This is a genomic window from Clostridium sp. AF32-12BH (assembly GCF_003477935.1).
Taxonomy (GTDB): Bacteria; Bacillota; Clostridia; order Lachnospirales; family Lachnospiraceae; genus Brotaphodocola.
This window is the reverse complement of the sequence record NZ_QUEH01000006.1, coordinates 57672-115342: the sequence shown is the minus strand read 5'-3', so window position 1 is coordinate 115342 and position 57671 is coordinate 57672. Positions and strand designations below refer to the sequence as shown.

The 57671-nt window shown below is 48.9% G+C and carries 43 protein-coding genes and 1 other annotated feature (1 of these 44 only partly in view); of the genes, 8 read left to right on the top strand and 35 right to left on the bottom strand.

Features of this window, described 5'->3' with window-relative positions; genetic code table 11:
• Positions 1-95 precede the first annotated feature (95 nt).
• Positions 96-1736, bottom strand: coding sequence for an O-antigen ligase family protein (locus tag DWZ40_RS07500; RefSeq protein ID WP_182431659.1), 1641 nt, complete (start codon positions 1734-1736; stop codon positions 96-98).
• A gap of 267 nt (positions 1737-2003) precedes the next feature.
• On the opposite strand from DWZ40_RS07500, the gene DWZ40_RS07495 reads away from it, so the two are divergent.
• Positions 2004-3812 (top strand): hypothetical protein, encoded by a 1809-nt coding sequence (locus tag DWZ40_RS07495; protein WP_118542265.1) that lies wholly within the window; start codon positions 2004-2006, stop codon positions 3810-3812.
• A 139-nt stretch (positions 3813-3951) separates the two neighbouring features.
• On the opposite strand, the gene DWZ40_RS20440 is transcribed toward DWZ40_RS07495, so the two are convergent.
• On the bottom strand, positions 3952-4353 hold the full coding sequence (locus DWZ40_RS20440) for a hypothetical protein (RefSeq protein ID WP_347560058.1): 402 nt from the start codon (positions 4351-4353) through the stop codon (positions 3952-3954).
• Between the two features lie 24 nt (positions 4354-4377).
• Here DWZ40_RS20440 and DWZ40_RS07490 point away from each other — a divergent pair, with 24 nt between their 5' ends.
• On the top strand, positions 4378-5151 hold the full coding sequence (locus DWZ40_RS07490) for a transposase (RefSeq protein WP_243035270.1): 774 nt from the start codon (positions 4378-4380) through the stop codon (positions 5149-5151).
• A 58-nt stretch (positions 5152-5209) separates the two neighbouring features.
• Complete coding sequence (locus DWZ40_RS07485; RefSeq protein ID WP_118534482.1) at positions 5210-5398, top strand: hypothetical protein; 189 nt, start codon at positions 5210-5212, stop codon at positions 5396-5398.
• A gap of 152 nt (positions 5399-5550) precedes the next feature.
• Here DWZ40_RS07485 and DWZ40_RS07480 read toward each other — a convergent pair whose 3' ends face one another.
• The 3 genes from DWZ40_RS07480 to DWZ40_RS07470 form a co-directional block, all read right to left on the bottom strand.
• Positions 5551-6354, bottom strand: coding sequence for a tyrosine-type recombinase/integrase (locus DWZ40_RS07480; protein WP_118542261.1), 804 nt, complete (start codon positions 6352-6354; stop codon positions 5551-5553).
• A gap of 197 nt (positions 6355-6551) precedes the next feature.
• Positions 6552-8357 (bottom strand): hypothetical protein, encoded by a 1806-nt coding sequence (locus tag DWZ40_RS07475; protein ID WP_243035258.1) that lies wholly within the window; start codon positions 8355-8357, stop codon positions 6552-6554.
• Positions 8358-8535: 178 nt separating this feature from the next.
• Positions 8536-10173, bottom strand: a complete 1638-nt coding sequence (locus DWZ40_RS07470) for an O-antigen ligase family protein (RefSeq protein ID WP_118542259.1) — start codon at positions 10171-10173, stop codon at positions 8536-8538.
• 132 nt (positions 10174-10305) lie between these two features.
• Here DWZ40_RS07470 and DWZ40_RS07465 point away from each other — a divergent pair, with 132 nt between their 5' ends.
• Positions 10306-10830 carry a hypothetical protein gene (locus DWZ40_RS07465; protein WP_118542257.1) on the top strand — a complete coding sequence of 175 codons (525 nt, stop codon included), beginning with the start codon at positions 10306-10308 and terminating at the stop codon, positions 10828-10830.
• 51 nt (positions 10831-10881) lie between these two features.
• Here the strand turns inward: DWZ40_RS07465 and DWZ40_RS07460 are convergent, their stop codons facing one another.
• Positions 10882-11955 carry a hypothetical protein gene (locus DWZ40_RS07460; protein ID WP_118542255.1) on the bottom strand — a complete coding sequence of 358 codons (1074 nt, stop codon included), beginning with the start codon at positions 11953-11955 and terminating at the stop codon, positions 10882-10884.
• Between the two features lie 255 nt (positions 11956-12210).
• Positions 12211-14001 (bottom strand): hypothetical protein, encoded by a 1791-nt coding sequence (locus DWZ40_RS07455; protein WP_243035256.1) that lies wholly within the window; start codon positions 13999-14001, stop codon positions 12211-12213.
• Between the two features lie 397 nt (positions 14002-14398).
• Here DWZ40_RS07455 and DWZ40_RS07450 point away from each other — a divergent pair, with 397 nt between their 5' ends.
• Together DWZ40_RS07450 and DWZ40_RS07445 are read left to right on the top strand one after the other, a co-directional pair.
• Positions 14399-16174 (top strand): phosphotransferase, encoded by a 1776-nt coding sequence (locus DWZ40_RS07450; RefSeq protein ID WP_118542253.1) that lies wholly within the window; start codon positions 14399-14401, stop codon positions 16172-16174.
• A 110-nt stretch (positions 16175-16284) separates the two neighbouring features.
• The gene (locus DWZ40_RS07445; protein WP_118542251.1) at positions 16285-17511 is read left to right on the top strand and encodes a cell wall-binding protein; all 1227 of its coding nucleotides are present in this window, start codon (positions 16285-16287) and stop codon (positions 17509-17511) included.
• Between the two features lie 121 nt (positions 17512-17632).
• Here DWZ40_RS07445 and leuA read toward each other — a convergent pair whose 3' ends face one another.
• The 16 genes from leuA to DWZ40_RS07365 all read right to left on the bottom strand — a co-directional run bounded on the left by leuA (position 17633) and on the right by DWZ40_RS07365 (position 35130).
• Positions 17633-19306 carry a 2-isopropylmalate synthase gene (gene leuA, locus DWZ40_RS07440; protein ID WP_118542451.1) on the bottom strand — a complete coding sequence of 558 codons (1674 nt, stop codon included), beginning with the start codon at positions 19304-19306 and terminating at the stop codon, positions 17633-17635.
• A gap of 302 nt (positions 19307-19608) precedes the next feature.
• Positions 19609-20160, bottom strand: a complete 552-nt coding sequence (locus tag DWZ40_RS07435) for a class I SAM-dependent methyltransferase (RefSeq protein WP_118542249.1) — start codon at positions 20158-20160, stop codon at positions 19609-19611.
• Positions 20161-20178: 18 nt separating this feature from the next.
• Entirely contained in the window at positions 20179-21549 is a 1371-nt protein-coding gene (gene glmM, locus DWZ40_RS07430; RefSeq protein WP_118542247.1) for a phosphoglucosamine mutase, read from the bottom strand.
• 90 nt (positions 21550-21639) lie between these two features.
• Entirely contained in the window at positions 21640-22485 is an 846-nt protein-coding gene (gene rfbD / locus DWZ40_RS07425; RefSeq protein ID WP_118542245.1) for a dTDP-4-dehydrorhamnose reductase, read from the bottom strand.
• 36 nt (positions 22486-22521) lie between these two features.
• A complete protein-coding gene (rfbB, locus tag DWZ40_RS07420) occupies positions 22522-23550 on the bottom strand; it encodes a dTDP-glucose 4,6-dehydratase (protein WP_118542243.1) in 1029 nt (342 codons plus the stop codon).
• 25 nt (positions 23551-23575) lie between these two features.
• A complete protein-coding gene (rfbA, locus tag DWZ40_RS07415) occupies positions 23576-24478 on the bottom strand; it encodes a glucose-1-phosphate thymidylyltransferase RfbA (RefSeq protein ID WP_118542241.1) in 903 nt (300 codons plus the stop codon).
• Between the two features lie 239 nt (positions 24479-24717).
• Positions 24718-25422 (bottom strand): helix-turn-helix transcriptional regulator, encoded by a 705-nt coding sequence (locus DWZ40_RS07410; protein WP_243035255.1) that lies wholly within the window; start codon positions 25420-25422, stop codon positions 24718-24720.
• The gene (locus DWZ40_RS07405) at positions 25403-26080 is read right to left on the bottom strand and encodes a DUF3990 domain-containing protein (protein ID WP_118542239.1); all 678 of its coding nucleotides are present in this window, start codon (positions 26078-26080) and stop codon (positions 25403-25405) included. Before DWZ40_RS07405 ends, DWZ40_RS07410 begins: the two co-directional genes overlap by 20 nt.
• A gap of 158 nt (positions 26081-26238) precedes the next feature.
• The gene (srtB, locus tag DWZ40_RS07400) at positions 26239-27135 is read right to left on the bottom strand and encodes a class B sortase (RefSeq protein ID WP_243035253.1); all 897 of its coding nucleotides are present in this window, start codon (positions 27133-27135) and stop codon (positions 26239-26241) included.
• A 13-nt stretch (positions 27136-27148) separates the two neighbouring features.
• Positions 27149-28222, bottom strand: coding sequence for a peptide chain release factor 1 (gene prfA, locus DWZ40_RS07395; RefSeq protein WP_118542237.1), 1074 nt, complete (start codon positions 28220-28222; stop codon positions 27149-27151).
• A gap of 101 nt (positions 28223-28323) precedes the next feature.
• Complete coding sequence (prmC, locus tag DWZ40_RS07390) at positions 28324-29190, bottom strand: peptide chain release factor N(5)-glutamine methyltransferase (protein WP_118542235.1); 867 nt, start codon at positions 29188-29190, stop codon at positions 28324-28326.
• Positions 29187-30143: a DUF1385 domain-containing protein gene (locus DWZ40_RS07385; protein WP_118542233.1), complete on the bottom strand. Its 957-nt coding sequence runs from the start codon at positions 30141-30143 to the stop codon at positions 29187-29189. Before DWZ40_RS07385 ends, prmC begins: the two co-directional genes overlap by 4 nt.
• 97 nt (positions 30144-30240) lie before the next feature.
• Positions 30241-30444, bottom strand: a complete 204-nt coding sequence (gene rpmE, locus DWZ40_RS07380; protein WP_118531274.1) for a 50S ribosomal protein L31 — start codon at positions 30442-30444, stop codon at positions 30241-30243.
• A 272-nt stretch (positions 30445-30716) separates the two neighbouring features.
• A complete protein-coding gene (gene rho / locus DWZ40_RS07375) occupies positions 30717-32546 on the bottom strand; it encodes a transcription termination factor Rho (protein WP_118542231.1) in 1830 nt (609 codons plus the stop codon).
• 228 nt (positions 32547-32774) lie between these two features.
• On the bottom strand, positions 32775-34121 hold the full coding sequence (locus DWZ40_RS07370; RefSeq protein ID WP_118542229.1) for an AAA family ATPase: 1347 nt from the start codon (positions 34119-34121) through the stop codon (positions 32775-32777).
• A 244-nt stretch (positions 34122-34365) separates the two neighbouring features.
• Positions 34366-35130, bottom strand: coding sequence for a polysaccharide deacetylase family protein (locus DWZ40_RS07365; RefSeq protein WP_118542227.1), 765 nt, complete (start codon positions 35128-35130; stop codon positions 34366-34368).
• A 173-nt stretch (positions 35131-35303) separates the two neighbouring features.
• Between DWZ40_RS07365 and DWZ40_RS19250 the strand changes: the two genes are divergently transcribed.
• Both DWZ40_RS19250 and DWZ40_RS07350 read left to right on the top strand, forming a co-directional pair.
• Positions 35304-36227 (top strand): LysR family transcriptional regulator, encoded by a 924-nt coding sequence (locus tag DWZ40_RS19250; RefSeq protein WP_182431658.1) that lies wholly within the window; start codon positions 35304-35306, stop codon positions 36225-36227.
• A gap of 344 nt (positions 36228-36571) precedes the next feature.
• On the top strand, positions 36572-36778 hold the full coding sequence (locus tag DWZ40_RS07350) for a cold-shock protein (protein WP_118531268.1): 207 nt from the start codon (positions 36572-36574) through the stop codon (positions 36776-36778).
• Positions 36779-36926: 148 nt separating this feature from the next.
• Here DWZ40_RS07350 and rplL read toward each other — a convergent pair whose 3' ends face one another.
• The 12 genes from rplL to DWZ40_RS07290 form a co-directional block, all read right to left on the bottom strand.
• Positions 36927-37301 (bottom strand): 50S ribosomal protein L7/L12, encoded by a 375-nt coding sequence (gene rplL, locus DWZ40_RS07345; RefSeq protein WP_118542223.1) that lies wholly within the window; start codon positions 37299-37301, stop codon positions 36927-36929.
• Positions 37302-37420: 119 nt separating this feature from the next.
• Positions 37421-37921: a 50S ribosomal protein L10 gene (rplJ, locus tag DWZ40_RS07340; RefSeq protein ID WP_118542221.1), complete on the bottom strand. Its 501-nt coding sequence runs from the start codon at positions 37919-37921 to the stop codon at positions 37421-37423.
• Positions 37922-37954: 33 nt separating this feature from the next.
• Positions 37955-38094, bottom strand: a sequence feature (ribosomal protein L10 leader region).
• A gap of 48 nt (positions 38095-38142) precedes the next feature.
• Positions 38143-38838 carry a 50S ribosomal protein L1 gene (rplA, locus tag DWZ40_RS07335; protein WP_118531262.1) on the bottom strand — a complete coding sequence of 232 codons (696 nt, stop codon included), beginning with the start codon at positions 38836-38838 and terminating at the stop codon, positions 38143-38145.
• 81 nt (positions 38839-38919) lie between these two features.
• Positions 38920-39345: a 50S ribosomal protein L11 gene (gene rplK / locus DWZ40_RS07330; protein WP_118531260.1), complete on the bottom strand. Its 426-nt coding sequence runs from the start codon at positions 39343-39345 to the stop codon at positions 38920-38922.
• A 77-nt stretch (positions 39346-39422) separates the two neighbouring features.
• Entirely contained in the window at positions 39423-39938 is a 516-nt protein-coding gene (gene nusG, locus DWZ40_RS07325; RefSeq protein WP_118542219.1) for a transcription termination/antitermination protein NusG, read from the bottom strand.
• 19 nt (positions 39939-39957) lie between these two features.
• A complete protein-coding gene (secE, locus tag DWZ40_RS07320; protein WP_118542217.1) occupies positions 39958-40161 on the bottom strand; it encodes a preprotein translocase subunit SecE in 204 nt (67 codons plus the stop codon).
• 12 nt (positions 40162-40173) lie between these two features.
• On the bottom strand, positions 40174-40323 hold the full coding sequence (gene rpmG / locus DWZ40_RS07315) for a 50S ribosomal protein L33 (RefSeq protein ID WP_080552267.1): 150 nt from the start codon (positions 40321-40323) through the stop codon (positions 40174-40176).
• Positions 40324-40509: 186 nt separating this feature from the next.
• Positions 40510-41358 (bottom strand): ComF family protein, encoded by an 849-nt coding sequence (locus tag DWZ40_RS07310; protein WP_347560064.1) that lies wholly within the window; start codon positions 41356-41358, stop codon positions 40510-40512.
• A gap of 62 nt (positions 41359-41420) precedes the next feature.
• A complete protein-coding gene (locus DWZ40_RS07305; RefSeq protein WP_118542215.1) occupies positions 41421-43667 on the bottom strand; it encodes an ATP-dependent RecD-like DNA helicase in 2247 nt (748 codons plus the stop codon).
• 397 nt (positions 43668-44064) lie between these two features.
• Positions 44065-45072 carry a rod shape-determining protein MreB gene (gene mreB, locus DWZ40_RS07300; RefSeq protein WP_118542213.1) on the bottom strand — a complete coding sequence of 336 codons (1008 nt, stop codon included), beginning with the start codon at positions 45070-45072 and terminating at the stop codon, positions 44065-44067.
• 473 nt (positions 45073-45545) lie between these two features.
• Positions 45546-57218: a hypothetical protein gene (locus DWZ40_RS07295; RefSeq protein ID WP_118542211.1), complete on the bottom strand. Its 11673-nt coding sequence runs from the start codon at positions 57216-57218 to the stop codon at positions 45546-45548.
• Between the two features lie 4 nt (positions 57219-57222).
• Positions 57223-57671: the final stretch of a hypothetical protein gene (locus DWZ40_RS07290; RefSeq protein ID WP_118542209.1), read on the bottom strand. The gene runs 3256 nt beyond the window's last position; 449 of the gene's 3705 nt are visible here — the last part of the coding sequence; its start codon lies off the right edge, out of view; the stop codon is at positions 57223-57225.

Genomic DNA, 57671 nt, shown 5'->3' with positions numbered 1-57671 from the left:
ATCATTTTCATTTTTTCGTCAAAAAAACTGCGATTTCATCGTTTAATCACTCAGAAATCGCAGTTTTTATCATTTCATGGCCCTTTTTATCTATTTCAGGATTGTCCATTCACATTATCTCTGATATGTTGAGATCTCGCTGCTGCCGTTCCCACACTAATCATTCCCCACAAAAACGGCGCCGTGATCGGAAGGTTTAAGTTGACCACTGCCTGGAAGCAGTAACAGATCACTGCAAGCGCGCAGGCCACTACATACTCCCTTTTGAAATTGCAATGCAGCATTCGCCTGCAGGCTGACACAAGAAATACCAGATAGGCCAGAAGCCCGATTGGCCCAATCGTCACCAGATATTGCAAATACTCATTATGCGCATTATCAAAAATCTGTCCGGTCACCTCTACCATATCCGCGAAGACACTTTTTGTTGTCAGAATTCCAAAGGTATCCGGGCCATATCCAAACAGCTTATGAGCAAAGAAAAATTTGCTATAAGCCTCCATCGACTTTCTCCAGACATATCCTCTGTTCGTTCCCCAACCGTCATTGAATACAAGGTAATTCGCAAAGCTGCCATAGCGTGCCCCGTTACCCAGCATGTTGGCATCAATGAACATATATACAGCCACGCAGAGCGCCACAGCCAGAAATACCAGCCATGCCTGCTGTAATCTTCTCCCAATTTCATCTCCCTGCTTTGTTTTCTTACGCATCAGACAGCTATATACCACTGCCGTTATCCCCCAGAGCATAACCGTCAGCGGCAAAAGCCCCGGCATATCTGTCAAAATCTGAAACAGACCGCCCAAACCAACCACCGTATTTTCATACGTGTGATTCAGAAAATCAATTACCTGCATCACCGTAGCAAACGTTGACACCATCACCAGGTATCGCACCACACCGCTCTTCTTTCGAAATAACAGCAACGGCAAAAGTGCAAACAAGGCTCCCACCGCAAGGTACGCATTGTCACTGCTGCCCATGATAATCGCCATGAACGACACCACCATACACAGATAAGACCAGATCTGTTCCCAGCGTTTTTCCGACAGGGCAAAGATTCCTGCTGCCGCCCCCATGATTACCGCAATGTACGCAGTGTAGGTATTGATATTTCCGATTGTGGAAACAAAGATGTAGGCCTGCTCCGGCTTGATCCGTACCCGGAATCCCATAAGATCCATCCGAAAATAATCCGTAATTCCAAGCCCGCATACCAACATTCCTGCAAGCAAAAACGCATGAATCACCCAGCCCTGAAATTTCCAGAACCGGCTCACAACAAAATACATGGCCACATATAATGTCATCAAAAACAAACCGCTGTAACGCCCTTCATTCCCCCAGAACGCCTCATAGCGATACCGGGACTGACAGGTGGAAATGAGTGATATAAGCCAGAACAGGATTACCGCTGCATCCGCAGGGCCAAATGTCTGTTTCCAGTTCTGCGGCTTCAGGCCGGAAAACAGCTTCCTGCTATGCTCTCCCCGGTACTCCTTCCAGTCAATGCCAAGCATTACAAGCCCTAGCACAAATGCAATACCCAGCATCAGCAGAAAGCTTCCGCTGTACCACTTAAACTTGCTCTCCAGAATATCAAAATAGGAATCGTGCACATACAGCGGCAGACCCATTACCAGCACAAACAAAAATACACTGATCACACCACTGATAATGGAAGCACAGCTGTCTGCAAAGGCATCCTTCTGAACCGTTTTTTGTTTTCCCATAAATTCTCCTCTTTGTATCTGTGTGCTATGTCTATGTGTCCCTTTCATTTGTAAATCTGTTTTGATTATAATGTTTTTTTCTTCTTTCGGCAACGACTATTTCCCATACAGCCAGCCTCAAATTGCCTTATATTTCCCCAATATTCCCCTCCACTGCCTTGCCCGTCTCCTCTCAATAATTTGCCTTATAGGAAGTATAATCGTCTCGTAATGCAATTTAGAATTTCGTAGCAAATTCAAAAAAGTAAGAAGGAGAGTGCATTCATTATGAGAAAGCAGACTAAAGTAGCTGCAGTTGCATCTGCAGCAGCTCTGTTAGCTATCGGTGGTGCTATGACTTCTTTCGCAGCTCAGGGTTGGGTTGAGGAAGACGGTACCTGGTACTACTACGACAAAGATGGCAATAGAGTAGAGAACGAGTGGAGAAAATCTGGCGATGGCTGGTACTACCTGGACAGCGAAGAGGGTGGTGCAATGGCTACCGACAAAATCATTGAGGATGATGATAACACCTACTACGTTGACGCTACCGGTGTTATGGTAAAGAACACCTGGGTTAAGGTTGTGAACGAAGAGCAGGATGATGATGATCTGGCTGAGTACCATTACTACTACATGCAGTCTAATGGTAAAGCTATCAAGGCTCCGTCCAGTGGAAAGACTACCTTCAAGACCATCGATGGCAAGAGATACGCATTCGACGATGATGGTATCATGCTGTGGGGCTGGGTAAATGACCAGTCTGAGCGTCAGAGCGAGGATGACGGCTGGGAAGATGCAGTTTACTATCTGGGTTCCTGGGAAGATGGTTCCATGAAGACCGGTTGGCAGAAGATCACCGTTTATGATGACAAAGATGACAAGGACGATGACTACGATTACTGGTTCAACTTCAAGTCCAACGGTAAAAAACGTACCCACGCTGATGATAAGAAAGATGCTACCTGGAAATCCGGCGGCAAGCGTTATCACTTCGACAACCGTGGAGTAATGGTATACGAGTGGTACAATGTTTCTACCAGCGACAGAGTTCTGAAGGCTTCTTCTGCATCTGCATGGAGATACTTCAACAGCCCAGAGGATGGCGCTCGTGTAAGCAAGGGCTGGTTCAAGGTAGTTGCTCCGGCTCTGGACAGCGACAACGCTTTCCTCAACTACGCTGATGACAAGAGCTTTGCATTAGGTGATGCTAATGACGAGGAAGAGCGTTGGTACTATGCCGACAAGGACGGTGTCCTTAAGTCTGGCGAGATCACCAAGATCAATGGCAAGTACTATGGCTTCTATCCGGGCGAGGAGAACGAGGCTGAGACCACCAAGGCAGCTCGTGCACTTGCTGGTCTGAACCAGATTGATGTTGTTGACGGTAAAGTTACAACAGTATATGATGACAGTCTGGACGCTGATGAGTTGGATACTCTGTTAGATACCAACGTTGAGTCTGACGATATCGATGGTGATCTGTACTACTTCGGCTCCAAAGATGATATTGATACCGACGCTGTTATGAAGACCGGTAACGTAACTGTTACTCTGGATGGCGAGTCCTACAACTTCTACTTCCAGAAGACCGGTACTCCTGCATCTGGCAAGGGTAAGGGTGTAACTGGTATTGATGACAAGAAGTACATCTACATCAAGGGTATGAGAATCAAAGCAGATTCCGATGACAAATATCAGCTTGTTAATGTTGAGCCGAGTGCTGATGGTGATGATATCAATGCTGAGACCGCTCCGAATGTAACCAAACTGGATGCTCCGAAGACCTCTGCTACTTATACTTATGTAAATAAGGATAATGAGACTGTTCGTGTTTGGGTTATGAACGATGCTACACAGAAATATCTGGTAAATACCAGTGGTAACATTCAGAAGTCCAAGACCTCTGGTGTAAAAGATGGTAACGACTGCTACTACTATGTAGATAAAGACAGACACGTTATCCTGTATACCGATAACAAAGTTCTGAAAACCGCTAGTAGTAACAATCAGATTACTGTAGAAGGCAATACCTTAGCTGATCTGGTTAAAGGTCTTGAGGATGCATACAATACTACTATTAATTATGCAGAATAATCATTTGATGGATAATCATTTGATTTAAAGTCAATGGGCTGCTGTACCGAATTTTCAGTACAGCAGCCCATTTTTTGTGTTTTGAAAAATATGTAGATTATTCGAAAAAGTGTCTTCGACACTTCAACTCCCCTGCCCCTCAATCTTGAGGGGTGGGGTTTTCTTTTTTCTTCTTTTGCGTCATAATTATCTTATGAACATACTCCAAAACATTTTTAATGACCATTACGAAGAAATGGTATACATCTTGCATCCACGTCAGGTTGTCATTGATAACGTAACAAAAATGATTAACTGCGGTGACCCGGCTTTCGGTGGTGCAATGTATTCCTGTCCCAAATGCAGTAACCTTAAATTTGTTCCTTTCCGTTGCAAAAGCAGGTTCTGCCCAACTTGCGGCATCAAATATTGCCAGGACAGAGCCAACTCCATGGCTTTCCAACTCATCCAATGCTCTCACCGTCACTGTGTCTTTACTATTGATGAAGACTTTCGCCATTTCTTCCTGGAAGACCGTTCTCTTCTTGACTGCTTGTTTCATGCTGTACGCAGTGTCGTTCTTCGTATGTTTTTCAAGTTAAACATGTCCAGGAACTTTGTCCCTGGTTTTATTTGTGTTCTTCATACCTTCGGGCGTCCTCTTGAATGGAACCCTCATATCCATTGCCTGTTCACAGAAGGCGGCTTTTCATATGACGGCTTTTGGCGCATTGTTAAACATTTTGACTACACCTTGCTCCGTATGTCTTTTCAAACTGCTCTGCTAAACGAAATGGAAAAACAGATCGGACCATCCTTCCAAAAGATCAAAGCTGCCATTTATAAAAAAGATTCTAACGGCTTCTACGTCTATGCCAAACCTAATCTTTGCGATACTAAAACAGTCACCAAATATATCAGCCGCTATCTTAGACGCCCTGTCATTGCCTTAAACCGCATTGATTCTTATGATGGTAAAAATGTTACTTTCCATTATCATCGCCATGAAGACAATGCTTTTGTTAAAAAATGTATCCCTGCGCTGGATTTTATTTCTTTGCTCATCCAGCACATCCCGGAACATCACTACAAAATGATCCGCTATTATGGTCTTTATGCCAGACACCGGAACAATGACAAAAAGCTCAGGCGTGCCATTCCGAAAAACAGACAGCCCATCATTCGCAGTTTTACAAAATGGCGTAATAACATCGCTCTGTCCTTTGGATATGATCCTCTTTGCTGCCCTAACTGCAAGATTGGTATGACTCTGACTGATCTTTATTTCAATCACAAACGGATTCCTCTGGAAGAAATTTACGAAAGGACCTTGGCCAAATTTAAATGCCGTTCCGCTTGATTTCTCTTCCCGTCTGCTTCATACTGTATTTATCAACAGACGGGAGGCATCATAAATCATGGATAAAAAAGCTTTAGAGGAACTCCGTAACAAATACATTCAAAATCCACCAGAAGGTATGACCGCAAAACTTGTGAAGAGTATGTCGGATGCTGATCTTTTGGATATGCACTATTTTTTAACTGAAGATGATGACTGGGATGGCGAAGAACCCGAAGAAGGTTTCTATATCGACTTCTTTCAGTAATCGTCTTGTTTTGGTGCCCGCATAAAAGCGGGCATTTTTAGTATGGTTTCCTCCGAGTGGAGGAATTTCCTATCATACAAAAAACAGGCAACACACTGTAGTTTCACAGTATGTTGCCTGTTTTGCTAGATACCCAAATTACATAGCAAATATCACCAGTCAATAATCTGATTGATGATATTCTGTTGTTCCGTACTGGTTTTTCTTAAATAAATCCGGGTTGTTTCAATGCTGGAATGTCCCATCAGATCGGCCAGCATGGCAATATCATTGTAGCGTTCCAGAAAGCTTTTCGCGAAACGGTGGCGAAAAGAGTGGGGATAAAGAACAGATGGATCCAGTCCATAGCGCGAACCAAAGTGTTTTAACTGTACCGCAATTCCACGGGCAGTAATCAGCTCGCCGTATTTATTCAGAAAAAGGAAACCACTATCTTTTTCAGTATCACTCATCCACTGCAGTGCTTCTTTCTGCAAAGCTGACGGAATATAAATGCGCCGCAATTTTCCGCCTTTTGAATACAGGTCAAGATATCCGATACGAACGTGCTCACACTTGATCTGAACCAGCTCACTCACGCGTGCACCGGTAGCGGCTAGGAAACGTACCACAAAATACCAGTACATTTCATTATCGCGTTTCAGGCAGTTTTTGAAATACAAATAATCGGCCTCACTGATGACATTCTCCAAAAATGGTTTTTGCTGCACTTTGACAGAAGGTAATTTCCATTGTTCTTTTTTAATACTTTCAAGATAACAATTGACGGCCCGGATGCGTAAATTGACAGTTTGTGGTTTGTAATGCTCAATCAGGTAAACTTTATAGTCCCGCAGGTTTGGCTTATTCAGTTTGTCATACATGGATTCGTATTGCCGAATGGCATAAAGATAAGAAGTGATGGTGTTTTTAGAAAGGTTTTGGTCTGACAGATACTTTTTGAATTCGTTCTCCATAGGGATCCTCCTTTGTAATGAATAAGACTTTATGTGTGTATTGTTTTTTCAACATGCACAGATAAGATATTGTCTTATTATTATATCGAATCCCTGATAAGATAAAGTTGTCCAATCTCGTATAAAATAAAAGGACTGCCGCACTATTACTAGTGCGACAGCCCTCTTAATTAGCAAACTATTTACCTTTGCAGAAATTATCTGGTCGGATGAGCTGCCTCATAAGCCTCAATAGCCTTAGCAAGATCAGATAAAGTATTACCAGCTACGGTAAAGCCATCGTTCTGATCGTTGTACTTAGAATCGGTCTTCAGAACCTTATTATCGGTGTAGTACTGAACGTGTCTGTCTTTGTCTACATAGTAGTAGCAGTCGTTACCATCTTTCACACCGGAGGTCTTGGACTTCTGCAGAGTACCAGTGGTATTTACCAGATACATATTGTCCGGAACATCGTAAACATGTACAGTCTCACCATCTTTGTTGGTGTACTCATAAATAACAGTAGTCGGAGCATCTGCTTTAGCAACCTTAGCGTTATCAGAATTGATATCAACACCGCCATTGTTTGCAATCTTCTCAGTTACAGAAACAAGCTGGTACTTGTCATCGCTGTCAGCTTTGATTCTAGCACCCTTCAGGTATACGTACTTGTCATCATCAATACCAGTTACACCCTTACCTTTACCGGTTGACGGAGTACCGGTCTTCTGGAAGTAGAAGTTGTAGGACTCACCATCAAGAGTTACGGTAACATTACCGGTCTTCATAACAGCGTCGGTATCAATATCAGATTTAGCGCCGAAGTAGTACAGATCACCAGCACCACCCTTACCATTAAGGATGTCATCCAGCTCATCAGCATCTACATCGTCATCATAAACGGTGTCAATGGTATCTTCGCCATCATTCATAGACATACGGGTCAGACCAGCCAGTGCGCGACCAGTCTTGGTGGTATTGCCATTGCTGTCAGCAGCATCCGGATAGAAGCCATAATACTTACCGTTGATCTTCTTGATCAGGCCAGCCTGAAGCTTACCATCTTTATCTGCATAGTACCAACGCTCTTCCTCGTCGTTAGCATCCTTGTAAGCGAAGCTATCGCTGTCATCATAGTTCAGGAAGGAGTTGTCACTGTCTTTAGCCGGAGCAACTACCTTGAACCAGCCCTTGGTTACACGAGCGCCATCCTCTGGGCTTCTGAAGTATCTCCATGCAGTAGATGCAGATGCCTTCAGGTATGTATCATTACCAGTAGCAACGTTATACCACTCATATACCATTACACCACGGTTGTCGAAGTGATAACGCTTGCCGCCGGATTTCCAAGTATCATTGTTATCAGCCTGAGCACGTTTCTTACCGTTGGACTTGAAGTTGAACCAGTAGTCGTAATCGTCATCCTTGTCATCATCGTCATCGTAAACGGTAACCTTCTGCCAGCCGGTCTTCATAGCACCATCTTCCCAGGAACCCAGGTAGTAGGTTGCGGTCTTCCAGCCGTCATCATCGCTTTCACGCTCGGAATTGTCATTTACCCAGCCCCACAGCATGATACCGTCATCATCGAATGCGTATCTCTTGCCGTCGATGGTCTTGAAGGTGGTCTTTCCGCTGTCCGGAGCCTTGATAGCTTTACCATTACCCTGCATATAGTAGTAGTGGTACTCAGCCAGATCATCATCATCCTGATCCTCGTTAACAACCTTAACCCAGGTGTTCTTTACCATAACACCGGTAGCGTCAACGTAGTAGGTGTTGTCATCATCCTCGATCAGCTTATCGGTAGCCATTGCGCCGCCCTCTTCGCTGTCCAGGTAGTACCAGCCATCGCCGGATTTTCTCCACTCGTTCTCTACTCTATTGCCATCTTTGTCATAGTAGTACCAGGTACCATCTTCCTCAACCCAACCCTGAGCTGCGAAAGAGGTCATAGCACCACCGATAGCTAACAGAGCTGCTGCAGATGCAACTGCAGCTACTTTAGTCTGCTTTCTCATAATGAATGCACTCTCCTTCTTACTTTTTTGAATTTGCTACGAAATTCTAAATTGCATTACGAGACGATTATACTTCCTATAAGGCAAATTATTGAGAAGTGGGAAAGGGGAGAAAAAAGAACCGGAAATATGCGTTTCGGCACATTCCGGCTCTCTGTAAGAATACTGCAATATGCGTTTATTCGTTATCGGCGGACGGTGAATTTTCATCGCTGCTGTCAGCGGTTTTCTCTATAGGATGTGGTTCTTTTTTGATACTTGTTGACATTCCAATGCTGATCATCAGCCACATCATCGGAGCCACAAGCGGCTGGTTTAAATTTACGATGGCCTGTACGTTATAGCATAAGGTTGCAAGCAGTAATCCGAGAAGATACGACGACTGTTCACGATTTTTATACATTGCGCGCCAGGCGGAAAACAGGAACCACAGATATGTGATCAGACCTACCGCTCCCAGGGTAACCAGATCCTGCAAATATTCGTTGTGGGCGTTATCAAAAATCAGGTGGGTGGAAGATACCATCTCATTGTAAATCTTGTTAATGGTAAGAATTCCAAACGTTTCCGGTCCATATCCAAAAAGCTTTCGAATGAATGGGAACTTTGCATACAGCCGCATGGATGCTTTCCAGATGTATCCACGGTCTGTGCCCCAGGAATCATTAAATACAAGGTAGTTGCTTAATGCACTGTACCGTTCTGCATGCCCAAAGAAATTTGCATCGCAGAAAGCCAATACAACGGCTGCAATGCCCAGTGCCAGAATCAGTTTCCAGGCTCTTAAACTGCAGCGGGCCACAGCCTCCTTATTTGAAACTTTACGTTCTGTCAATGCAAGAACTCCTGCAAATAGCCATAAAAGAATGATAAACGGAAGCAGGCCACGGAAAGAAGCAATCACCTGAAACAGGCTGTCCAGGCCAAGTACCTTATCTGCATATTGCTCATTGATCCATACGATGCACTGAATTACGCTGAAAAAGGAAGCAAGCACAATGAAATATTTTTTCAGACCATCATGTTTTTGGAACAAGAGCAGGGGAGACAGTCCAAATAAAGTGCCCAGAGCCAGGTATGCGTTATCACTGCATCCCATGACAATTGCAAAAAACGATACGATCATACAGACATAATACCAAATCTTCCGGAGCCTATGTTCTTCTACCCAGAACATAGCAGTGGAAAATCCCATGATTAATGCAACATAAGCGGTGTAGCTGTTAATATTGCCAATGGTGGATGTGAATAATGCTCTCTGGGAAGGAAGGGCCTCTGCCTTTACCTTCAGAAAATCCATCTGGAAATAGTCGCTGATGCCGATCAGACACATGATCATGCTGCTGACAAGAAATACCTGCAGAGCCCACGGCTTAAAGTTCCAGAGCCTGCTCACCATAAAGTAAGCCACAACATAAACGCTGATCAGGAACAATCCGGTAAAACGGCCTTCATTTCCCCAGACAGATTCATAAAGATAGTCTGACTGAAGGGTAGAAATAAGAACAGAAAGCCAAAATAGCAGCAGAACCAGATCGGTGGGGCGAAGCATTTTTTTCCATTTGGTGATGCTCAGGTAATCCTTCCAGTGGAAATCTCTGGTTTTTATAAGATGTGCTATGGATAAAAGAATCACTAACCCCAGCGTCACCAGAACCGATAAATAGTAGCACTCGTATTTTACTTCCGGAATATCAAAGTACCCATCGTTAAAAATAAGAGGAAATATGAACATCAGCACAAACAGGCAGATATTCATGATCCAGTTTATAAGGCGCGGATACCATCCGGAAGCTCCCGCTCTCGTTTCATTCATTTAATTTCTCCTTTACAAAAAACACAGAAAAGTGTAAGATCCGTTTCAGTATACCATCTTTACATTTATTCCGCAATCGTATATAATAGCATATGCAGTTTTTGAACCAGGAAATTTAGAGGAGACTACAATATGAAAATGAATAAATGGCTGCTTTTAACCGGCCTGTGCGGGCTACTGCTGACTGGCTGTACCAAAAGTAACTATGTTAGCCCTGACAGTGCTTCCGCGGATGATGGCCCGGATTTTAATGTTTATGAAAATTATGAATTAGATGAAGATCAGCTTATGGCCGATGTGCTGGATGTCGGCACTGACCCGGACAATTATCCAATGGCGGTTGCTATTGATTTTGGCCTTCGCATGGATGAGGGCAAAATCAACATTGCGGCAATTGTAAAGGACGATACTTCCACAGAGGATGCTTTATGGTATGGCAATGAAGCCATCAAAGTCTTGAATGACCAGATTGCCAGCCAGGATATTTCTTATGAGATGTCTTCCGACAAATATTTTGGCGGAGTATTTGATAAGAACGATGCATATCTTGATATCTATACCCAGACCGCTTTCAATAATGGAGAGGAGCCTCTTTTCTCTGTTGTTATTCCGGCTGGTACGTATATGACATTTGACAGCGCTGATAACGACAACTAAAAAAACACCCTGGATTATGTTTTGTGTAATCCAGGGTGTTTTTTTGTTGTCTTATTCTGCGGCTGCCTCAGAACTGGTGTCCTGTGTTTCTTCGGCAGTGGCTTCCGTTTCTTCCTGCTGTTCAGTCTTTTTAGACTGTCCTGCAGTAATAACAGAAGTAGTCTGCTGTGGCTGTGCTTCTGCTTCTTCAAACTCACTCTGAGCAGCGGCTGCGGCGGCGGCGGCCTCTGCTGCGGCGATTTCTTCTGCGGAATCAGCTTCGCTGCAGATTACCTTGATGTCTGCAGTATTGTTACGATAGGTTAATTCATACGTATTTCCAGTATCCGTAGTTCCGTTCAGGGTATAGCTTGCATCGGAGCTGGCTGCATCAATAATTATACGGTTGTATACGTTCTGACCCTCGGTCTGGCCTAATGCTGCGGTAAGCAAAGACTTGAAAGCAGTCTCAAAATACTGGGAGTCTTCTCTCTCCGGAACAAGATTGCGATTGTACTTCATCTCGATCGCATATGGAGTGTAGCTGGCGCTGCCCTCTTTGGAGGATTTCCAGATGGTGCCCTCTAAAACTCTTCCCCTGTCCTGAACATCGTAGTAGTAGGTGGTCTGAAGGTTATCTTTGCTGATACTGCCTTTGTAATCTTTGTATTCAGATTTTACAAGACCCTTCTTTGCCTCCAGGAAAATGCTGTCATACAGCTTTAACATTTCCTCGCTGTAAACGATTCGCTTGGTTCCCGAAGCAATGCCGCTGGTCACTGCAGTTTTCGCAGCCTCAGCTGCTGCACTGGCTTCTTTGCCCGGAGCCGGTCTGGATGCAAGTCTTTCTTTACGGCGATTCTCGGATTCAATTTCAGCCTGGGATTTTTCGTGCTTTACACCAGAATCGTCTAACCAGTAACCCTCTACATGAGTGCCGTGCATCATATATCCGTCTGGATCAAAAAAATATTCGGATCCGGTAGACGGGTCAGTAAACCAGCCCATTCCCTGATAAGATCCATTATCATTTAAATATTTCCAGCCATTGGTGTCCTGCTGCCAGGTTCCTGCAAAGGCCTGACTTACGCTTAAAATGGTAAGTGCCGCAGTTACGGTTAATAAACCAGCTAATTGCTTTCTCATTCTATCTTCCTCCTGATATCATGCTTCTTTCTATGGTGCTTCTTTAAGCTAGAAAAATCATATCATAAATAAAGCATCCAGACAACCGATAATATCATGAAGAATATTTAACTTTTTGTGACAGTTATTACAATAATATAACCAAATCGCACCCGAAACTGAGCATAAAGAAAAGCAGGCCGTATATTGCAAAACTGCAATATACGGCCTGCTTTTCTTTTACAGAATGTTATCTGATTAATTCAACAAATCAGATTAGTCAACTACAGTAATACCCAGAGCATCTGCCAGATCAGCCATGCTGTTGCCGCCTACGGAGATGTTAGTCGGATATTTGTCATTGTCGGTCTTCAGGACCTTGTTATCGGTGTAGAATACAACGTGTCTGTTGCTGTTTACATAGTAGTAGCAGTCGTTGCCATCCTTCACACCAGAGGTCTTGGACTTCTGAATGTTACCGCTGGTATTTACCAGATACATGTCAGCATTGTTGATAACATATACACGAACAGTCTCACCATCTTTGTTGGTGTAGGAAGTAGTTGCATTACCAGTCGGGGCATCCAGCTTGGTTACAACAGCGTTATCGGAGTTGATATCCTTACCAGCATTATGAACATCCTCTTCTACCTTAACTAACTGATACTTGTCATCAGCATCGGCTTTGATTCTCATACCCTTGATGTAAACGTACTTGTCATCATCAATACCAGTTACACCCTTACCTTTACCAGTTGACGGAGTACCGGTCTTCTGGAAGTAGAAGTTGTAGGACTCACCATCAAGAGTTACGGTAACATTACCGGTCTTCATAACAGCATCGGTATCAGCATCAGATTTAGCTCCGAAGTAGTACAGATCACCAGCTACGTCATCAGAAGCAACATTGGTATCTAACAGATCATCTAACTCATCTGCATCTACGTCATCATCGTAAACATCGGTAACATTACCGCTGCCATCAACAGAAATCTGATTCAGACCTGCCAGTGCACGTCCGGTCTTGGTGGTATTGCCGTTTCTGGTCTCCTCCGGATAGAAGCCATAGTACTTACCGTTGATCTTCTTGATCAGGCCAGCCTGCAGAACACCATCTTTGTCTGCATAGTACCAACGCTCTTCCTCATCGTTAGCATCCTTGTAAGCGAAGCTGTCGCTGTCATCGTAGTTCAGGAAGGAGTTGTCACTGTCTTTAGCCGGAGCAATTACCTTGAACCAGCCCTTGCTTACACGAGCACCATCCTCCGGGCTTCTGAAGTATCTCCATGCAGTAGCTGCAGATGCGGTATCCTCGGTAGCCTGAGCAACATTGTACCACTCGTATACCATTACACCACGGCTGTCGAAGTGATAACGCTTACCGCCGGATTTCCAGGTGTCCTCGTTATCAGCCTGTGCACGTTTCTTACCATTGGATTTGAAGTTGAACCAGTAGTCGTAATCGTCATCCTTGTCATCATCGTCATCGTAAACGGTAACCTTCTGCCAGCCAGTCTTCATAGCACCATCTTCCCAGGAGCCCAGGTAGTAGGTTGCGGATTTCCAGCCGTCATCATCGCTCTCGCGCTCGGAGTTCTCATTTACCCAGCCCCACAGCATGATACCGTCATCATCGAATGCGTATCTCTTGCCATCGATGGTCTTGAAGGTGGTCTTTCCGCTGTCCGGAGCCTTGATAGCTTTACCATTAGCCTGCATATAGTAGTAATGATACTCAGCCTGATCGTCATCATCCTGATCCTCGTTGACAACCTTAACCCAGGTGTTCTTTACCATAACACCGGTAGCGTCAACGTAGTAGGTGTTGTCATCATCGTCGATCAGCTTATCGGTAGCCATTGCGCCGTTCTCTTCGCTGTCCAGATAATACCAGCCATCGCCGGATTTTCTCCACTCGTTCTCTACTCTATTGCCATCTTTGTCGTAGTAGTACCAGGTACCGTCTTCCTCAACCCAACCCTGAGCTGCGAAAGAAGTCATAGCACCACCGATAGCTAACAGAGCTGCTGCAGATGCAACTGCAACTACTTTAGTCTGCTTTCTCATAATGAATGCACTCTCCTTTTTACTTTTTTGAATTTGCTACGAAATTCTAAATTGCATTACGAGACGATTATACTTCCTATAAGGCAAATTATCAATAGTTTTTTACATTTTTTCTATGTTTAGGAATAAATGCAATTCTATGTAACTGCTTCTGGAAGTTCCCATCTCTCCATCACATTGACAGTATAATATAGTTTTTTTTGAAATGCTATAACGAAACCCTAAGCGTTTTCTTACGAAAATCTTACGGAAGTTATAGTTTTTGCGAAATATGTATTAATATTAGTACAATTTTATTTGTGGGGTATACGGCTGTCTGGCTTTGTGCTATATTGTTCATATATTTCTATTTTAAATTATTTTTGAACAGTTTTTATAAATGATGGAGGATTTTTTCATGGATCGGATCGGTTTAATCTGCCGTTATATAAAGGAAGATCCGCGCTCTACGCAGCGGGATCTGGCACAAAAAACGGGGTTTTCTGTTGGTACGGTAAACACATTGATCAAGGAGGCTATCCAGCAGCGCCTCCTTGTCCAGGGCAAAAGTGTCGCTGGTACGTATGAACTGACCGGCGCCGGGGATGCGTTTCTGGAGCAGTTCCAGGTAGACGGTGCGCTGATCATTGCCGCAGGATTTGGTTCCCGTTTTGTACCGCTGACGTTTGAGACCCCGAAAGGACTTCTGGAGGTATTTGGGGAACGAATGATTGAGCGGCAGATCAAACAGCTGCACGAAGTGGGGATTACGAACATTACCATTGCGGTTGGGTATTTAAAGGAGAAGTTTGAATACCTGATCGATAAATACCAGGTGAAGCTGCTCTACAATCCGGAATACGCTGCCAAGAATACGCTGACCACGATCTACCGGGCGCGCCAGGTTCTTGCCGGAAAAAATATGTACATTCTCTCTTCCGACAACTGGCTGCGCGACAATATGTTCCACGCGTATGAGTGTGGTGCCTGGTATGCTTCTTCTTATATGGAAGGGAACACTTCGGAGTGGTGTCTTTCTTATAATAAGAAAGGACGCATCACCCACGTGGAAGTCGGCGGACACGATTCCTGGGTGATGTACGGACCAGTATTCTTTTCCAGAACGTTTTCGGAACAGTTTTTGCCTCTACTGGAACAGTACTACCAGACTCCGGGCACGGAACAGTTTTACTGGGAGAATGTGCTGATCGAGCATCTGGATGAACTGGAGATGGACATCAACCGCCAGCCGGAAAACCAGATTTATGAATTTGAAAACCTGGAGGAGCTGCGTCAGTTTGATCCACGTTACCAGAATCATTCGGATAACACAGCACTGGAGCTTGTCTCCCGCGTATTTGAGGTGCCGGAATCGGAGATCCACGATATCCGCTGCCTGAAATCCGGCATGACGAATAAATCTTTCCTCTTTCAGCTGCAGGGACGGCATTATATCTGCCGCATTCCGGGACCGGGTACGGAACTGCTCATCAACCGTAAGGAAGAAGCAGATGTGTACCGCGCCATTCAGCCGCTGAAGATTTCAGAGCACATCATCTACATGAACGGCGAGACCGGATATAAGATTGCAGAATACTATGAAGGTGCGCGCAATTCCCGTGCCGACAGCTGGGAGGATGTGGCTGCGTGCATGAAGGTCTTGCATAAACTGCATGAATCGAAACTGACCGTGGACCATGAATTCAATATCCGGGAGCGGATTGCTTTTTACGAGGGGCTTTGCGCGGCTCATGGCGGCACTCTGTTTGAGGATTACGCGGTGGTCCGCAGCCATATGAATGAACTGATGGACCAGCTGGATGCACTGAACCGCCCGAAAGTGCTTTCCCATATCGACAGTGTAGCAGATAACTTCCTGTTTTTGCCGGACGGTTCGGTCCGTCTTATTGACTGGGAGTATTCCGGTATGTGTGACCCGCTCATCGACATCAGCATGTGCGCCATCTACTCTTATTATGATGAAGAAGCCGTAGAAAAGCTGATGCAAATCTACTTTGACCGGGAACCGGAAGCTGTGGAACGGAAAATCATCTACTCTTACATTGCGCTCGGCGGCTTTTTGTGGGCGCTGTGGGCGGTATACAAAGCATCGCTTGGGGAGGAATTTGGCGAGTATACACTGATCATGTACCGGTACGCAAAGCAGTATTATAAAAAGGTTTGTTTATTGTAAGAAAAATGTTACCAGTTTCCATCACGCCTATGCTATAATCGATTTATCGGAGGATTGCCGCTGCGTACTACGCTGCGCAGTCCTGTATTGTACGAAACAGGAGGAACGGTATGAAACATACAAAGAAATTAACTGCCGCCGCCCTCGCCGGAATGCTCAGTGCCATGAGCCTGTTTTCCAGCGTAACTGCGTACGCCGCGACTGGCTGGCAGCAGAGCGGCAGTACCTATTACTATTATGATGCAAATGGGGAATTGCACAAGGGTTGGCTGAACACGGACAATGGCTACTACTATCTGAACTTATCCACTGGCAAGATGACCGTTGGCTGGCTGAAGATCAATAACAAATGGTACTACTTCCAGGGCAATGGTGTTATGGCGACCGGATGGGTGAAGGATAACGGCAAGTACTATTACATGCTGACCGACGGTACCATGCACACGGGCTGGGTCAGCATCGACAATAACTACTATTATCTGTCCGACAGCGGTGCCATGGCGACCGGATGGGTGAACATGGACAATGGCTGGTATTACTTTGACCCGGATAACGGCACATGCACTGTGAACAGTGCCCGGGCGATCAAGGACAGCTGGTACATGTTTGGCAATGACGGAAAGATGCTTACCGGCTGGCAGCAGGTGGACGGTGCTTACTACTATTTCCACACCGACGGCAAAATGCTGATCGGCTGGCTTAGTGACGGCACCAACGACTACTACATGGATCCGGCAAATGGACGCATGTCAACCGGATGGAAACAGATTGAAAATTCCTACTACTATTTTAATAACTCCGGTCACAAGCTCACCGGATGGATCCAGATTAACGGAACTTACTATTACTTAAATCCGTCAGACAAAGGACGTATGGCAGCAAACACGACATTGAAAATTGACGGAGTTTCCTACAGTTTTGCTGCAAACGGCGCCTGCATGACCAGTAATGGGAATGCGCTAAGCGGAAGCAATACTTCCAACAATACAACCCCGGGCAGCAGTTCTTCTAGCAGCTCTGCCCCAGGTTCTGTTACAAACACAACAACAGGCGGTGTCACACCAGGCAGCAACAATAATATTATCAGCAATACCGCTTCTACTCCGGGAAGTATCAACGGAAGCACCACGCCGGGAAGTTCTTCTTCCAATAACAACAGTAACAATGAATATGTTGCTTCTGGTCCGGCTACCGGAAAGAGTGATCCAAGTTTTAACGGAAGCACCGGAAATTCATCTAGCAATAATACGACACCTGGTAACAGTACCAGCAACAGTAATTCGAGTTCTGGCAATTATGTTCTGCAGGCCGGACTGACGACCGGTCCAAGACCGTAATTTTATGTTTCCCAATATCAAAAGGATTCTAAAAACAATGAGGGAGCGAAAGTTCCTGCACTCGCCATACATGGCGGGGCGGAACTTTCGCTCCCTTAATATTTTCTGTGCAATATTTTATTTAGGAAAAGAACAATCTGTTCACTGCACTAAAGATGGCGCGGATCGAGGATCTGGTGATGTTGGAGCTTACGCCGACACCGTAGGTCACTCTGCCGCTGTCCTTATCCATTAAATGGATGTAGGATGCTGCCTGTGCATTAGAACCGGAGTTCAGTGCGTGCTCGTTGTAGTCCAGAACCTTGATCTGGATGCCAAGTGCTTCTTCCAGACCGCGCTGTACAGCATCGATCGGACCGTTGCCGACGCCCTCGAAGGTCTTCTCCATGCCGTGGTCGGTATAGGTAACCTTGGCAAGCGTTGCAAACTCGCCGTCGGAAGACTCGGTATCGGTGATCTGGCACTTGCGGAAGTGGATCGGCTCTTTCTTGTCTAAGTAATTCTTGCAGAACTCTTCCATGATCTGCTCCGGAGCAACCTCACCCTGCTGCTCGGAAATCTTCTGGATGACGTCTGCAAATTCTTTGTGCATGCCCTTCGGCAGTTTGAAACCGTAGAACGTATCCATAACGAAGGCTACGCCGCCCTTTCCGGACTGGCTGTTGATACGAACGATTGGCTCGTACTGTCTGCCGATGTCGGACGGATCGATCGGAAGGTACGGAACCTCCCAGTACTGGCCGTTTCTCTCGTGCAGAGCCTGCAACCCTTTGTTGATGGCATCCTGATGGGAGCCGGAGAATGCGGTGAATACCAGCTTTCCTGCATACGGATGGCGCGGGTCGATGGTCATCTTGGTGCAGCGCTCGTAAACTTCTGCGATCTCGCGGACATTCTCGATCTCCAGCTTCGGGTCGATGCCCTGGGAGAACATGTTGTACGCGATGTTTAAGATATCAACATTACCGGTACGCTCGCCGTTTCCGAATAGGGTTCCCTCGACACGGTCTGCGCCTGCAAGCAGTGCCAGCTCCGTTGCTGCCACGCCGGTGCCGCGGTCGTTGTGCGGGTGAACGCTTAAGATTACACTGTCGCGGTTCTTGAAGTGTTTATCCATCCACTCGATCTGGTCTGCGTATACGTTCGGAGTGTTCATCTCTACGGTAGACGGCAGGTTGAAGATGATCGGCTTCTCTGGTGTTGCCTCGCCCCAGGTATCCTGAACAGCGGTGCAGACCTCCAGTGCGTAATCCAGCTCGGTGCCGGTGAAGCTCTCCGGAGAGTACTCTAACATCAAGTCACCGTCGTAGTCTTTTGCGTATTTCTTGACTAACTCGGTTCCCTCGATTGCGATCTGCTTGATCTCTTCCTTATTTTTGTGGAAGACAACGTCACGCTGTAAGGTAGAAGTAGAGTTGTAGATATGAACGACCACTTTCTTGATGCCCTGGATTGCCTCAAAGGTTCTCTTGATGAGGTGCTCACGGCACTGTACCAGAACCTGCACGCGGACATCGTCCGGGATGAGCTTGCGCTCTACTAACTGTCTTAAGAAGTCATACTCGATCTGGGATGCTGCCGGGAAACCGATCTCGATTTCCTTAAGACCCAACTTTACTAACATGTTGAAGAACTCAATCTTCTCTTCTACTACCATCGGCTCTACCAGTGCCTGGTTGCCGTCACGTAAGTCTACGCTGCACCAGATCGGTGCTTTCTCGATTTCCTTGTTTGGCCACTCGCGCTCCGGGTAGTGGATGACCGGGTTTCTTTTGTATTTCTTGATATTTAACATCATGCTTTTCCTCCAATTTGTTCGTTGTCCGTGGCAGTCTCTGCTTTAGGTTTGCGCTGCCATTGTTTTTACAGGTTGCTTCTCGTATTCATGTCCTCGCTCAGCCCATAACGGGCAGTCGCTCAATCACGCCGTAGAAGCGGACAATGAACAATATTGATCCTACTGATTCAGCCCCATCTTTCATCATTCCTTTTTTGAAAATTTGATACGTTAAGGTGTATTTTATCACAAATAACAAGGGGTGGCAAGTGCCAGAAAACACTTACCTCCCCTTATATAAATATTACGCTTTGGATGTGTCATTTTTTCTCTGCAAATATCAAAATTTCTTTCGCAGATTTCTCTTTCGCGCCAAGTGCATTCTCCCACTTTCCTGCCTGAACATAACGCTTATCTAAAATACCAAAACCTTCGGATTCCAGCAAATTGCAAATTTCATCACAATCATAACGCTTGTCACGAATTACATATTCAGCAGATAGTTCATCTTCATTTTCAAACTGTTCTTTTCTGTATACCACACCTGTACTGGTTTCCAACAAATAATAATCTGGTGAGAATATATTTCCACTATTCTGCATAATTTTGCTTGGCTTCAAGCGTGCCAATTCATCCAGATGTTCTGCAACAACCGGCACCTTATGAATGGCTATATGCTCAGTCAGTTCACGATTCATAACACTGAGAACAAGAATTGCCCCCCGTTTTAAATGGCGATGAATATTTTTCACAATTGCTCTGTTATCTTCCTCACGGACAAAAGAGCCTACCACATCATAAAGGCACAGTGCCAAATCCGCTGTTTTTTTCAGATCAATACTTCTACAATCTCCCTCTTCAAATGCATTCACCTATTGCATTATCGCTTTCTACAGCACATGTCCCTGTGCCTTCATGACTTCGATCACCTGGTCCACCAGCTGTTCGCACTGCGCAGTGGTCGGTGCCTCTACCATGACGCGCACCACCGGCTCGGTGCCGGACTGGCGCAGAAGGATGCGTCCGTCGCTTCCCAGAATTTCTGTAACTTTTTTGACCTCTGCCTGAACCGCCGGGTCGTCCTGTGCCAGCTTTTTGTCATGGACACGGACATTTTTCAGTACCTGCGGAAGGATTTCAACCTCGGAAGCCAGCTTGCCAAGGGTCTCTTTCTTCTCCAGCATGACTTCCATAACCTTTAAGGAGGTCAGGATGCCATCACCGGTGGTGGCGTGCTTGCTGAAGATGATATGACCGGACTGCTCACCACCCAGGCAGTTTCCGTACTGGGACATATTCTCGTAGACGTATTTGTCGCCTACTGCAGTCTTTTCATAGGAGATGCCTTCCCGGTCGAATGCCTTATACAGACCGAAGTTGGACATGATGGTGGTGACAACCGTGTTGTTCTTTAAGCTGCCAGTCTCTTTCATGTACTTGCCGCACACATAGAGGATCAAGTCGCCATCTACCACGTTGCCGTTCTCGTCAACCGCGATACAGCGGTCTGCGTCTCCGTCGTAGGCGAAACCGACATCACAGCCGGTCTCTTTCACGTAATCCTGCAGCACATGGATATGGGTGGATCCGCAATCGGTATTGATATTCAAGCCGTTTGGATGGTTGTTGATGACATGGGTCTCGGCACCCAGGGCGTCAAAGACGTTCTTGGCGATGGCGGATGCGCTTCCGTTTGCACAGTCCAGAGCCACTTTTTTGCCCTTGAAGGAGCGGGTGGCGATGGAGATCAGATAACCGATGTAACGGTTTCTGCCTGCGGAATAGTCGGTGGTGCAGCCGATGGCATCTTTTAAGGCAAATGGAATTTCTTCCATCTCGCCGTCTAAGTAACGCTCAATCTCAACAATAACGTCCTCTTCCAGTTTCTCGCCCTTGCCGTTGATGACCTTGATGCCGTTGTCGTAATATGGGTTATGGCTGGCAGAGATCATGATACCGCAGTCAAACTCCTCGGTGCGCACGACGTAGGATACGCTCGGTGTGGTGGTAACGTGGAGCAGGTAAACATCTGCGCCGGAGGCGGTGAGACCTGCAACCAGGGAGTACTCGAACATGTAGCTGCTGCGGCGGGTATCCTTACCGATCGCAACGCGGCAGCGGCCTTCCGGGTTATCTGCAGTCTTTTTCGCCTGTTTTCCGTAGTACCAGCCCAAGAAACGGCCTACTTTATAGGCGTGTTCCACAGTCAGGTTGACGTTTGCTTCTCCGCGGAATCCGTCGGTGCCAAAATATTTTCCCATAATGTTGTTCTCCTCTTTTCTAGCTCAGTTTAAAAGCAAAACCTGAAATTCCCGGCAGGCACACCTGCGCCGCCGGGAACCTTTTGTATTTTAATATTCGATTTCTTTTAAGAAGCGGCCCAGCGCATCCTGCCATGCCGGAAGGCGCTCAAAGCCGTTGTCGCTGAGTTTTTCCTTGCTCATGCGGCTGTTGGACGGGCGGGTTGCTTTTGCCGGGAACTCGCTGCTGCTGACCGGAGTCACCGGAACATCCATGCCTGCCTGGCGGAAGATTTCCTTCGCGAACTCGTACCAGCTGCACAGACCCTCGTTGGTGGCATGGTAGCGACCGTACTTGTCGGTCTGGATCATGTCGACCAGCAACCTTGCCAGGTCGTAGGTGTAGGTTGGGGAACCAACCTGGTCATCGACAACGCTGACTGCTCCACGTTCTTTGCCCAGACGCAGCATGGTCTTGATAAAGTTCTTTCCTGCCACGCCGAATACCCAGGCGATGCGCACGATGAAGTACTTGTCGGACAGTTCTTCAACTGCCAGCTCACCCTCATATTTGGTCTGTCCGTATACATTTAACGGATGGCGCTCATCGTCCGGCTCCCACGGGCGGGTGCCCTGACCGTCGAACACGTAGTCCGTGCTGATGTACATGAGTTTCACATCAGCCTCTTTGCATGCCTGCGCTACGTTGCGGGTGCCTTCTCCGTTGATACGGCGGCAAAGCTCCACATTATCTTCAGCTGCATCTACTGCAGTATATGCGGCACAGTGGATGACGGCATCTGCCCCGGACGCTTTGATCACACGTCTGCAGGCTTCTGCATCGGTGATATCCATCTCTTCCACGTCGACGCCGATGCCCTCGATGCCGCGTTTTGCCAGTTCATTCATCAGGTCAGTTCCAAGCTGGCCTTTTGCTCCTGTTACCAGAACCTTCATGTTGTTTCCTCTTTCTGAATGATGGTCACCGCAGGATTATACCTCCTCGCGGTTTCCGTACATTTTCTCGTAATAATTCTGATACTCACCGGAGATGATGGTCTCCCACCACTCGCGGTTCTCCAGGTACCATTTGATGGTCTTCTTGATGCCGTCTGCGAATTTGGTCTCCGGCAGCCAGCCAAGCTCGTTGTGGATCTTGGTCGGGTCGATGGCGTAACGCATGTCGTGGCCCTTACGGTCGGTGACATGGGTGATCAGACTTTCCGGCTTGCCCAGCTCTTTGCAGATCAGCTTCACGATGTCGATGTTGCGCATCTCGTTGTGACCGCCGATGTTATAAACCTCACCGACGCGTCCTTTGTGAATGATCAAGTCGATGGCCTTGCAGTGGTCCTCCACATACAGCCAGTCGCGGACATTTAAACCCTCGCCGTAAACCGGGAGCGGCTTGTCTGCCAGTGCATTTGCGATCATAAGCGGGATCAGCTTCTCCGGGAAGTGGTACGGACCGTAGTTGTTGGAGCAGCGGCTGATGGTGATCGGCAGACCGTAGGTGCGGTGATATGCCTGTACCAGCAGATCAGCGCCTGCCTTGGAGGAGCTGTACGGGCTGCTGGTGTGGATCGGGGTCTCCTCAGTGAAGAAGAGATCCGGGCGGTCTAACGGAAGGTCGCCGTATACTTCATCGGTGGATACCTGGTGGTAACGCTTGATACCGTACTTGCGGCAGGCATCCATCATCACTGCGGTTCCCTTAATGTTGGTGTCTAAGAAGATCTCCGGGTTTTCAATGGAGCGGTCTACATGGCTCTCTGCTGCGAAGTTTACCACGATGTCCGGATGCTCTTCCTCAAACAGCTTGTAGATAGCCTCGCGGTCGCAGATATTGATCTTGCAGAAGCGGAAGTTCGGGTTCTTTAATGCCTCTTCCAGGGTGGATAAATTACCTGCGTAGGTCAGACAGTCTACGCATACGATCCGGTAATCCGGATACTTGTTTAACATATGATATACGAAGTTGGAGCCGATGAAACCGGCGCCGCCTGTTACGATGATGGTCATGGATTGTTTCCTCTTTTCTACTATTCTACTTCATGTCATTTCCGTGAAGTTTATCGATGTATTTCCCGTCCAGAACGTCTTTTAAATAACGGCCGTACTGGTTCTTCTTTAATACCTCATAGGTCTCCAGCACCTGCTCTTTGGTAATCCAGCCGTTTAAGTAAGCAATCTCCTCCAGGCACGCGATCTTGCGGTGCTGATGGGTCTCGACGGTCTTGACAAAGTTGGTTGCCTCTACTAAAGACTCGTGGGTACCAGTATCCAGCCAGGTAAAGCCCTGTCCTAACAGGGTAACATCCAGCTCGCCGTTCTCTAAGTAGATGCGGTTCAGATCGGTGATCTCCAGCTCACCGCGGGCAGATGGCTTTAAGCTCTTGGCATACTCAACCACGCGGTTGTCATAGAAGTACAGACCGGTCACGCAGTAGTTGGACTTCGGATGCTCCGGCTTCTCCTCGATGGAAATTGCCTTGCCCTCAGAGTCGAACTCTACGATACCGAAACGCTCCGGATCGTCTACATAGTAACCGAATACGGTAGCGCCCTTCTCTTTGGCCGCTGCCGCGCGCAGGCGTTTCTTTAAGCCCTGACCGTGGAAGATGTTGTCACCCAGTACCATGGCAACCGGCTCGCCGCCGATGAACTCTTCGCCGATGATGAATGCCTGAGCCAGTCCATCCGGGCTCGGCTGTACGGCGTAAGACAGTTCCACGCCAAACTGGTGTCCATCGCCAAGCAGTGCCTCGAAACGCGGAGTATCCACCGGAGTGGAGATGATCAGGATTTCCCGGATGCCGGCGTTCATAAGCACAGACAGCGGATAGTAGATCATCGGCTTGTCGTAGATTGGAAGCAGCTGTTTGGATGTTACTTTGGTCAGCGGGTACAGGCGGGTACCTGAGCCGCCTGCCAGTATGATACCTTTCATAAGTGTTCTCCTTTTAAAAACATAAAATACCGCCCGGGTCTCTTTTGTAAGTACGGACAGTCTAAGCTAGTTTGTACTATACCACAGATGCGCGGAGATTGCAATCTGCGGGCGGAAAGGAAGCGTGGAAATTCGTGTCTGGATTCATATCTGGATTCGGGTTTTTGCCGATGCTTCGCATTCCAAATCGGCAAAATCCCATTGCCGGGCACATATGCATAAGCAGTAACCCCCTGTCTTCAGGAATCCGTAAGTGTTTCCGCCGAGACATGCAGCACACGTGCAAGCTTCTGCAATGTCCGCGCCTGGGTTTTGCCGATATCACGCTCGCCCTGCTCAAACAGCTGGATCTGCCGGAGTGGGACACCGGACTGTGCTGCCAGTTCCCGCTGGGATAATTTGGCGTATGCCCTAAGGCGCTTCAGTCTGGACTCCTGTCTGGCTTTTTGCATCCGTTCATCCATAATTTCTACAAATTTGCTGATATCTGCCTCATGGAGCGGATCATACATGCCGCAGACCTCCGTAACCGGAACTGCATTTTGGATCTGTTTGAAGTTTTCCACGCGATACCACTGATAATACGCCAATACCCACCCCGTCCAATACTCCGGGGATTTATCCAGATACATCAGATCTTCCACATCCGGAACAGAAAGTCCGCTAAGACGCAGTACTTCCTTGGCTATTTCACAGCCATTTTTCCCGGCAACAAACGCGCAATTGCCAATTTCAAACTGCGCCGCCATGCCGCTGATCAGAAACATGGTATAAAAATCCTGCAGATCATAATCTAATGTATTCACCGCGTAATCCAGCATATCCCCAAGCACCCGCTGTGCCAATGGGAGATAGTCCTCATCGTAAGCATGGAGCTGGATTTGCCCGGAGCCCGCTTCTGCTACCGTATGGCTGTGATATTCTTTATCGCAAGCGTGGATCATGATTCTCCATCCCCTCTCTCATAATATCAATCATATAGATATCGGAAACCTGCGCGCCTTCTCCTCTGGTTTCCCGGTATTGCCGCCGTGCTGCCTTATCGCGCTGCTGCTTCTTTTGATAATATTCTTCCGCATAAGCCGCCTCATATCCCAGAAAAAGAAGCTGTGAAAAGGCTTTCTGGCTTTTCAATACCACCTGTTCTCCTAATTTTCCAAGGCGCATGGCATGTTCCAGCTGTTTGAAAGAAATGGTTCCCATTACAAAATCCTGCGCAAAAGAAAAGTAAGAATCATCCGCACGATACCCAATGATGACATCGTATGCCGATATATCGATCATGAAATGCTCCTGTAGATAGTTTTTTGCTGTTTCTGCAATGGAACGCTGCTGCCAGTAACTGCGGTAACGGGTCAGAAATGCCAGCCAGTTTAGGATACTGTAATCATCCTGATTCAGATTCAATACATGTAACCCATCCATTTCTAACTGATAACGGTTTGCGTATCCATCCTTATTTTTCGCACAAGCCCATTCTTTTGCCAGTTCTATGTTTTCCGTACAATAAAAGCCCCGTCCGTAATCATTGTTATAGTTTCCCAGTCCATATTCCGGCTTGGGAATCATATGGTCAGAACCATGATAGAGAAGTTTCTTCATAATCCGCATCGCCTCCTTTGCGCGAAATAAAAATATCGCTGTAGAGATATTTTTATTATATCTCTACAGCGATATCTGTACAATCATTTTTCTTATTTGTTTTAGGAATCTGCCAAATTTGTTGCTGCCTGCGCAGCATATGAGCAGCAACAAATCTCCTACTTACGAACCGTTGCGGTTTCCGCACTGGTCGATTCCGCAGGAACTGCACTGGTTTCCGGTACATTCCGCCCGGTTGCGGGCAGGAAGTTTCCATCTTCATCGACCTCTGCCGCAAAGAGCAGGGTTCTGGCGTCGTTCTTCTCATAGCTGCAGGTTACCAGCACAAACATGGAATCAAACGGCTGCTCCGGCACCTCTGCAAAGCTGCATGGTGCCAGACGCTCACTCACCCACTGATCAAACGATGCCTGGGACTTGAACGAGGTCTTGCGGACGATGCCATTGGAATCGCTGTAGTAGCAGCCCAGCGTTTTTAAATGGATGGTGCGCTCCGGGGTATAGATTTCAAAATAGCGGTGCGCCTCAAAGAAATCCTGGTCCTTGAATTTCACAACATCCTTAAACATGGAGCCATCCTTCATGTGGTGGCCATAGATCGGGTTATTCCAACCGCTGAAGTCAGACTTACTGTCGGCATCCAGATAAATGGTGCCGTACACACTGTCTTTCCCCTCAAAATCCTTATGTAAATAGTACTGGTTGTCCGGAGACTGGACGATCGGATAATCGATTTTGGTATCCGGCACCCGGATCCAGCCGATGGTGTCCGGATTCGTCTCTAATAAAGAAGCAAAATCAATCGGGGAGACATACGGCGCCTCGGTCTCTGCCTCCGTTTCTTCTGTTTCCGGCGGTGTGGTCTCTGCCTCCGTCTGACTCGCTGCCTGCGCCAGGCTCTCCTCGAGACGTCGCTGGGCTGCTGCATCCATCCACTCCTTCACCAGGCTGAGGGCACTGGCGATCATGATGAGTAAGAGGATGGCGATGATGAGGCGGCGGAGAAGACCGCTGGAATTCTTTTTTGGTTTTTGATTGTGTTCCATATCGGACATAACTGCCCCCTTTTTACACTTCGTTCATCTTCGCCAGCTTTGCTGCCTGGTCAGCTGCGATACATGCATCCAGAATTTCCTGGATGTCTCCATTCATGATCTTGTCTAACTTGTATAAAGTCAGGTTGATGCGGTGGTCGGTGACACGGCCCTGCGGGAAGTTGTAGGTACGGATTTTCTCAGAACGGTCGCCAGTACCGATCTGGCTGCGGCGCTCTGCTGCTTCCGCGTTCTGCTTCTTTTCCAGTTCCAGATCGTACAGCTTGGAACGCAGAAGACGGAATGCCTTTTCCTTGTTCTGCAGCTGGGATTTCTCGGTCTGGCTGTAGATGACGATTCCGGTCGGGATGTGGGTCAGACGTACTGCGGAGTCGGTGGTGTTGACGCACTGTCCGCCGTTACCAGACGCACGCATAACATCGATACGGCAGTCGTTCATATCGATCTGAACATCGACCTCTTCTGCCTCCGGCATCACTGCTACGGTAGCGGTGGAGGTATGGATACGTCCGCCAGACTCGGTCTCCGGCACACGCTGTACGCGGTGTACACCGGACTCGTACTTCATCTTGGAGTAAGCTCCCTTGCCGGTGATCATGGCCTGGACTTCTTTGAAGCCGCCGATTCCATTCTCACTTAAGGAGATGATCTCTACTTTCCAGTGCTGGCTCTCTGCATAGTTTACGTACATGCGGTAAAGCTCTGCTGCGAACAGAGCTGCCTCGTCGCCGCCTGCACCGGCGCGGATCTCCAGGATAATGTTCTTGTCATCGTTCGGGTCCTTCGGCAGTAACAGGATCTTTAGTTCCTGCTCCAGCTCTTCCACACGCTTCTTGGCATCGGAAAGTTCTTCCTTGGCAAGCTCGCGCATGTCTTCGTCGCTCTCTTCTTCCAGAAGTGCCAGACTGTCTTCAATATCCTGTTTTGCCTGCTTGTAGGCTTTGTAAGCCTCTACCAGAGGTGCCAGGTCCGCCTGCTCCTTCATGAGCTTACGGAAGCGGGTCTGGTTCTCGGTTACGTTCGGCTCGCCTAATTCCTGCATGATTTCCTCATAGTGGATGAGGATGTCATCTAATCTGTCAAACATGGGGTTCCTCCTATATTTTGTAATGGTACTGATTGATGTTCGTGGTTTGCTGCGGTTCACGTATATGTGCCCAGCAACTGGTATCTATGTGTATGCTGTCCTCACCGTTCCCAGCAGCCGCATACCACACGTTCCTTGCCCGGAAGGTCTTTGACAACCCGGACATTCGTAAAACCTGCATCCGCTAAAAGTCCGCTGACAGCTTCGCCCTGGTCGTATCCGATCTCCAGATAGATGCTGCCTCCCGGCTTCAGCCAGGCTCCGGCCTCCTTTGCGATCTGCCGATAAAACTTCAGACCGTCTTCTGTGCCGTCCAATGCCATCATCGGCTCATGCTCCCGCACCTCCGGCTCCAGGGTGGCAATAACTGCCGTTGGAATGTATGGTGGGTTGGATGTAATGATATCGAAGGTTTTTTCTTCGTCTGGCGGAAGGGCAGAAAACAGATCACCATGGAAAAAACGGATTGTTTTCTGGTGTGCTCTTGCGTTCCGCTCCGCCACCTGCAGTGCCTCTTCCGACAAGTCTGTGGCAGTCACCGATTCGTACCCGCCCTTTACTGCCAGGCTGATGGCAATGCAGCCGGACCCGGTACACAGATCTAACAGCTTCTTATTTTTTTCTTTCTGCTCTTCCAATACCAGCTCCACCAGTGTCTCGGTGTCCTGGCGCGGGATCAACACGTGCTCATTGACAAAGAAGTCCAGTCCCATAAATTCCTGGCTGCCCAGGATCTGCTGCAGCGGAACACGGGACGCACGCTTTGTGACCATGGCACGGTAATTTTGAATCTGTTTCTGCACAGCCGCATCGGTTTCGGAGAGCGGGCGCAGCCGGTCCATCAAAAAATGAACCAGATTTAAATCAAATGCAGTGAGAAGCAGCAGCTTTGCGTCGTTTTCCGCGTCGGTGTCACCCGCCTGCTGGAGCGCGGAACTGCCTTCGTTTAGAAGATCGTAGAGTGTCATGATGCGTCCTCCGGAATCTCCGTCTCCGGGAAATTTTCCCGCAGGTACGCCTTCCAGTCAAATACGGCTTCAACTGCTGCGATCGCAACCTCGATCATCGAGTCATCCGGCTCGCTGGTGGTCAGATTCTGCATCCACAGTCCCGGCTTGCTTAAAAGGTTGACAACCGGGTTGTCGCTGCGGCCCGCCAGCCGTAAAAACTCGTAGGAAACACCAGCAATGACCGGCACTAAAATAATGCGGCTTACCATGCGCAGCCATACGTTGTCGACGCGCACAACCATGAAGAACAGGATGCTGATCAGCATAACGATGATCAGAAAACTGGTTCCGCATCGTTTATGCTGCTTGGAGCTTGCCCGCACGTGGTCTACGGTGAGTGTCATGCCATGCTCGATGCAGTTGATGCACTTGTGCTCCGCACCGTGATACATAAAAGTGCGGCGGATATCCTCCATCCGGGAAATTACTTTTATATATGCAATAAAGATCGCGATGCGGATGAGCCCTTCCAGGATTGCCATGATGGTGTCAGAGTGGATGACCTGTTTGCAGGCGTTTGCGATGAGCAGCGGCAGCACCATGAAAATGCCGATCGCCATAATCACGGAAAATACCATGACGACCGCCATAAGGACCTGTTCAACCTTCTCACCGAATACTTTGTCCATCCACAGTTCCAGTTTTCCTGGTTCGGAGTCTTCATCATCCTCAAAGAAGCTGGCGGAAAAGCTTAAGGTCCGCATGCCGAGGATCATGGAATCCGCAAAGCTGAAGACACCCCGCACAAAGGGGAGTCCGCAAAATGGCACCTTTTCCGTCATGCTGACGTAGGTGTCTTTTTTGACCTCGATGCCGCCGTCGGGTCTGCGCACGGCTGTGGCATACTGGTCTTTATTTTTCATCATAATTCCTTCAATGACGGCCTGGCCGCCGATACCGGAATATTTCATATGATCTGTGTCTCCTTAAAATATCCGTATAAAGAAAAATAAGGCTGAGCCAAAGTGTCTCCACTTGAGTCTCAACCTTACTTCGCTCTCGTTATGCTTACGCCTTAACGCCGTATTTCTTGTTGAACTTATCGATACGACCGCGTGCAGAAGCAGCTTTCTGCTGACCGGTGTAGAAAGAATGGCACTTAGAGCAAACCTCTACGTGGATCTCTTCTTTGGTGGAACCGGTAACGAACTCGTTGCCGCAGTTGCAGGTAACCTTAGCCTGATAATAAGCTGGATGGATTCCTTCTCTCATGATTTTCACCTCTTCACTTTCTCAATTATATAGTACTGTGATCGTCTAACGGTCTCGTTTGTACCGTTAAAATCACGCCACATCTATAAACAGCTCCATAATTGTATCATAGAAATATAGGCTTGGCAAGCATATTTTCTACGATTTTCGAGATATTTTCGCCGTGGATTCTTTTCCACTTCTGCGAATTTCCCAGAACATCCGGCATTTCTTTTCCGCTTCTGCGAATTTCCCAGAACATCCGGTGCTTCTTCGCCGTTTTTTCGAATTTTTTAGAACATCCGGCGTTTCTTCGCCACTTCCACAAACTCGCGGTTGCTGCGGGTCTGCGCGAACAGATCCAGGATGCGCTCCACGGAATCCTCTGGTTTTAAGCTGTTGGTTGCCTTGCGCACAATATCCACCGCCTCGGCTTCATCACGGCTTAAGAGCAGGTCATCGCGGCGGGTGCCGGACTTTAAGATATCGATTGCCGGGAAGATGCGTTTTTCGGAGAGCTTGCGGTCTAATACCAGCTCCATGTTGCCGGTGCCCTTGAACTCCTCGTAGATGACATCGTCCATGCGGCTTCCGGTATCGACCAGTGCCGTGGCAAGAATGGTCAGGCTGCCGCCCTCACGCATGTTGCGGGCTGCGCCGAAGAAACGCTTCGGCATATGCAGGGCTGCCGGGTCAAGACCGCCGGAAAGCGTACGTCCGCTCGGCGGAACTACCAGGTTGTAGGCTCTTGCCAGACGGGTAATGCTGTCTAAGAGAATGATGACATCGCGTCCGTGCTCTACCAGACGTTTTGCGCGCTCGATCACCATCTCGGAAACACGCTTATGGCGCTCCGGAAGCTCATCGAAGGTGGAGTAGATTACCTCCACATTGTTGCCTACCACGGACTCCTTGATGTCCGTAACCTCCTCCGGGCGTTCATCAATCAGGAGAATGATCATATGCATGTCCGGATGGTTGGTGGTCACTGCCTGCGCCACCTGCTTTAAGAGAGTGGTCTTACCGGCTTTTGGCGGAGACACGATCATGCCTCGCTGACCTTTACCGATCGGTGCAAGAAGATCGAGCACACGCATGGCGGTGCTGCTCTTTCCCGCGGTTTCCATATGCAGACGGCTGTTTGGGAAGATCGGAGTCAGATCTTCAAAGTTCGGGCGGCGCTCCAGCGCGCTGACCGGATAGCCGTTGACGTTGCGAATGTACAACAGTGCTGCAAACTTCTCATTTGAGGTTTTCACACGGCGGATTCCGTTGATGATATCTCCGGTCTTTAAGCCAAACCGCCGGATCTGGGTCGGGGAAACATACACATCGTTCTCGCCCGGAAGGAAATTCTCGCAGCGGATAAAGCCGAAGCCGTCCGGCATAACCTCCAGGATGCCGCTTGCCGGTACCCCGCTGTCTACGCCTTCCTGCTGCTTTTCATTTTCCTCATCACGCGTATTCTGGTATGACTGATCGTTGGTCTGGTCGTTGGTCTGGTCCGTATTCTGAGTCTGGCGGATCTGGCGCGGCTGATAAGTCTGCTCGCTGCTCTGCTCCTGGCGGCTCTGGCGCGGCTGATAGGTCTGCTCGCTGCTCTGCTCCTGGCGGCTCTGGCGCGGCTGGTAGGTCTGCTCGCTGCTCTGCTCCTGACGGTTCTGGTAAGATTGCTCCCCGTTCCGTCTCACCATGCCGCTGCGGCCATTTTGCGGACGATTCTGGTAAGAATAGCGGCGCAGCTGTCCCTTCATAGCTGCCCCGGCCACTTCTGTCGGCTGCTCTTTTGCAGCTGCCCCGGCCGCTTCTGTCGACTGCTCTTTCGAAAATGCCTTGTTCGGCTCTGCAAGTTTTTCTTGCGCAGACTGTCTTGCCTGCTCTGCGGATTGTTCTTTCACCGCTGTACCGGTTGGTCTTGCAGACTGTTCTTTCCCCAACACCCTGTTCGGCTCTCCTGGCTGTTCCTTCGCAGTCGTCCCTGTCGGCTCTTCCACTGTCCCGACCGCATTGCAAAGTGCTTCGATCAGCTCTGCCTTCCTCATGGAAGTTGCTCCTTTTATGCCCTGTTCTTTTGCCATTTCCTTCAACATGGCAACGGGTAATGTCTGTAATTTTTCTCGCATACATTTTCTCCATTCTGAACTTTTATCTAGGTGGGATATAAAATATAAATTGATAGATATCTCCTAAAGCGGCAGATATCTTCTAAGAACTTTGGAATAATGGATTCGTACTGAACCGGTGCACCAGGTACACCGCCAGCCATTTTTCAATGATGCGGAGACGGCATGGCGCTGTCCCCGCGTACGTATTTATTATAATGGATTCTCCTGAAAAAAGAAAGATTTATTTTATCTGGAATTGTCTTCCTTCTGGACCGATTCCCGCAAAAATCGCATATGTTCGTCAATTTTCGACTCGTAACCATTTCCAGATGGGCGATAGAAGACGCTTCCTTCCATGCCATCCGGCAGATACTGTTGTTTTACATAGTGGTTCGGATAGTCGTGTGCGTATTTGTAGCCGATCCCGTGACCCAGTTTTGCAGAACCGCCATAATGGGAATCCTGCAGATGTACCGGAACCGGCATGGAACGCTGGTTTTTCACGGCACTCATGGCCTCGAAAATGGCATTGCACGCGGAATTGGATTTCGGTGCGGTCGCCACATACGTCACAGCCTGGGACAGGATGATCTGCGCCTCCGGCATACCAATGCGCTCCACAGCCTGCGCCGCGCTGACTGCCACAGTCAGTGCCTGCGGATCTGCATTGCCCACGTCTTCTGAAGCACAGATCATAATGCGGCGGGCAATGAATTTGATATCTTCCCCCGCATACAGCATCCGCGCCAGATAATAGACTGCAGCATCCGGATCCGAGCCGCGCATGCTCTTGATAAAGGCGGAAATGGTGTCGTAATGGTTATCCCCATCTTTGTCGTAGCGCACCGCCCGTTTCTGGATGCACTCCTGTGCCACCTCCAGCGTAATGTGGATCAGGCCATCTGCCGGACTGCGCTCTGTTGTGAGAACACCAAGTTCTACCGCATTGAGCGCGGCGCGGGCATCCCCGCCGGAGACATCCGCCAGGAAATCAGCAGCATCGTCATCGATCACAGCGTGGTAACTTCCCATGCCTTTTTTCTCATCGTGTACAGCACGCAGGATCAGTTCTTTTACATCGTCCTTTTCCAGTGCTTTCAGTTCGAAAATCCGGGAACGGGACAAAAGTGCCCCATTTACCTCAAAATAAGGATTCTCCGTGGTCGCTCCGATGAGGATCAGGGTCCCATCCTCCACGTAGGGAAGCAAATAATCCTGCTGGCTCTTGTTGAAGCGATGGATCTCATCGACAAAAAGGATCGTCTTTTTTCCGTACATCCCGAGGGCATCTTTTGCCTCTTTTACGACATCCTCCATGTCTTTTTTACCCGCCACCGTGGCATTGATCTGGCGGAAACTCGCGCTAGTGGTGTTGGCGATAACCTTTGCCAGCGTCGTCTTTCCGGTTCCCGGCGGTCCGTAAAAAATGATGGAGCCAAGCTGGTCTGCCTTGATGGCACGGTAAAGCAGCTTGTCCTTTCCGATGATGTGCTTCTGCCCGACCACCTCATCCAGGGTGGTGGGGCGCATGCGGGACGCCAGGGGCGATTCCTGCTCCTGGGTGCTCGCTCTCATATAGTCAAACAAATCCATGTGTATGTTTCCTTCCTGTCGGTGTGTATAGTTTTCATTTTTATGCTGAATCGATTCCGCTGAACCTGCTATTGATGCTTTTGAGGTTTATGCGCTTCGTTTTTTGATATTGCATTTGGGGCACTGTTTTTGAAGTGCTGCCTTTGCAACACTGCTTTGGGGCGCTGTTTTTGTGGTGCTGCCTTTTGCGAACATTTGTGCTTTTTCTAGTATAATCCACGCCGATTGCCCAGTCAACCCGGATTCAGTCTACCAGAAGTTCTTCCACGGTCACAAATTCGTAACCCCGTTTCTGCAGATCATCAACAATCTGCAGTGCTGCTTCTACTGACGTAGGAAAAATATCATGCATGAGAATGATATCGCCATCTTTTACATCTTTTTCGACCCGCCGCACGATCCGTCTGGTGTTCTGGAACTTCCAGTCCAGGGAATCCACGTTCCAGAGTACCGTGGTCAGATTTACACGGCATTCCAACTGCTCATTCCAGGCTCCGTAAGGCGGCCGCAGATATTCCGGACGTTTTCCGGTGATGGACTGGATCAGCTGCTCCGTCTGCTCTATCTCGGCACAGGCCTGCTCTGCCCCCTCCTTTGTCATCTGGATATGACGGTAGCTGTGATTGCCGATCAGATGTCCCTCTTCCTGCATCCGTTGTACCAGTTCTTCTTTTCCGGCAATATTTTCCCCCATCAGAAAAAAAGTTGCTTTTATACCGCGCTGTTTCAGGCCATCCAACAATTTCGGCGTACAGGTCTGGTGAGGGCCATCATCGAACGTGAGGGCGACCTGGGGAACGGAAGAGTCGTGTTGCTCTGGCACGAATGCAGCAACCTGTCGGACCGCAGGAATTTCCAGTTGATTTCCGGCGTATGCCCGTCCCACACGTTCTGGATATGCAGCATGCTGTGCAACTGCAAAAGCTGCGCCGGTCAGAGCCCCATCTGCCAGAATCACCGCCAGAAGAAGCAGGCTCAACGTGCGGATTTTCCATTTCGGTTTGCTCATCGTTTTCCCCTCTCCCGCTTTCTATTTCATATATATCTGGTTTTTGCAAAATTATGTTCCGTAATTGCAAAACTGCGCTTGCCTTTTTACAGGATACGCGCTACAATAGTCATGTCAAATATTTTGAAGTATTTTTAATATGCTTCATTAATTCCGATAATAGAAAGTATTTCATGGAAATTAGAAACCTGATTACATTTACCAAAGTGGCTGAGACCCAAAGTCTCTCGAAAGCTGCAAAAGTTCTGGGGTATGCCCAGTCTACCGTTACCATGCAGATGCAGCAGCTTGAGCAGGAGTTAGGCACACAGCTTTACGAACGCGTAGGCAAGCAGATCCGCATCACCCAGACGGGTCAGGAGTTCTTATCCTACGCAGCTGCCATTGTCCGCATGTCGGAAGATGCTCTTCTGGTCGGGAAACAGGATACCTCCACCGTTTCCGGTTCTCTGCGGCTTGGAATTTTCAGTCCGCTCGCCGGACCACGAATCAGTGCGCAAATTGCACAGTATCTACAAAAATATCCACAGGTAAATCTTCACACCGAAACAATTCCGGATCCAGAGCAGTTGCTTTCCCGGCTTCGGCACAATGAAGTGGATCTTGCACTGACTCTGGATACCCGGTACACCGGCGAAGACCTGATCCATGCCGGGGAAGATCAGCCGGTGCTGCTCTGTCTCTATGTCAGCAAAGAACATCCCCTGGCCGGACGGCATGGTTTGGCTCCAGAGGATCTTTCGCTTTATCCGCTTATTCGTACCGGCTATTTTGAATCCGGTCATGAATCATTTGATTTTACGTTTTTCCGACAGGTGAACATTTTTGATCCGGGACTCGCCCTTTATGTTGCGGCAAATGCTTCCCTGGGGGCTCAGAATAGCGCAGAAACACCGGATTCACGCAGCCCCATGAATGCTATGATTTTGGTCCCTGAGCTGATCGTCAGGCAGCATTCGGCTGCAGACGTTCTTGTTCCTCTGGATTATAAAGTTTCCGGCACCGGGATCTTCCTGCAGACACTTTATCACCGGAACAAATGGCTTTCCGGACCTATGAAAGCCTGGCTTTCTGACTTAAATAAACCGTTTGCTTAACTGTTTTTATTCTTATGACATCTTTTCCCTATTTTGGTTTGGCATAGTGTGCGCGGCCGGCTACTTTCCCCGGCCACGCACCCATCACACAAATCTGTTTCCCAGTGTCTGCAGCATCAAATCACATGGATAATCCTATTTTTCTCCTATCACTTTACTATGTCAAGAAATGCCAAAATTGCTTGACAGATTGGGGGTTGGGTGGTAAACTCACAGTGTATTTTGATATGAGCTTTTGATTCACATATTTTTGTAAGTCAAGAAGTACATTCCAGATTTACAAAAATATGTGATTTTTGTTTCATACGAAAATACAAATTTTAATTTTTATAGGAGGTACCACAATGAATAACGGTACAGTTAAATGGTTCAACGCTACTAAGGGTTATGGCTTCATCACCAACGATGAGACTGGCGAGGAAGTATTCGTACACTTCTCCGGTATCGTAGCTGACGGCTACAAGACCTTAGAGGATGGCCAGAAAGTTACCTTCGATACCGCTGAGGGCAACCGTGGTCTTCAGGCTGTTAACGTTCACGTTGTAGCTTAATAATCTACCACCTAGAAAATGAAATACCCGGAATTCCGTCAAGGAGTTCCGGGTATTTTTTTATGTGTTTCATACAGAATTTTCATATAACAACAAAACCCCGGAAATCCTTGCGGATCCCGGGGTTTAAGCTCTAGTTGAGTTTTTATTACTTCAGGGTAACTTTTGCGCCCTCAGCCTCAAGTTTAGCCTTGATGTCCTCAGCCTCTTCCTTAGAAGCGCCCTCTTTCAGGACCTTCGGAGCACCGTCAACTACGTCCTTAGCCTCTTTCAGACCAAGACCGGTAGCTTCACGTACAACCTTGATAACTTTAACCTTGTTCGGGCCAACCTCGGTCAGCTCTACGTCGAACTCGGTCTTCTCCTCAGCTGCCTCGCCTGCGCCAGCTGCTGCTGCAACTACAACGCCTGCTGCTGCGGATACGCCAAACTCTTCCTCACAAGCCTTTACCAGCTCGTTCAGCTCTAATACGGATAACTCTTTGATAGCTTCGATAAACTCTGCAGTGGTTAACTTTGCCATTTTAATTTCCTCCATTAAAATAATTATATTTCTGAATCAATCATTGTGGTTCGATTTTCATCGAATTGCTTAAACTTAGTTCGGATGATCATGCGGCAAACTGCCGGTCTGTCAACAAATTAAGCCTCAGCGCTCTCGCCCTGCTTCTCAGCGATCTGATTAAGCACACGAGCGAAGTTGGTGATCGGAGACTGGATGCTGCCCAGCAATCTTCCGAGAAGTACTTCTCTGGACGGGATGGTTGCGATAACCTGCATACCCTTCTGATCATAGTAAGTACCTTCAATAACACCAGCTTTGATTTCCAGCTTGTCTGCTTTCTTAGCAAACTCAGCCAGGATTCTTGCCGGAGCTGTAGCGTCGTCCTTAGATACAGCGATTGCGGTCGGTCCTTCTAAATCCGGATCCAGAGCTGCAAAATCGGTACCCTCAGCTGCACGCTTGATCATGGTGTTCTTATATACTTTGTAAGCAACACCAGCTTCTCTTAACTGCTTACGCAGCTCGGTATCCTGAGCAACAGTAAGACCACGATAGTCTACTACTACTGCGGATGCAGCGCCGTTTAACAGCTCGGAGATCTCAGCTACGATAGGCTGTTTTAACTCAACTTTAGCCATGAATGTCTTCCTCCTGTTTTATTATATAACTGGAGACTGCAAGGAAAAGCCCCACTGTCAGACAGAGGGGCTCTACAAATTCGTCATAAATACAAATTGTACGTTCCTCGGTAGGCGGCTGTAACCTTACGCCTTGCGGCACCTACTGTCTTCGGCAGTCAATACTTGTGTATGATAACATACTATATTCGGATTGTCAATCAGTTTTTTACAAAATCCGATTAAGCCATCAGCTTAACTACGTTCAGCTTAACGCCCGGGCCCATGGTAGAGGTCAGGGTTGCGCTCTTAATGTAAGCACCCTTTAAGGTAGCCGGTTTTGCTTTGTTGATTGCATCCATAAGCGTCTGGAAGTTGTCCGCTAACTGCTCCTCAGTGAAAGAAGCTTTACCCACTGGCACGTGGATGATGTTGGTTTTATCAAGTCTGTACTCGATCTTACCAGCTTTGATATCGTTGATAGCTTTGGTTACGTCCATGGTTACGGTACCAGCCTTCGGGTTTGGCATTAAGCCCTTCGGTCCAAGTACACGACCCAGACGACCAACAACACCCATCATATCCGGGGTAGCTACAACTACATCGAAATCTAACCAACCCTCGTTCTGGATCTTCGGGATCAGCTCCTCAGCGCCTACGAAATCTGCGCCTGCAGCCTGAGCCTCGTCAGCCTTTACGCCCTTAGCGAAAACAAGGATTCTGGTAACTTTACCAGTTCCGTGCGGCAGAACTACTGCACCACGGATCTGCTGGTCAGCGTGACGTCCGTCACAACCGGTTCTGATATGAGCCTCAATGGTTTCATCAAATTTAGCTACAGCAGTCTTCTTAACAAGTGCGATAGCGTCTGCTGCATCATAAAGAGTAGCGCGGTCTACTGCTTTAGCCGCTTCTACGTATCTCTTTCCATGTTTCATAATAAAATAACCTCCTAGTGGTATTGTCGGGGATGTTCCCTCCCACGTATTTAAAGTTTCATCTCAGTTCTGTATGAAGAATTACTCCTCAACAGTGATACCCATGCTTCTTGCAGTACCTGCAATCATGCTCATAGCTGCTTCCAGACTTGCTGCGTTTAAGTCAGGCATCTTGGTCTCAGCGATCTTCTGAAGATCTGCCTTGGAGATGGTAGCAACTTTGGTCTTGTTCGGGGTTGCGGAACCGGATTTGATCTTGCAGGCTTTCTTTAACAGAACAGCTGCCGGCGGAGTCTTGGTTACGAAGCTGAAGCTTCTGTCTGCGTATACGGTAATAACAACCGGGATGATCAGATCGCCCTGATCTGCAGTTCTTGCGTTGAACTCCTTGGTGAACTGTACGATATTAACGCCGTGCTGACCGAGTGCCGGACCAACTGGCGGAGCAGGAGTAGCCTTGCCTGCCGGAATCTGTAATTTGATGTAACCAGTTACTTTCTTTGCCATGATAATGACCTCCTAATAATGTGGTATTGTCGGGGGTGTCCCTCCCACGAACCGGCCTCGCCGGTCCCTTTTCGTTGTTACATGTGTTTCACTTCTGTGAAATTGAGTTCAACCGGTGTTTCACGGCCGAACATTTCGACATTGATCGTAAGAGTGTGCTTACTTTCATTGATCGACTTAACGGCACCGATCGTGTCTTTCCATGCGCCGGCTGTTACCACAATGGTATCGCCAACTGCATAGTCCAGAGCAACTTCAGTCTTTCCAAAGCCGAGGCTCTCCATCTCATCATCGCTTAACGGAACAGGCTTGGAGCCCGGTCCGACAAAGCCGGTCACGCCGCGGGTGTTGCGTACTACATACCAGGTATCATCATTCATGATCATGTGGATGAGCACGTAGCCCGGGAACATTTTCTTGTCCGCAAGCTTCTCCACGCCGTTTTTGAGTTCTGCGACTTCGAGCATCGGAACGGAAACTTCGAGGATCTGATCCTGAAGGTTACGGTTCTCAATGGTTTTCTCAATGTCAACTTTTACTTTGTTCTCGTAGCCCGAATAGGTATGAACTACATACCACTTTGCTTCTGACATCTTATCACCCTCGCCTTAATTAAATAATGAAGCTGAGGCCCCATTTGATAATGAAATCCAGGATTGCGATGATAATTCCCAGCGCAGCGGTAACCGCTACTACAGCAACTGTCTGCTTGCCAACGGTTTCCTGGTCAGGCCATACGATTTTGTTGAACTCAGCTTTTAAACCCTTGAAAAAGCTCGTCTTCGGAGCCTTCTCAGTGCCTGTAGTTTCTCCCATAGTTCACACTCCTTACTTTGTTTCTTTGTGTAAAGTATGAGTTTTGCAGAATCTACAATATTTTTTGGTCTCCATGCGATCCGGATGTGTCTTTTTATCCTTCGTCATGTTGTAGTTCCGCTGTTTACATTCTGTACATGCCAGTGTAATCTTTGTGCGCACGACTTCCACCTCCACTTGATTTTTCGTTGTTTTTTCAGCCTTTCTTTTGTGTCTTGTCAGCCCGTAAGCTAATTTTGAGCATAAAAAAAAGACCTAAGCTCTTCCATTCGCCATATCACTATAGCATAACGATGTCCATGCGTCAATCTTTTTCTTTATTTTTTGCTGGATTTTTATTTTTTCCGGTCAGACACCTCCGCCAATGCAGATGGATACAAAATATACCTGCCGGACTCCTGCTTCTTTTAGTACCCGTGTGCAGGCTTCGATGGTGCTGCCGGTGGTGTAGATGTCATCGACGAGGATGACAGTTGCGGGCAGTGCGGTGCATGAGTGCCAGGCAGACAGCTGTCTGACTGCCGAAGACCGGATGACAAGCTTTTGTAAGAGACCAGACGATCTGCCTTCCCGCACCGCAAATGCTTTGCGCAGATTCCGCAGGCGTTCTTCCGGTCCAAGCTCTTTCTGCGGAGCCGTTTTCCGGGTGCGGACCAGCATTGTCTCATTTACAGAAAGTCCACTCAGACGTCCAAGACGCACCGCCAGCTCCCCCGCCTGGTTGAAGCCGCGGCTGCGCAGTCGGGCCGGATGTACCGGAACCGGCACCAGAACCGCATCTTTGTGTCTTGCAAAGAAATATCCATATCGCCGGACGATGGCCTCTGCGTAAAAATCCAGATATTCCCGCCGGTTTTTATATTTGACCGCCGCCATGGATTTCTGCGCCGCGTCATTGTAGCGGATCAGGGCAACGCCGGACTCAAAACTCCGTTGATGCCGTTTGCATTCCGGACAATATTCCTCCCGGTCACTGATGAGTTCTGCTCCACATTTTTTGCAGGATGGCTGCCGGATAAAATGCAGTTTTCGCACACAGCCTGCGCAGATCAGCGCGCCTTCCGGCAGAACGATCTGTCCGCACACCGGACATCGGCGCGGAAAGAGAAGCTGGAGGAGATTTTCCTGGAGAGATAATTTCAAGGGCAATTTTGCAGTTATGTTTGCAGATGATTCTACAGGCGGTTTTTGGGTCACCTTTGCAGATGATTCTACAAGCGGTTTTTTGGCCACCTTTTCAGATAATTTTGTGGGTGATTTTATAATTCCGATTGCATGACCTCCTGGATTCTGATTTTCAAGCCAGTATAGCGGCGCTGCTCCACGACATTGTCGACCATGGTCTGCAGCATTTCCGGGATGCCAACCAGGCAGACGCAAGCACGGGCACGGGTCACCGCTGTGTAGATTAAGTTTCTTGTCATTAACATGCGAGGACCGGAATAGACCGGAATGACCACTGCCGGGTATTCACTTCCCTGTGATTTGTGGATCGTGATGGCGTAAGCCAGCTCCAGTTCCTCCAGCTGTTTAAAGCTGTAGTCTACCATTTTCCCTTCATCAAACTCCACTGTCAGTTCTTCCGCAAACGTATTGATCTCGCGGATGATGCCAATGTCGCCATTGAACACGCCTGCTCCGGAATCGATCGGAATCCCATATTTGTTGCGGGTCTCCCACTCGATCTGGTAGTTGTTTTTGATCTGCATGACCTTATCGCCCACCCGGTAGATCGTACCGTTCACTTCCTTTTCCGGTTTCGATGGATCTTTCGGATTCAGAAAGCTCTGGAGAATGGTATTTAACCGTTCCACGCCAAGCGCACCTTTGCGCATGGGTGTCATGATCTGAATATCGAACATATCAGCATGAACATAGTTCGGAAGTTTTTCGCGCACCAGCGTCAGCATGGCGCTGATGATTGCGTCGGGGTGTTCCCGGCGGATGAACAGAAAATCTTTGCTGCGCTTTCCAAGCGGGATCTGCTCGCCATCGTTGATCTTATGGGCGTTGACGATAATATCGCTCTCTGCCGCCTGACGGAAGATCCGGGTCAGCTGCACCACATTGAACGCCCCAGATGCGATCATGTCGCGCAGGACATTGCCCGGACCGACGCTTGGGAGCTGATTGATATCGCCCACAAGGATCAGCCTGGTTCCCGGGTTCACCGCGCGAAGCAGTGCATGCATCAGATAAATATCTACCATAGACATTTCATCTATGATGATGGCATCGGCTTCCAGCGGATTTTCTTCATTTCGCTCAAAATGCATGCCGGAAGTATCTTTATCGTCCGACGGAACCCCGGTCAGTTCGAGAAGGCGGTGGATGGTCCGCGCTTCATACCCCGTCGCCTCGGTCATGCGCTTGGCTGCGCGGCCGGTCGGAGCCGCCAGCAGGATTTCCATCTCCTCCTGCTCGAAATAACGGATGATGGTATTGATCGTGGTTGTTTTACCGGTACCCGGACCACCGGTGATGATCAGGAGACCACTGTTGACTGCCTCGATGACTGCACGGATCTGAAGTTCATCCGGCTCGATTTTCTCCTCCGCGCAGATGACTTCCAATTTTTTGCGGATCTCTGTCTCCGGCTCGGAACCGCGCAGGTTTAAATCGTGAAGCATACGGGCAGTATTAAGTTCCGTGTAGTAATACTGGGATGCGTAAACATGACGGCTCGGTGCTGCTGAATGCTCCTCATCCACCTTCACCACGATCTTCTTTTCTATCTGAAGATCGGTCAGATGTTTTTCCATAACAGACGGATCTACATGCAGCAGTTCCGACGCTGCTGCCAGCAATTCCTCCTGCGGCAGGTAGGTGTGTCCGTTTGTCACAGACTGTAAGAGGGTATAGTAAATGCCGCTGCGGATACGGAAATCGGAATCGGTGAAAATGCCAACTTTCTGAGCGATCTCGTCTGCCATCTTGAAACCGACTCCCTGGATATCATCTGCCAGGCGGTACGGGTTTTCTTTGATGATGCCGTACATGCGGGAACCGTATTCATTATAGATTTTTAGGGCAAGATTCATGGAAATACCATAGTCCTGCAGAAACATCATAGCCTGGCGCATTTCTTTTTTCGACTCCATCTGCTCCGAAATCGCACGTGCCATTTTTTCACTGATTCCTTTTACCTCTGCCAGCCGCTCCGGCTCTTCCTCGATGATGCGGAACGTATCTGCCTTAAAACGGCGCACAATGCGCGCTGCCAGGGCAGTTCCCACACCGCGGATGGCTCCGGAACCCAGATAGCGTTCCATGGATGCCGTATCTTCCGGTGCTTTCAGTTCATAGGATTCTACCTGGATCTGCTCACCGTAGATCGGATGTTCCACTTCACGTCCGGTTGCCTCGATAAAATCTCCTTCACTGATATAAGGAAAGGTTCCCACCAGGACATAATCCAGTCCGTCCGCGCTGACATCCAGAATGGAGTATCCATTTTCTTCGTTGCGATATTTGATTCGTTCCACATATCCGCTTACTGTCGCCATTTTTTGTTTCTCCTGTATCCTCCCGCATAATCGGTGTTTCTTGCTGTTTTTCAATCCACAGTCGATCATTTCACGGAGACTGACTATGATTTGCCTCTTGTCAGTGGGGGATACCGATTTATCTCCGCCCACCACTGCCGTTAAGTTTCCTGTTGGTAATTCATCTCGCCACCTGTAGAGGATGGGAGAATCCTTGCTATTGTTGGGGAAATCTCCTGTGAAACAAGAAAGAATGTGCCTTAGCACATTCTCGCGCCGAGGCGCGGTTGCCGAAGCAACCATCCACCCTTGCGCCGAGTGCGCATCCCCGCGGAGCGTTTTTGTTTCATAGGACGCACTTTCCTATGAAACAAGAAAAGGCCCGCGTCCGCGATGGACACGAGACCCTTTCGATCTGTTAGTTGAATTCCTGCTCTTTTTTGTCTCCATGCTGGAATTCGATGAACTTACCGGTTCCGATTGCCACGGCAGTCAACGGATCTTCCGCTACCATAGTGGTGATGCCGGTTTTCTCTTCGATCAGCTGATCGAGACCGTTTAACAGGGAACCACCGCCGGTCATAACGATACCGCGGTCAAAAATATCAGCTGCAAGTTCCGGAGGAGTTCTCTCCAGGACATTGTGAACAGCATCTACGATCTGCATAGCCGGCTCGCGCAGTGCTTCCAGGGTTTCCTCGGAAGTAACCTCAATGGTCTTCGGAAGTCCGGTAACCAGGTTACGTCCGCGAACCTCCATTTTTAAAACCTCTGGTCTGCGGTATGCGGAACCAATGTTGATCTTGATTTCCTCTGCGGTTCTCTCACCGATGAGCAGATTGTGTTTCTTTCTCATGTAACGGACTAACGCTTCATCGAAATCGTCTCCGGCGATCTTGATGGAGGTGCTTACTACGGTTCCGCCCAGAGAGATGACTGCGATATCTGCAGTACCGCCTCCGATATCTACGATCATGTTTCCGCAGGCTTTGGAAATATCAATTCCGGCACCGATCGCTGCTGCAACCGGCTCCTCGATAATGGATACTTCACGTGCCCCTGCCTGATAGGTAGCGTCTTCCACTGCCTTCTTCTCTACTTCGGTCGCACCACTCGGGATGCAGACTGCGATGCGCGGTTTGCGCAGGGTACGCTTGCCAACGGCTTTGTTGATGAAATATTTTAACATTTTCTCAGTAACGGTATAATCAGAAATAACGCCCTGACGCAGCGGTCTTACGGCAATGATATTGCCCGGGGTTCTTCCGATCATCAGGCGCGCTTCCTCGCCGATCGCCATGATCTTGTTGGAATCACGGTCAATCGCTACTACGGAAGGCTCTTTCAGGACAACGCCTTTGCCTTTGATATATACCAGAATGCTCGCCGTACCTAAATCGATTCCGATATCGTTGGATACTAACATAAATTTCCTCCTGATGTTTCTCTTCTCACAACTGTGTATTCGCCACAGCTGCCTTGTTTCCCAGTTCTGTCACTGCTGTTCACACATACGTGAGCAGCTATCTATGAATATGCGCAAAGAGCACAATTTTCGTTCTAATCTCTCTTATTATATACAATCCAGGAGGTTTTTGAAAGGGTTTTTTTATTTTTTATTATGTTTATATTTTTTTTATGGTAGCGACACAGTTTGGTCACAATTCTTTTCTATACTCTAAGTACATTATCCGAAAGGGTAATGGAACCTTTGTTTCAAGTGAAAACTTGAAATTACAAAGCTTTTTCATACTCATACCGGGCAGCCCGAAACTGCCCGGCCCCCCTAAAACATTTTCTTTTATTTTGTATACCTACCATTCCCAAAATCAAAGGGCGAAAAGGACTGCCAAACCTTTTCGCCCTTTGATTTTGCTTTTCTGCTTTGGATTTTCCCTGCTATTTTTCCTGCCCGTTTTGATTTTTCTGTTTTTGCACGTGTTTTCGATCCTTATTCTTCCTGTTCACAGCATACAGACCGGCTGCAGACAACAGAAGCAGCGCACCGAAAAAGCAGGGTTTCCGTTCATCTCCCAGACGCGGAAGACGGATCTTCCACCGGCCATCTGGTCCTAAATACAGCCAGCCCGCACCGTCTGGTGGCAACGGCTGATACCATGCAAGAATTTTTCCGATGCGAAGAACCGGCTGGATTTTGGGGTTCTCATACTCTGAACTGCCACCTCCCGGCGTTTTCTCTTCTTCCGGTTTCGGCTTGTCCGGCTCTGGTGTTTCCGGTATGTCTTCTTTCGGTATTTTCCGGTCCACCACGATCAGACCCGTTCCATTCCAGATCTTTGCCTGATCTGCACGGACAATCCGGCTGCCATCTTCCGAGATTTGAAAGCAGACCGGTTCAAAGCACTCGTAACCTTCCGGTGATTTTTCTTCAATCAAAAGATATTCTTTTCCCGCGGTCAATCCTTCCACTGCATGCCACGGTGTTTTCTTTTGGGTAATCCAGCTGATCAGCGGTGCATCCGGATTATAGACCGGCGTTCCATCTTCTTTTTTTCCGGTGATTTCATAAACAGCCAGTCGGGCTCCCACAAGAAACCATTCTGACGGAATTTCTTCCACATCCGGTATTTCCAATCCGGAAATCTCATATCGTCTGGAAATTTCATATTGCCTGGCAGTTTCATCTGTCATTGTATTCGCACCTGATATTGCTCCTGCATCCGTTTTGATGCCTGCTCCGGCATTGCGTGTTCCATCCGGAGCAGACATTGCATCCGCATCCAGCTTTGCTATCACAATCCTGGTTTTGTGATCTGTCACCGTGATCTGCTTCTGTGCGCTTCCTCCCCACGGGTAAGATGCGACTCCCAGATCCGGCTCAAATTGCCACCGGATCACTTCCGGATTCAGCGCATAGCCAGGCGGCGGGATCACTTCACGCAATTCATACCAGAACGGATGAATAGCGCCATCTGCCCCTGTTTCTCCCACAGGAAGACTCTTCTGCTCAGCCGGTGCCGTCAGACGGAGCCGGAATACCGGCTGCTGCAATTGTGTATCTGCAGTTTCCTGACCGTTCATTTCGCGATATTCCGTTTTCTTGGGTCCCAGTTTCTGAACCAGCTTCTGGCGTTCTGTTTCCCGGTATGCCGCAAGTTCAAACACTGCACCTTCAAGCATCCGTCCCGCAGAGTCCGTCTTTTCCAGTTTTAAAGTACCGGTCACCGGCCGGTCGTTCACACGCACAACACGGATCTCCGGCTGCCATTCATACACGATCTCTACCGGGAGAAAGGTTGTGTAGTAATCCGGGCTTTTCTGCTCTGTCAGCCAGTATATGCCATCCGGCAGACGCCGGATCCGGTGCGGTTTTAAATCGCCCTCCGCATAGCCTTGCGGGATTCTGCGGTTGATGGCATCCAGTTCCGTGTACCGGCCATCACTTCCGCTTATCCAGGAATCAAACAGATAGCTGTTGCTTTTTGTCAGACCGCCTTCTTCATTCGCACGGTAAAGTGCCAGCCTGGCTCCGGCAAGTTCTTTGTCCCCATCCTCATACACTTTCGAGATCAGCAATGTCCCCTCTTCGTTCTCCACACGGTAAAGCTGTACATCTCCCGTATCGTTTACCGTAATCAGTACCTCACCTGCCCGCGCAAACCCCGGCGGTACTTTCGTTTCAACCAGGACATAACTGCCTCCGGCCGGAAGGTAATCAAAACGCTGGCGGTTTTCTACGGTCAGATACGTACAGGCATGTGTGTTTACGTCTGACAGCTTCTGCCAGTCAAACTGATACTCGAAACGGAACGGATGGTCCGCAAAAAGATCCTGCTCTCTGGTCACACCGATCCGGATCTTTGCTCCATTTTTCATCCGGTATACATAAACGGTCTGCTCTGGGTCTGTCGGTTTTAACAGTTCTTTCTTGTACCCTGCCTCATATTCTGCCCGGTAAAGATGTTCCCCCGCATCCCACATGACGCTGCTTCCCGGCTTTGCTCCATGTTCCAGATACATAGTTTCAAATGCATCCGGGAAATCGCGGTAAGTTGTACCGTCATCCGTAACCCAGTGCGCGATCACAGACGAGGGATCGTACTCCGGTGCGCCATCTTTGTAACAGATATTCCCCGCTGCATCCAGGCGCGCCGGATACAGGGTGAAACCGGCACCGCCAAGGAACTGTTCTCCCTCTGCATGATCTTTTCCGTTTTCCAGATAATATTTTTCTACCTCAACGCGCGTGTGATCCTCCTTCATTTCATATTTCTGAAGTTCCGGACGTTCTGCCACCGTAACCGCGATTGGGTCATGCGAAACAAACCCGGATGGCACCTCAAGTTCCTTCCAAAAGTAACGTCCCGTCGGAAGCTGCGTGACAGAATGGGGCTGGCTGGTTGTGGTCCAGACAGTCACAGGTGCGCTTTTGCCTTCAGCCACTGCCAGTTTTGCATTATCGTTTTCTGCTGTATCGGAGCCTGCATCGCCTGTTTTCCACAATCCAAGCACGGCACCTTCGACATATCCACAATCAAATGCAGAGTTTGTTTCTGTACCATCGGTCTTTGAGAATTCGGTCTTTGTCGGCTGATCGACCATGGTCACGGTCTGGTTTTCACTTTTTTCCTCTACCTGAATTCCAACCGGAAGTGCCTTTACAAAACCTTCCGGTGCCTGCAATTCTTCCATAATATAGCAGCCTGCTGCGACCCGCTCTAAAACATCTGCACTTCCCGTTGTCATATCCGCCGCAAATGGGTCGTTTGGATATTTTTCGGAAGTAATCCAGGTGTTTTCCATCACGTAGGCTTCTCCCTGCCGGTGCAGCAATGTCTGGTTTTCGTCAAAAAGCTGCGCATGCTCCTGCACTCCATATGCAGCATGGTTATATGCTTCCAGATTATCCGAAAACTGAGAACGGACAAAATCTCCATTCCGGTCGTAAAATTCTGCTGCCTTGTCATATGTTTCTTCACTCTGCGGATAGTACATTACCAGACCATGACGGTCGTAAACCGGATTCATCGATTTTTTAAACTGTCCGTTATTGTCATCCAGAAGGATTTCCTCATTCCGATTTTGTCCCCGGCTGTTCTGGTGAAGCGTAGATTCCCGGTGACTTTCTTCTCCATGCTCCGATTTCCAGCTTCCGGTCAGGTAGGTGTGATCTCCGTCCCCGGCAAGCGCCGCGCGGAATGTCGTGATCTTATCCCGCGCAATGATGTTGCCGTACGCATCCTTCCGGAGATTGACCGGCCAGACAAGCACCTGCTTTTTCCCGGCTCCGGTTCCATCTTTTCCACGGATCTGGTCCCAGCTTCCGTTGTTTCCGTCAAAATCCTTTACGACGTATGCCATGCCGGTATACGGATCGACCAGGGCATCCCGCGCTCCATCACGTCCCAGATGATAAACATGGGTTCCCTCATCCAGCGTCAGGACCTTATCCTTTTCATCATAGCTGATCTTTGTCAGATCTCCTCCCGCAAATTCAAGAAATTTCGACTCGCCCTTCCAGGCAAAAGCCTGATAACGTCCGTCCCGGCCATCCGTCTCTGGTGTAATGGTGATCGTCAGGTCACTCAGGTCATAATACAGGATATCCGTATCCGGGCGTATGACGGTAAGCGAATTCCAGCTGTTTCCCTCCACCTGGATTATCTCACCATAACGATCTGTACCGGCAGGCCAGGTAACCGTATACCGGTGTCCTTCCTCATCGCGCTCTGGAAGAAATTCCGTTTTTTCCCCTCCGTAACCTTCTTTTACATACATACGCTCAATATGCCCTGCATCATTGCGCTCGATCACCAAACCTTCATAGGTGAAATCCTGGGAATCTCCGGACGGAGTCAGGGAAATGGCATCAAACAAGGTCATTTTTGCCCCGACAGCATAACCGGGCTCCTCATTTTCCGCACAGTCTGCACGTTTTTCCACCTGCAGACGGATTGGTTCATTCTCCAGGTATACCCGCGCCGTATGAATCTGATCCTGCGGCTTGGTTTTCCAGGTTGTCTGTTCTTCTGCCGGATCCTCGTAAATGGCAGAAAGCACCCGCTTGTCCCGGTTTCCATTCTGGTAATAAGCCACCTGGTCAGAATAAAGTTCCAGCGCTACCGGCCTGGAACGGACATAGCCCGCCGGAGGTTTTGTCTCACACAGCACATACGTACCTGCGGAGAGTGGCTGTGGTGTATTCAGGTAGCCGACCGTCTGCAGCTGATATTCCAACTCCTGTGCTGTCTTGCTGTTTCTGACAACTTCAATGTTTCCTGCAATCTGTTCCCCTGCAGAGATTTTCTCTGTCTTCATCGCCTGATTTTTTCCATCCGGAGCCGGAACAAGACCATCCCGCACAGTAACAAAGGCTTTCATAACACCAGTTTCCAGGCCAAACCGGTCTCCCAGAAGGATCTGCTCGGACTCGTCGCATACCGGAGTCCCTGCCGGGACAACACCGGTATACAGATCACCGAGACTTCTTCCTCTTAAAACCGGGCGGATATCTGCTGCTCCCATGGCAGTCAGAAATTCCTTTGTCCCATCGATCTGCGTATCTTCCTCATAAAAAAGGACCTTTCCCTCCCCGTCTTTCGCATCGTCGCGCTTTGCCGCATAAATACGGAATATGGCGCCATCATGCAAAATGTTTTCATGGGTTTCGGAATCCAGTTTTTCCAGGCGGATCCTTGCCGTATAGAGGCGGTTTCGGAAGCGGACATTTCCATATCCAAGACAAATCGAATCTGCTGTATTGTCCAAAGGCGCTGCTTTCTCCAAGTCTGCTGTATTGTCCAAAGGCACTGTTGCCCCTGAATCTGCTGTCTGGATTGTGTTTTTCAAAGTATCTGCACCCAGCACTGAATACGGCACCAGGGCAGATGCATAACGACCATCATACGCTGTCTGGGATCCCAGCATGGCTGCGACCTGGTCCCGGTAATAAATTCCAGGCACATTGTCTTCTGTGACAGTACCGCCCGGATACCAGACGTCATCCACAATCTGGGACTGTTCCGAAACGGAACTGTAACGATATACCGCAGAAACAAGATTCCGACCTGCCTGTCCTTCACTCAGATAATATGGCACTGCGCCCGAAGCCCGGTCATCCTGTACATTGTAATAGTTTTTAAACGGCCGGTATTCCGACTGTGTCAATGCAAAATAATCACCGACAGCCGGACTTACCGGCACTCCGTTTTGGATCCGGTCAATCTCCATTCCATATTTGTAAATTTTGTAATCGCCCCGGTTGCTGTGCGCCTGGATCACATGGGACTCTTCCAGGAAGCGGATGTGATAACGTTTTTCCAGTTCTGCTGCCGTATAGGACGCTTTGTACTGATAAAACGGATCCAGCCTTCCGGGAGAAGTCCGGGCGCCAGCTTCATCGGTATACACGGCAGGCAGGGAAATTTCTTTGGGTTTATCCACCTCGTAATGACGGTTTTTGAAATCTTCCAGATCTGCATATTTCGGCTGCTGCTCCACAACCACATAGGTTCCGTATGGAAGCATCGCTGAAATCCCGTAATATTCCAGTTCCGATTCTGCCCCGCCAGACTCGTTTCGGACATCTACGAATTTGTTTTGAACATCTGCGGATTTGTTTTGAACATCTGCAGATTTGCCTTGGACGTTTGCGGATTTGCTTTGGACATCTGCAGATTTGCTTTGAACATCTGCGGATTCGTTTCGAGCGCCTGTGGACTCGTTTCGAATGTCTACGGATACCGTCGTAGCATCCCGGTCTGTCCCACCGTTTGCTTCTGTATCCCATGCAATCGCATACAATTCATCCAGATCATAGGCAAAGAATGGTTTTAAATAATTCTGCGCCTTTATGATGGCTTCCCGCAGTCCACAGTCCAGAATTTCATCCGAAAAACCCGTACTGCCCTGATTGGCCGTGTATTCCGGCTGCTGTTTTCCTGACGCAGCGGTCTCCGACATGGTGCTCTCTGGTGCGGCACTCTCTGACGGCTGGACCAATTTCGCGATCTCAGCATCCAAATACCAGGTAATGGCGAACTGCCGTACCCGGTCCGAAACCCTCGTGTTCCAGATGGTGTCTTCACTATGGTTGGCTGCATTGCCGATCGGGCGCCAGCTGGTATACGTCGGTGCCGCATCATCCCACTTGTCGTGATTTGCGGTTTCGATGGCATCAAAAAATTTCTCGTAATTGGGGCGTTTCACCGTGCGTGTCCGGTTTCCGTCTTCCACCAGTGCTTCTGTTGTCTCAAGAAGTGCCGTATAACCAGACGATGGCTCTTTCCGGATTTTTCCGTCCTGATACGCGTAAAGTGCCTCGTTGTAAACTGCCGCATCGTCTGAGTTTTTATATAACGGATCAGTGCGATGCAGCACTCTCGTATCAATCTGGTTTACCAGTTCCGGAAATGCAGTATTCGCCTGTTTTTGCCCGGCAAAATTCCGTTCATTTCCTTTCCGGTCCTGCCAGATCACAGTACCGTCTTCTGCGCGGTAAAGCTTCTGAAGATTTGATTTCAGATACACTTTAAAGCGGAAATTTTCCATTGCTTCTGCTTTGTCATACGTTTTCGTCCACCAGTCTTCATGCACATCTGCGTAGGAATCTGTATTATTGTAAGAAGTCTTTTCTATGGTCTTGCTGATCCGGATCTGCTGGCGGATACTCCGCTCTTCCACCGAGACCGGGGCCGCGAAAGTCCCGCTTCCCGGTCTTCCCGCGCCATCCTGCCAGACGGCATCCTGCCCCGGATACACCAGTTCCGCACGTTTCACAAAGCTGTTTTCCTCTCCCTCGATTCCGGTTTTATAATCCAGGCTGGCACGCACAAATGCCCGTTTCACGGTTTCATAATAAGCGGCTGCGCCCATGGTATCGCCCGGCTTCCAGTTTCCCGTCAGCCCTGCCATATCCTCCTGTGTCAGCACAACCTGCTCCGCGCCAGGCAGCACCAGCTTAAATTCATACTGCTGTGCCGTGTCATCCCGGTGAACTGCTCCGTAAAAATCGGTATAGCTGCTCTCTGCGTGCCAGACATTTTCCTGTATCTTAGAAGTGATCTCTGTCCAGTTTCCATAGTTTTTCCGGGTCTCACCCGGCACAGTTTCTTCTATATACTGGATTTTGGGAATCCGGTTTCCTGCTGCGTCAAGCGGTATCTCGCCCGGTTCGTAATACACGTTTTCTGTAACACAACGGGTTATGAGACTGCCATCTGCATCCATTGCTGCGTCCGGGACAAGAAGCGCCGATACCCGGAGTGGTCCAAAAGTTCCCGCTCCGTCTCCTCCTGACGCCGCAAAATCCGTATATACCCCAAAACTGTTTTCCTCTTCTGCTTCCGTGTAAACTGCATAGACATATCGGGGCGCACCAGAATGCTCCTGCGGTACAAAAGGAACCCGCAGATAAAATGCCGCACTCCGGTCTCCACGCTCCGGCACATAAAAACTCTCCGGATTTCCGACGCGGCCTGCATATAACGTGATAAGAAACGTATCTTCTATCTCTTCGATCCGGTCCACACCACCATAGGAGTAATACGCATTTTCCTGATAATAATCGAGCAGCGCAGCCAGAATTTCTCCTGCCGATGCTTCTTCGCCATTTTCTTTCTGACGCGCGATGCGCAGTGTAATAACAGGTGCACCATACTGCACCTGACTTCCGCTTGCAAATCCGGTATCATATACCGGCTGCTCCAAAGTCGTATAGCGGGATCCGGCATCGGAAGTCTGCTTTGGGGTTCCCTTTCCATGCGCCCGCAGGATTAGTTCCAGCTTATATTTAATAAATCCGGTATCTGCCTGCGTAAATGCTTTTCTCAGCCGTTCCTGCACCGCTGCTTCATCCATTCCGGTTTCCGCACGCTGCATCAGTTCCTCGCAGCGGGACGTATCCAGTTTCTTTTCTTCTGCGCATTCTGCCCCTGTTACCGTCCGGTTTACCGGGCGCTCTCTGGTAAGCATGGTTCCATCCGCACGATACTTTGGATACTGTCCTTTCTCTTCCGCGGTAACATAGACCGGATTCCCCCAGGCATCCGTCTCGATTTCTTCTGTGAAACGACCGGTTCCAACCTGCGTCGGTTTTGTTTTTACGGTCTTGTCCAGGCGATACAGTCTGCTTCCTGCCGGAATTCCGGAAAATGCCAGATCAAAACCTCCGCTCTTTTCACTGCTTACCTCGAAAAACAATTCCTGAAACGTCGGATCTCCGTATGCGCCGCTCGCACCAGCCTGTACCTGCTGCTGCGCATAGAGCCCCTTTGTCACCGTTGCATAGCCATCACCTGCTGCCGCTGATACCGCAGCATTCAGATCCTGTCCTGCATTCGTGAACGGATGTTTCCGGTTTCCGACCGACAGTTCATATCCCTCTGACCGGCTGAGTTCTTTCACGTAGTATTCGCCCATCAGAAGCGGTCTGCCGATCCAGCAATTTCCATTCGCCGCCTGGTAATCCGGATAGGTTCTCAGATATTGTCCGTCTGCGGTATAATCATCCAGTGTCTGGCTTCTGTCATACAGATTGGAAGGTGCCGACTGGTTCCAGCCGCCCGGCCGGTTCGTGATCTGTCCGCTTTCATACTGATAAAACTGCCCCGGCGCTTCCGTGAACGCAAGAAACGAGGCATCTCCATTCTTGTCTGTGGAAGTCACAGCAACCAGATCGTCTTTTTGATAAACGATTCCTGTTTTTCCATCCGGATGCACCAGGTTTTCCGCTGCAAACAGACCATACACTGCGCCTTCTAAAACTGCGTCACCCTGACTGTCTCCATAGGAACCGTAATCCCAGCTTTCACCGCTTTTTAAGTCCATATCGCGCTTGTTGATGTGAAGTTCGCCTTCCGTCCTGTGATCGTAGATCCGCCACCAGTCCTCTTCGTGATCCGCATTGTTGCAGTGACTGTATTGATCTGATGGCCCTGTATCCGTCTCACTTCCGCTGCTCACAGCATTCAATCCCCGGTTGTAGGCCTCCACGAAACAATCTGCACCTTCTGCAGAGGCTGCGCGTCTGCCGTTTTTGGAAGATCCGGTTAAGGTTGTGACTGCCACCTCTGTGGCTGTTACTGCTGCTTCCGTGACAGCTGCTGCCCCAGGATTTTCCGTCTGGTCAGCTGGGAACTGGAGTTTCAGGATCCACTGTTGAGAAACACGATCTGCGTCCTCCGTGTTTTCTGTGTCTTTCGTGTTTTCTGTGTTCTCCACATCCGATGCTGTTGCCTTCTGTACTGCCGTGTACATTTTCGCAGCTGGCATGCGTATCTTTGTATCTTGCATAAGGGTTTCCTGCTCCGCTGCGGGCGTCTTCGCTTCCACTGTCGCTTCTGCATCTGACACAGTTGCTTTCGCATTCGATCCCGTTGCTTCGGCAACCGGGGATTCCCCCTGTTTTTCTTCCGCTTTCCGGTCGTCGATCAGCTGCACTTCATCGGTCCATACCGGGATAAATATGGAAAATAATTTCTGCCAGAATGATTTCTGTTCTTTTTTCACCAGCGGAGCTTCCACCTCCGCAACCATCCGGCCTTCTTCTGCCTGCTGCCGCAGTTTTTGCAGCGTTTTCGCCGGTTCCGGAGCAGCGTGGTCACTTACCCGGATTTCGTTGCTGTAAATGCCTGCAAAGTCCGCATTGGCTCCGTGTTCCGACGCATCCGTGATGATGACTTCAATTGGGAGGTCATCGCTGTGATTTCCATGAAGGGTGTAGCCTTCCCGCGCTGTGTCTTCCGCAATGGCATAACTGTATTTCAGGGAAATAAAACGCTCATAGGTTTCCCGGGTATCGTCCTCGCAGCCAGAATCGGAAAATGATCTGCTTCCGCCTGCTGAGGCAGTGGCACCGGCTGAAGGCGTTTCGCCTTCTTCTCCTCCACTGGATGCAATATTTCCAATCTCTCCCATGTCCACCTCCGGCATAAGCCAGTGAAAATGGACACCGGAAAAATCTCCTTCTGACCAGGTTTCACAGGACTGGTATGTATTCTGCCAGAGCGCCGCAAGGCGGCGGTTTTCCTCCTTTGCCACGTCAATTTCCTCCTGGTTTTCTATCTCTCCGGTTTCTTCATTTTCCTCTTCTTCTGGTACCGAGACAAAAACCGGTGCCGGATGACCGTCACAGAAGGTCTTATCGTAATGATAACCATGCTCGACTGTTTTGGCGGATTCTCCCGCCGCATCAGTCATCATGGCAGAGACAAAGCGGAAATCGTCCCACAAAACCGGACTGTCTTTGTGAAAGCTTTTATAGGGTGCTCCTCCCGCATAGATATACGCGGCACTATCCCGGTCTGTATGGATCTCCTCTTTGTCGTCAAACCGCTCATAGAGGGAAAATACTGCATTCTCCAGCGGTTTCCCGGTTTCATGGTCGTACTTTCTCAAGCGGACATTATAGGTGGAGGTCCAGTCTTCCTCATGACGGTAAACCTCAAAAGCCATGTCTCCGCCCTGCCCGGTTCCGCCGGAAACTGCTCCGCCCGTTCCTGCATAGTAACAAAGCTGGGGAACATTGACTTCCACAAACGCCAGGCGCTGGTGCGCAGACAACGGCGCGGAGCCATTGTACATCTGGCGGTGTGTCCCGGAGCAGCGGCTGCAGCGCCAGATCTGCAGACATTGTTCATACACTTCTTCCGGCGAAGAAAACATTCCGCCGCCGGAAGCATACCGTGTTCCGCGGACATCGAACATCAGATACAGTGCCCCGCCGCCGGTATTAGTCAGCCGGATCTCGGTATCTGTCTTCTGGCATACCCAGCCGCCAGGCACCTGCGCGGTAAACGAACCTTCTGCACCCGTGGAAGAAAATTTAAGCGGGACACTGCGGATAAATTCTGCATCCGCCCCGGACGGATCCAATGCCAGAACATATTCCCCGGAGCGTTCTGCGCCCTGCACCGGGGTCAGCTGCAGCGGATTTCCCGCCTGGGTATGTCCCTGCAGCACAGACGGGACACCACCGCCAGATGCACGGGCATTTCTGGCTTCTGCAGCATTTTCTTCTGCCTGCATGCTTTCCTGCTGCACAGGCAGAAGACCGGCAGGCAGATCAGCTTTTTCCGCCTGAGGATCTGCACCTGCACTGCGCGCCGTGCCTCCCAGCAGGCCCGCCAGCTGCAGATACGTTTCTTCTTTTTCCAGCACGGTTTTCAGCCACGGGTATTTTCCGCGGACGGACGGCGAATGGATCAAAAGTTTCAGATCTGCCTCTGTGACCAGGTTTGAGATGGCCGGAACACCCTGTGCGGATGCACCGGCATTGATGTTCTGGATCACCGCATTGATCTGCGGTACATTGCCAAAGCTGGCCTGCAGCGTCAGCATGCCCCAGAATACGATGGCCATTTCTTCTCTTGTAAGTGTCTCGGACGGCAGTATGTACACATATTCATCGCCATCGATCAATGCCCGGTTTGCTCCGGTTCCATCGATACAGTAATGATGGAAACCGGAACCGTATGCAATCATGGTATCGCCCGGCTGGGCTGCTTCTGCCTTCCAGGGAAGCTGAAAGAAAACCGGGAGCAGTTTCCCACTGATCAGCAGGACTGCCAGAAACAGTGCTAACTTCTTCCTGATGCTAAGGAATCGTTTCATTCTTCTATTTCGCCTCTTCCTGGCGCTTAGGCACTCCGTTTACGACCCACGCGCCATGCTCATTTGTCTGTTTTCCATCTGCAGTTGTATAATTTTTTCTCAGCGCACCGCGGATACCGTTTGATGCTTCTTCAAAGTACAGGCACTGTCCGTCGATCCAGTTCCAGCCTGTCAGCATGCGGCCCTGTGTTCCATCGGAAGATGGGTTTAAATAATACATATTTCCATCGGTATCCTGATACCAGCCGGTCATCAGAAATCCGGCTTCATCAAAGCGGAACCAGTCATAAACGCTCTGACCGACCGCCGTATTGGCATATGGATTGTGCACGGCTGCCCACTCCTTTGCGTAAGTCCGATCCTTGTCCGCGAACATCCACTGGCCTGCCGCATTCTGCACCCAGGTTCCTGTCACCACATAAGATGGCATCGACGGACCAGCGGCTTTCGTCA

What these genes read in the sequence shown, in the direction of transcription:
- DWZ40_RS07470 (WP_118542259.1), bottom strand. Translation starts at nt 10,173, where the DNA reads ATGAATGAAACGAGAGCGGGAGCTTCCGGATGGTATCCGCGCCTTATA.
- leuA (WP_118542451.1), bottom strand. Translation starts at nt 19,306, where the DNA reads ATGTTAAATATCAAGAAATACAAAAGAAACCCGGTCATCCACTACCCG.
- DWZ40_RS07475 (WP_243035258.1), bottom strand. Translation starts at nt 8,357, where the DNA reads ATGAGAAAGCAGACTAAAGTAGCTGCAGTTGCATCTGCAGCAGCTCTG.
- rplJ (WP_118542221.1), bottom strand. Translation starts at nt 37,921, where the DNA reads ATGGCTAAAGTTGAGTTAAAACAGCCTATCGTAGCTGAGATCTCCGAG.
- rfbB (WP_118542243.1), bottom strand. Translation starts at nt 23,550, where the DNA reads ATGACCATCATCGTAACAGGCGGCGCCGGTTTCATCGGCTCCAACTTC.
- rpmE (WP_118531274.1), bottom strand. Translation starts at nt 30,444, where the DNA reads ATGAGAGAAGGAATCCATCCAGCTTATTATCAGGCTAAGGTTACCTGC.
- srtB (WP_243035253.1), bottom strand. Translation starts at nt 27,135, where the DNA reads ATGTCCGATATGGAACACAATCAAAAACCAAAAAAGAATTCCAGCGGT.
- prmC (WP_118542235.1), bottom strand. Translation starts at nt 29,190, where the DNA reads ATGACACTCTACGATCTTCTAAACGAAGGCAGTTCCGCGCTCCAGCAG.
- prfA (WP_118542237.1), bottom strand. Translation starts at nt 28,222, where the DNA reads ATGTTTGACAGATTAGATGACATCCTCATCCACTATGAGGAAATCATG.
- glmM (WP_118542247.1), bottom strand. Translation starts at nt 21,549, where the DNA reads ATGGGAAAATATTTTGGCACCGACGGATTCCGCGGAGAAGCAAACGTC.
- DWZ40_RS07305 (WP_118542215.1), bottom strand. Translation starts at nt 43,667, where the DNA reads ATGGCGACAGTAAGCGGATATGTGGAACGAATCAAATATCGCAACGAA.
- DWZ40_RS07295 (WP_118542211.1), bottom strand. Translation starts at nt 57,218, where the DNA reads ATGAAACGATTCCTTAGCATCAGGAAGAAGTTAGCACTGTTTCTGGCA.
- rplA (WP_118531262.1), bottom strand. Translation starts at nt 38,838, where the DNA reads ATGAAACATGGAAAGAGATACGTAGAAGCGGCTAAAGCAGTAGACCGC.
- DWZ40_RS07455 (WP_243035256.1), bottom strand. Translation starts at nt 14,001, where the DNA reads ATGAGAAAGCAGACTAAAGTAGTTGCAGTTGCATCTGCAGCAGCTCTG.
- DWZ40_RS20440 (WP_347560058.1), bottom strand. Translation starts at nt 4,353, where the DNA reads ATGAAACAAGCAGTCAAGAAGAGAACGGTCTTCCAGGAAGAAATGGCG.
- DWZ40_RS07465 (WP_118542257.1), top strand. Translation starts at nt 10,306, where the DNA reads ATGAAAATGAATAAATGGCTGCTTTTAACCGGCCTGTGCGGGCTACTG.
- rfbD (WP_118542245.1), bottom strand. Translation starts at nt 22,485, where the DNA reads ATGAAGGTTCTGGTAACAGGAGCAAAAGGCCAGCTTGGAACTGACCTG.
- DWZ40_RS19250 (WP_182431658.1), top strand. Translation starts at nt 35,304, where the DNA reads ATGGAAATTAGAAACCTGATTACATTTACCAAAGTGGCTGAGACCCAA.
- DWZ40_RS07495 (WP_118542265.1), top strand. Translation starts at nt 2,004, where the DNA reads ATGAGAAAGCAGACTAAAGTAGCTGCAGTTGCATCTGCAGCAGCTCTG.
- DWZ40_RS07460 (WP_118542255.1), bottom strand. Translation starts at nt 11,955, where the DNA reads ATGAGAAAGCAATTAGCTGGTTTATTAACCGTAACTGCGGCACTTACC.
- mreB (WP_118542213.1), bottom strand. Translation starts at nt 45,072, where the DNA reads ATGTTAGTATCCAACGATATCGGAATCGATTTAGGTACGGCGAGCATT.
- DWZ40_RS07485 (WP_118534482.1), top strand. Translation starts at nt 5,210, where the DNA reads ATGGATAAAAAAGCTTTAGAGGAACTCCGTAACAAATACATTCAAAAT.
- secE (WP_118542217.1), bottom strand. Translation starts at nt 40,161, where the DNA reads ATGGGAGAAACTACAGGCACTGAGAAGGCTCCGAAGACGAGCTTTTTC.
- DWZ40_RS07445 (WP_118542251.1), top strand. Translation starts at nt 16,285, where the DNA reads ATGAAACATACAAAGAAATTAACTGCCGCCGCCCTCGCCGGAATGCTC.
- DWZ40_RS07410 (WP_243035255.1), bottom strand. Translation starts at nt 25,422, where the DNA reads ATGATCCACGCTTGCGATAAAGAATATCACAGCCATACGGTAGCAGAA.
- rplL (WP_118542223.1), bottom strand. Translation starts at nt 37,301, where the DNA reads ATGGCAAAGTTAACCACTGCAGAGTTTATCGAAGCTATCAAAGAGTTA.
- rho (WP_118542231.1), bottom strand. Translation starts at nt 32,546, where the DNA reads ATGCGAGAAAAATTACAGACATTACCCGTTGCCATGTTGAAGGAAATG.
- DWZ40_RS07365 (WP_118542227.1), bottom strand. Translation starts at nt 35,130, where the DNA reads ATGAGCAAACCGAAATGGAAAATCCGCACGTTGAGCCTGCTTCTTCTG.
- DWZ40_RS07405 (WP_118542239.1), bottom strand. Translation starts at nt 26,080, where the DNA reads ATGAAGAAACTTCTCTATCATGGTTCTGACCATATGATTCCCAAGCCG.
- rfbA (WP_118542241.1), bottom strand. Translation starts at nt 24,478, where the DNA reads ATGAAAGGTATCATACTGGCAGGCGGCTCAGGTACCCGCCTGTACCCG.
- DWZ40_RS07370 (WP_118542229.1), bottom strand. Translation starts at nt 34,121, where the DNA reads ATGGATTTGTTTGACTATATGAGAGCGAGCACCCAGGAGCAGGAATCG.
- DWZ40_RS07500 (WP_182431659.1), bottom strand. Translation starts at nt 1,736, where the DNA reads ATGGGAAAACAAAAAACGGTTCAGAAGGATGCCTTTGCAGACAGCTGT.
- DWZ40_RS07385 (WP_118542233.1), bottom strand. Translation starts at nt 30,143, where the DNA reads ATGAAATATTCCGGTATCGGCGGCCAGGCCGTCATTGAAGGAATTATG.
- DWZ40_RS07450 (WP_118542253.1), top strand. Translation starts at nt 14,399, where the DNA reads ATGGATCGGATCGGTTTAATCTGCCGTTATATAAAGGAAGATCCGCGC.
- DWZ40_RS07480 (WP_118542261.1), bottom strand. Translation starts at nt 6,354, where the DNA reads ATGGAGAACGAATTCAAAAAGTATCTGTCAGACCAAAACCTTTCTAAA.
- DWZ40_RS07350 (WP_118531268.1), top strand. Translation starts at nt 36,572, where the DNA reads ATGAATAACGGTACAGTTAAATGGTTCAACGCTACTAAGGGTTATGGC.
- nusG (WP_118542219.1), bottom strand. Translation starts at nt 39,938, where the DNA reads ATGTCAGAAGCAAAGTGGTATGTAGTTCATACCTATTCGGGCTACGAG.
- rplK (WP_118531260.1), bottom strand. Translation starts at nt 39,345, where the DNA reads ATGGCAAAGAAAGTAACTGGTTACATCAAATTACAGATTCCGGCAGGC.
- DWZ40_RS07490 (WP_243035270.1), top strand. Translation starts at nt 4,378, where the DNA reads ATGTTTTTCAAGTTAAACATGTCCAGGAACTTTGTCCCTGGTTTTATT.